Here is a 57,671-nt window from a genome sequence, read left to right as displayed (position 1 = left end):
AAATAAAAATTCTGTCCGTCCAGGATAAAAAAGATTTTTCAACTCCCGTCGAAATCACTACCCTAGTTAAAATTTTATTAAAGCCATACCAACCTACCTTCCCTCATCATGCATGGTATCGCTATAAGGATTTGCATGTGCATAATCTACAGCCGAAACCTTGTAATCTGTTGGAGCAAAGCTTTTTGAACTGCTTAACGCCATTCCTAATTCGAAACGGGTTGGATAAGGCGTTTGCAATAAACTGCCTGCAGGAATGTATGGAAAGCTCTCTAAATATGATTGTATAACACTCGAGCTAACCCTCCTATTTATATAAGCTCTACTGAGTTGATTCGGCTCTTTCAGCCCTGCAGCGCCCAATAATTCTATCGCACTTGCAACAGTTAAATTGTGGAAATTCTTAACTCGAACGGTTTTATCTTCAACAACTAAACCTTTCATTAAACTTTGATCTTGTGTGGCAACTCCAGTAGGGCATGTATTGCTATTGCACTCCAGCGCTTGAATACAACCTAAAGCGAACATCATACCACGGGCAGCGTTACACATATCAGCACCTAGTGCAATATTTTTCACTAAATCGAATCCTGTTGCTACTTTACCAGAAGCAATAATTTTGATGTGCTTTTTAAGGCCGAAGCCATTTAAAACATCATATACAAAAGCAACACCTTCTCTTAAAGGCATCCCAACAGAATTTGAAAATTCTTGCGGTGCCGCTCCCGTTCCACCTTCTCCACCATCAACAGTAATAAAATCAGGATAAATCCCGGTTTCTATCATTGCTTTACATATCGCATAAAATTCACTTTTCCGGCCGATACATAATTTGAATCCTACAGGCTTTCCATCTGCCAAATCCCTAAGCTTTTTAACAAATTCCAGCAAACCAATTGGCGAATTGAAAGCGGAATGTGCAGGTGGCGACAAAACGTCCTTTCCTTCCGGAACCAAACGGATTCTGGCAACTTCTGCGGTAACTTTTTTAGCGGGTAACATACCTCCGTGGCCTGGTTTCGCACCTTGAGAAAGCTTAATCTCAATCATTTTAACCTGGTCCGTCTTTGCTCTTTCTGCATAAGCATCATAATTGAATGTTCCATCTGCATTACGGCAGCCAAAATATCCTGTACCTATTTGCCAGATTAAATCTCCTCCAGGTCTACGGTGGTAATCACTTATCCCTCCTTCTCCTGTATTATGAGCAAAATTGCCCATTTTTGCACCACCATTTAAAGCCAGAATAGCATTCTGACTTAAAGATCCGAAACTCATTGCCGAAATATTGTAAATACTTGCCGAATAAGGTTTTTTACAATCAGGTCCACCAACCAATACCCTCGGGTCTGAGTTTAATTCGTGATGAGAAATTGCTGCAATACTATGACTCAACCACTCATAACCGTTTTGGTAAACATCTAATTGTGTTCCGAATGGAATAGTATCATTGTCTTTTTTAGCTCTTTGATAAATTAAAGAACGATTTAATCGATTGTATGGCGTTCCATTTGTATCACTTTCTACAAAGTATTGATAAACTTTTGGCCTGAGTTCTTCCATAAAATACCGCAACCTGCCAAATACAGGATAGTTTCTAACGATACTATGTTTTGGCTGATATAAATCGTAAACACCGAGGATTACAAAAGGACCGGTAAAAAGAAATGTCCACCATAAAAATGGATGGTACAACCCTAACATGATGGTTAAGGCAATTAAAAAGGCTGCAATGGCAACGAAAGCTTTTCTCATGTTTTGCTAATTATGTATGATACCTACATTGTAGAATAATTATTGATGAATTTTCTACCTTGTACACTAATCTGTGTTCTAAATTTATTCTTCTAGACCACCATCCAGTATATTGATGTTTAAGTGGCTCGGGTTTTCCTATCCCCTCAAATGGCATACGCTCGATTTCTTTTATCAATGCATTTATTTTCTTGAGCATCGATTTATCAACAGCTTGCCAATAGAGATAATCTTCCCAAGCGCCGTCAAGAAATAATTTATTCATTATCAATTAAGTCTTGCTTCTTTGCCAGGCCATCTTCGTAATCCTTCAAACCCTGCTCCAATCGAATGGCATTTTTCGGACTCTTTAACAAATAAAAAGTTTCCATCATGCTATCGTAATCAGATTTTGATAGAACAACAACGTCCTCACCTTTTGCTCTGGTTACAAATAAAGGTGTATGATTAGAAAAAACTTTATCTAAATAAGATTTTAAGCTTTGCCTAAATGATGTATAATTCGTGATTTCCATACCTTAACTTTAATGTGCTTCAAAAATAAAGATAATATACTCTATGTACAACTATTTGTACATATTTAGAATTGATATATTTTATAACATCCTAAACAACTGACGCCATTAAATTGTTATTTTTACGCTATGCTTATCAAGATTTATCCCGAAAACCCAAACGAAAGAGCCATCGAGCAAGTTGTTGAAGTGCTTAGAAAAGGTGGTTTAATCATCTACCCAACGGATACAGTTTATGGTTTAGGTTGTGATATCACCAATCCAAAGGCGATTGAAAAAATTGCCCGCATTAGGGGGATAAAACCTGAAAAAGCTAATTTTTCTTTTATTTGTCATGATTTAAGCCACATTTCTGATTTCATTAAACCAATTGACAACACCACCTTCAGGGTTTTGAAAAAAGCTTTACCTGGTCCTTTCACCTTTATTTTTAATGCAAATAATAACGTTCCCAAGTTATTAAGCTCCAATAAGAAAACGGTTGGTATTCGCGTTCCGGATAATAATATTGCCAGGTGTATTGTTAAGGAATTAGGCAATCCGATTCTATCTACCTCAATAAAAGACGATGATGAATTAGTTGAATATTCTACCGACCCAGAATTAATTTATGAAAAATATCAGGATTTGGTGGATCTGGTAATTGATGGTGGCTATGGAGATAATGAGGCTTCAACTGTAATTGATTGTACAAACGGAGAATTTGAAGTTATTCGTGAAGGCAAAGGCGATATTGAAGAATTTTTATAACCAGACACTAAATCTGCAATTATTTTATTTATCAACAGCTGGGCTGATATGCTTTAGAAATCGCTAAATTTAAATCTTAAATGGATAACCACCATTTTTGTAAAAAATAACCTAAGTTAACATCCCCTAAATGTTAACTTAATATTCAAACCCTATTTTCGCATCCTAAACATCCCAATATGACGCAAAATCTACTTCAATAGCGCTGTTTCCGCAGCTAAATCATTTTGCCATGCAAATTGATTTCCTATTTATTCAGGCAAAAAACAATCAACTCATTTACTAAGCATAATTTTTGGTGAATAATTAAATCGTTCAATAATCATCAGAATACCCTGAATGATAAAACTTTACAATTATATCTGATCATTTTTTTGTGCACCTGTTTCTTTTCGGCGCTACAAATAAGATTTTAAATCATTTCATATCCCTATAAAATTTATATGAAAAAACTTTTACTATTATCCCTATTATTTACCCTCCTTATCTCGAAAGTATCTTTAGCACAAATTGCTAACTGGGATTTTACTGGACAATCGACACTACCAACATCAACAGCAACAACCTTTGATGCTGGTTTAACCTCAGCGCCTATTTTAACTCGGGGAACAAGCGCCTCAGCGAGCGCAGGAAACAATTCTTTTAGGACTGTCGGCTTTCAAAACAACGGAATTTCTACTACTAACACCGATTATTTCCAGGTAACGCTTACAGCTTCTGCAGGCAAACAAATATCTTTATCATCTCTGGATGCAGTTTTTGCTGGAACAGCAAGTTATTATGCAAATACAGGAGTAAGTTCTCAATATGCATATAGTTTAAATGGAACTAATTTTACATTGATTGGTACGCCTATAAATATAACCAGTGCAATGGTATCATTAAATCCACCACCAACAGTAACAGTAAATTTATCAGGCATTTCAGCACTACAAAATGTACAGGCTGGAACAACCATCACTTTGCGTTATTATGCTTCAGGACAAACGGCAACAGGTGGTTGGGGATTTTACTCTCCAATAACTGGCAGAATTGGATTTAGTGTTGGAGGAACTGTGAGTACATCAGGAACAATTGACACCACTCCACCCACAAACACAACATCTTACCCAAAAACAGCTTCAATTACCAGTACTTCAGTTAATTTAATCAGCAACATAAATGAGACTGGAAATACTTATTACATTTTAATTCCGGCAACAGGAACTGCGCCAACAACTACAGCTCAAATCAAGGCAGGTAGAGATGGGAGTAATGCAACCGCTTTAAAATCTGGCACCATTGCCAATGCAATTAATACAGATGCTACTTCAACAATAACAGGATTAACCCTTTCAACAGCGTATACAATTTATGTAGTTTCAGAAGATGCAGCCACCACGCCTAACCTGCAAACTACATTTTCGACTTTAAATTTTTCTACATTAGGCGCAGCCGATGTTACTCCTCCCCTTACCACTGCAACTTATCCAAAAACTAGTAATTCAACCCTCACAACCGTAGATTTAACAAATAACATTAACGAAGCAGGAACAACTTATTATGTCCTGCTTGCTTCAGGTGCAACCGCCCCAACGGCTGCGCAAGTTAAATTAGGCCAAGATGCAACTGGCACAGCCGCCCTAAAATCAGGTTCATTCGCAAACACTGCTAATGCAGATGCCACAACAACCATCAGTGGATTAACTTCAGGCACAACCTATAAAGTATATGTGGTTGCACAAGATGCTATTGGAAATTTACAAACTGCGGTTTCAGGTTTAGATGCCACAACCGCTAATCCACCCTTAGTAAACGCACCAATCATCATCAGTCAATATTACGAAGGCACTTCTACAAATAAATGGATTGAGCTAACCAACTTAAGTAATTCACCGATAAATACAGCCTCACCCCAGTTAAAACTCGCCTTATATAATATCTCTGGCGATGCCGGAACGATTAATATTACCGGAGCACCAGCTCAAATCGTAAACTTAAACTTTACCATTCCTGCCCTTGGTTCTGTCTTATTGGGTAATACCGGAAACAGCAACACAGAAGTTCCATATTTGAGTTCAGCTAGTGCGGTATTAAATAGCAACGCCGTTATCAATTTCAACGGAAATGATGGCGTGGCCTTACTAGATGCAAACAATAATATTATTGATGCATTCGGTCAGGGGGTTAATGCTAAAGATGTTTCTTATGTAAGGAGTTTAAATGTTACTGCCCCAAGCCCGACTTATATGGATACTGATTGGACCAGAACCACTCTAGCGATAGTTCAAAACGCAATTGATGATGATGATGTAAACAGGTTGGGCGTTCATTTCCCCCCAAATCTTCCAATTTGCGCCGCACCATCAAACCCGGCAACTGCTTTAATTTTTAATAGTGTAACAACCAACAGCATTTCGGCATCTTTCACAAAATCTGCTGATGCCAATGAATATTTAATCATCAGAAGTTTAAATACCACACTAACGGCTTTACCTGTTGATGGAACAGTTTACAACGTTGGTGCTGCTTTTGGCGGTGGTATTATTGCCAACCGTATTGTAACCAATACTTTTATGGATAATGCATTAAGCGATAATACAAATTACACCTATTTCATTATCCCCTTAAATAACATTTCCTGTACTGGCGGACCAAAATACTTAACCACAAATATTTTAACGGCTAGCCAGGCAACAAAAGCATTATTACCATGTGTGGCTCCTGTGGTACAACCTACTGCATTTACCATTACTTCATCAAACTACAACTTTATTCAGGGTGCATTTACACCTGCAAACGGAGTAGATGAATATTTAGTGGTAATGAGCACCAGTAATTCATTAACAGCTGCACCAGTGAATCAAACCGTATATACCTTTGGCGACCAATTGGGTGGTGGTATCGTTGTAAAAAGAGGAACAGGTGGTACGTTTATCAGAAATGGTTTGGCTCAAAATACAAATTACTATTTTTTCATTTATTCGATAAACAGCGCATGTAGCGGAGGGCCTTTATACCTCAGTACCCAACCACTATTAGGAAATCTTAAAACAGGCATTTTAGATGTAAATAAATTGAATTTCTATTATGGAAACCTACATAGTCATAGTAGTTATTCTGATGGAAATAAAGACGATTTAACAAAAAAGCCAGAAGATGATTATGCGTTCGCGAAGAACTCCATGAATTTAGATTTCCTGGGCATATCTGAACACAATCATACACAGGCCGGCATGTCTTTAGCCAGCTGGCAGCCAGGAATAGATGCAGCCAAAAGAGCAACTACCTCTAATTTCATAGCCATGCATGGTATGGAATGGGGCGTAATTAGCGGTGGTGGACACGTTATCGTTTATGGCATCGATTCATTAATTGGATGGGAATCGGGCGAAAATCAAATTTATGTTCCAAAAAGCACTTATACCGGTGCAACAGGATTGTTCAGAATTATTAACAGACATGGCTTGAATGCCGTGGCAACTTTAGCCCATCCGAATACAACCGATTACAATAACATTTCAGCAACTTATGATTTAAGTGCAGATAGTGCAATTGTAGGAACTGCTTTAGAAAGTGGTCCTGCGTTTTCAACCAATATCACTTACTCAGACCCGGCGAGTTCGATGAGTTATTTAAGTTATTACAACCGCATGCTGGCCAGAGGTTACCACCTTGGTGCAAGTATCGACCATGATAACCACAATTTAACTTTTGGTCGCCATACAAAAGCCAGGTTAGTTGTACTCGCTCCTGCCCTTACCGAGAATGATTTATTAGATGCCATTAAGAAAATGCGTTTTTACGCTTCGCAAGATTCAGCAGCTAAAATTGTTTTCACCATTAATAAACAACCCGTTGGCAGCGTATTTAAAACAGCTGGTGCACCACAAATCGAAGTAAGTTCTATTACAACAAGTCCGGTAAATAGCATTAAAATATTATATGGAACGCCTGGTAGCGGTGTAAATCCGGTAGAGTTAACCACTAGCACCTCTACAAGTTTAACGTATACCGATAATGCCCTGGCAAATTTGGCCACAGGTTATTATTATGCCGATATTGTAGAAGCAGATGGAAGCAGAATTATTACTTCACCAATTTGGTATTCACGCGATGATGCGACGGTTAAGAAAAACCAAACCATTTCGTTCGCAGCAACAAGAACGGCAACTTATGGCGATCCAGACCTAGTTGCAGGTGCAACGAGTGATAACACAGGCATAAACATCACTTACACCAGTAGCGATACAAACATTGCCACAATCAGCAATAATGATATCCATATTGTTAAAGCCGGCACGGTTACAATTACTGCAAATCAGGTTGGAGATACCTTTTATAACCCAGCCGTTGCAAAACAACAGGTATTAACCATTGCACCAAAAACCATTACGGTTACTGCTGATGCTAAAACCAAAGTGGAAAGTACGGTTGATCCAATGTTTACCTATACTTCTGCTCCAGCATTAATTGGTGCTGATATTTTTACAGGCGAATTAGCGAGAAACCCAGGAGAAACAGCTGGAGATTACCCGATAACACAGGGAACTTTAGTTTTAAGTACAAACTACGCGATTAACTACAAAGCAGCTAATTTAAAAATTTACGCTAAGCCTGCAGCTACTTTAAGTGCAAACCTCTCTGTCCCTTTAAATGCTGCTGCTCCTGTAATTACCTTCACGGCATCATCCGGAACCGCTCCATTCACCTTTACCTATAACATCAATGGTGGTACAAATCAAACGCTAACAGCTACAACAAACACGGCAACGCTAAATGCATCTACTGCAACTGTTGGTACATTTATCTACACAGTAACTGGTATTAGCGATGCTTACAGCACGCAAGCGCAAAACATTTCTACAACTGTAAAAGTTAATCCAATTCCTGTTGCAACAATTTCAGGAACTACTGCATTATGTTTAAATGGTGCAGCACCAACGGTAACTTTTACAGGGAGTAACGGAACAGGACCCTATATTTTCACCTATAATGTGAATGGTGGAGTAAGTCAGACAATAAGCACAACTGGCACAAATACTAGTGCTACTTTAACCGCACCATCAAATGTTGCAGGAGCATTCAATTATAATTTATTAAGTGTTGCCGATGTTAATGCTGAACAAACACAAACCGGAACAGCTACTGTTACCGTTAGAACATTGGCTACAGCAACCGTTACAGGTTCTACTGCTATTCCACAAAACGGCACAGCACCAACCATTACGTTTACTGGCGCAAATGGAACAGCACCATATACATTTACATACAACATTAACGGCGGTACAAACAGAACAGTTACCTCAAACGGAAATGCAGCCACAATTCTTGCTCCAACTACAGCAGTTGGTACTTTTATCTATAATTTAGTTAGTGTTGCCGATGTAAATTGTGGTCAGGCACAAACAGGTTCCGCAACGATATTGGTTCGTCCTTTGCCCGTTGCAACTATTGCTGGAAACGCTTCTGTTTGTAACTTTAATACAGCACCAGTGGTAACTTTTACTGGTTCAGTTGGAACAGCTCCATACACATTCACTTATACACTAAATGGAAGTAGCGCCAGAACAGTTACAACCAATTCTACCACAGCAACGCTGAACGTGCCAACAGGAAATAGCGGTACGTTTATTTATACTTTAGTTAGCGTAACAGATGCTTATGCTACCCAAACACAAATCGGAAATGCTACGGTTATCGTAAACCCATTGCCAATAGTTACAATCAACAGCAATAAAGGTTCATCCATATCAAAAGGCGATGCAATTATTTTATCTGCAACCGGAGGTACACAATACAGCTGGACAGGTGCGGAAATAATTAGCGGCCAAAATACAGCGTCGCTAACCATCAGGCCAAAACAAAGCGGAATGTATAAAGTAGTGGTTACTAACGCAAGTGGCTGTACGGCCGAACAAAGCATTTCTATAACCGTAATTGATGATTATAAATTAGAGGCAAGCACAGTTGTAACGCCAAATGGCGATGGTTATAACGACAAGTTTATCGTCAAAAACATCGATTATTATCCAAATAATACCATCAAGATTTTTGATAAGGCCGGGCGCATTTTATACACGAAAAAAACTTACGCCAATGATTGGGATGGAACGGTAAATGGAAGTCCACTTTCAGAGGGAACCTATTACTACATTATCGATTTAGGAAATGGCATCGGTACGTTCAAAGGATTCATTAACATCATTAGAAACTAATTACAGACATGAAAGCAATAACAAAAAACATAAAGCAAATAAGTCGCGTAACGTTTCTATTTGCCATAAGCATACAGTTTTTCAATACAGCAAAAGCGCAAATTTTACCCTTAAATGCGCAGTATTTTCAAAATCGCTATTTGGTTAATCCTTCAATGGCAGGTATAAATGAAGGGTTTAACATTAACGGGAGTTTTAGAAAACAGTGGACAAATATTCCGGGTGCTCCAATTACCCAAAGCGTAACGCTAGATCAGCAAATAAACAAAGTGGGTTGGGGTGTAAACATTTATAATGAAAAATCTGGTGGGATTCAACGAACCAAAGCAGTTGGAACTTTCGCCTACCATTTACCGCTAAATAACGATGACCAGAAATTGAACTTTGGTATTTCATTTGGCGCAAGTCAGGATAAACTTGATTTAAGCAGCGTTAGAAACAGCGACATTAACGACCCCTCAATCGCCCGTTTTAATGACAGGGGTTACTATTTTGATGGAGATTTTGGTGTTTCTTACACCTCTAAGGGATTAACTGTTGAAGGTGCCATTCCTAACATGCGTTCCGTTTTCAGAGGCGATGATTTAAACTTTGCCAATAAACCAACTTTCTATTCGGCTGTGGGATATAAATTCAGCTTTGGAACGGGTATAAATGGAATCAGCTTAGAACCCAAAGGTGTTTTCAGAGGAATTAAAAATTACAAAAATTTATGGGATGCTGGTGTTAATGCCAATTTTGCAAACGATAAACTATACGTAATGGCGATGTACCATAACACGGAAAATGCAACCGTTGGTTTTGGAATGAACTATAAATCTACTTTCTACTTCATGGCATATTATAATACGGCAACCTCTGCAATTAGCGGTTATACAGACGGAGATTTTGAAGTTAATATCAGGGTTAATATCGGCAAGAAAAAACCATAACCTAACTTGCCAAAATAGCCTAAAGCCGCAGCATCCGAGGTAAAAATATCTCTGGTGCTGCGGCTTTTTTTATAACCGCCAACCGCCTTAAAACAAATAATTGAATACCAAAACGACTGCTAACATCTTTTTGGCAATCTGGCGGCTGAAGTACATTTATTAAATATTTTTAAGATGAGATGGGGGTTATACCAAAAGTTTTCTTAAAAGCAAAAAATGCGACAAGTATGCAGAGCCTACCTCAAGATAAGCATGAATCACTTTTGCTTCTTTACTTGATTAAAAATAGTTAGCAATTCAAAATCTGAAAAATATTTTAATTTTCTTGTTTTCTACAAAAAATTATGTTTACTTTATAAAAACCAAATATTATACATATCCGCTCATAGAAATACGCACATTTTATGTCGTACACGTCTCTCAAATCAAATTTGCCTTTCACCATGATTATAACATTTACAATCATAGGGTCTTTATTTTTTGGAAATTATTTTATTTACAGGTCACAAACCCCTTATTTCATATACACAGCCGGACTTTCTGCTCTTCTAGTATACTCGAGTTTTTCTACAAAGTTTTATAGCCATAATCTACACCTCTCAATACCGATCCTGGTTAATATATTCTTATTATTATTTATAACCATTCACACATTATTGTTTTGGCCAACTATTTATCCTTATAGTTATTACTTATTTATAACTTTTTTAAGCATGATAGTGCTACCAGTTTATTGCAGATCATCAACCTTAAATTTAAACTTTATTTTTAATTTGGTTATTATTGCCTCCATTATAGAGTGTATAATCTGCATATTTCAATATATCGGCTTTTTAGATAGCTTCAATCAATATTTTAAAGTAACCGGAACTAGTGAGAATCCTAATATCGTTGCGATGTTTATCGCTATGTCGGTACCTTGTGTTTTTATTCTTCCATACAGTAAATATGATGTTGTAAGGAAATCGATGCCTTTTGTACTCATCTTATTAATGGGCACTTTATTTACACTAAAGTGCCGCTCCGCTCTTCTTGGCGCATCAACTGGTATATTTATTATTCTCAATTACAAATATCAACTCTACAGTTGGGCAAAAGACAAAAAAAATCGCATACTTTTAATATTAACTGCATTCATTGTTATCAGCATTTCTTTTCCTCTAGGTATTTATACCTATCAAGCGAAAGAAGCATCTGCTGATGGCCGAAGATTGATATGGAAAGTTTCTGCCCAAATGATATCAGACAAACCTCTTTTCGGTTATGGATATGGTGCATTTGAAAGAAATTATAATCTTTTTCAATCCAGATACTTTGAAAAAGGAGATGCCAAACCAAACGAAATACTTAATGCCGGGTTTGTAAAAATGGCCTATAATGAATTTCTACAAAACACCATTGAAGGTGGAATAATTGGTGGCGTACTTTTTATGTGCTTGCTGGCTTCACTATTATACTTTCCTTTAAAAAATAAATCAATTAAAATTCAGCATCTGAAAAAGCGGGATGCTAACTACTCCATAACAGCCTACGCGGGGATATGTATCTTTATTACGATGTCGATGTTGAATTTTACGATTCAGGCCTTACCGGTAATGTTTTTGTTTATTATCTTTTCTTCTATACTATCTGCAAACTCCCCTGCAATATCATTACGAAAAGGCCTTTCAACATGGAATAAATTAATTTCTGAAAAAAACAAAAACAGATATGTCTTAACATACCGACTCTCTCTCTTTGTTATTGGATTATGCTATATGTATATGACCGGAAATCTGATTATTGACAACTTAAAGAACAAACAAGCTGCACTATTAACTAAAAACAGAGATTATGAGCAATCGCTAAATATTTTGACTTCTCTACAAAATCGTCTGGATATTTACGAGAGTTATTGGGTAAACTATGCAAATACACTATTCTTAAATAAAGATTACAAGCATGCCGCAATTATATTTAAAAAGGCAAAGCTGCTTACCTCTAATCCGATGATTTACCTTCAGGCAGCCTTATGCGATGAAAAAACGGGCGACTATAAAAGTGCCTATAAAAATTTAACCACTGCCAAAAATATGGAACCAGGACATCTTGCGGCAAAATTTGCTTTAATGAATTTATCCCTGAAAATGGGGGACACAATAGGATGCGTTAATCAGGCTCAGAACATTATTGAAACAGTGCCTAAAATCAGATCTTCGGAAACAATTTTTTTTAAATCCCGTGCTGGTCTACTTTTACAGCAATTAGGCTACTCATCTAAAAAAAAATCAATTAAGGCCTTTCCAGAGAACAATAAATTTTATTTGCCAAAGAAAAATATATGAAAATAATATTACTGACATTTCTTTTAATATTCCCAATTTTTGGCTTTGGACAAATACCAACTGAAGTTCCTATTGCTGTTAAAAATATAGTGACTAAAGCAGGCAAGAACAAAGGTGAGATTGAAAAAGTTATCGCCTATTTTCACAAAACCGGTGATCGACAAAAAATTCGAGCCGTATATTTTTTAATTGCTAATATGGATGCGCACTATTCTGAAGATTACTATTGGGAAGATAAAAACGGGAAAAAAATACCTTTCAACGAATTGGATTATACTGATTTTAATCAGGCAATTTCTGCATTCAAAAGATTAAAAGCAGTTCATCCCGATTTGCGGCCACACCCTGTCACCAATCCCGACATCAAAACAATCAAGGCAGATTTTCTTATACAAAATATTAACCAATCTTTTCAGCAATGGCAAAGTTCAGCCAATTATAAAAATATTCCTTTCAATGATTTTTGTGAATATATGTTGCCTTACCGGGTAAGTGTAGAACCTTTACAAAACTGGCGTTCCAGATATAATAAAGATTTTAGTTGGGTTGCAACCAAAAATAAATCTGAAGGATTAGCATCTTCGCTCTCTTACATATCTGCGGATTTCAGAAGCTGGTTTACCAACAGTTATTCCATTGATAACAGGAAGGAGCCTTTACCACGCCTTGGTGCACTGCAATTGCTTCAAAGAAAAAAAGGACCTTGCGAAGATATAGCAGACCTTGTCGCGTTTACACTTAGGTCGCAAGGCATTCCTGCTGCAATTAACTATATTCCATATTGGGCTACATCATCATCCGGGCATTTCATGAATACGGCATTTGATGGAAAAATGCATGCTGTTTCCTTCGACGTTGCTGGAACTCCCGCAGTAAATAATGTACTGGCAAGGGAACCTTCCAAGGTATTAAGACTCACCTATTCAAAGCAGCCGGAAACCATTGCGGGAAAAGAAAAAATTAATAATATCCCACCTGGCTTTATGAGGTCGAGTACCTATCTAGATGTTACCAAACAATTTTGGGGCACGGAAGACCTTACTTGTAAACTTTTCGCGGTAGCCAGACAACCAAAATATTCATTTGTATGTGTTTTCAATGAATTAGGTTGGAAACCAACTTGGTGGGGGAATATTAATCAAAATTTGGTTACCTACAAAAATATGCCTAAAGGTGCTGTCTACCTGCCAGCATATTATATTAATGGAAAAATAACACCTGCCGGATATCCGGTTGTGCAGGGATACAACCATAAAGCCATCCTGGAGCCAAATATGAGCCATAAGAGGATGGTGATCATCAAGGAAAAGCAAAATTACCTCCTCTTTCGCCCAAATAAAAGGTATAGATTATTCTATTGGCAGAATGCCTGGAAATTGTTGGGAGAAAGGCTAACAGCAATCAACACGCATGAACTTATATTTAATGATGTTCCTGAAAATGCATTGTTCTTGTTGGCTCCTGAATATTCAAAGGGCAAAGAACGCCCCTTTATAGTTATGAATGATGGAGAGATAAAATGGTTTTAAGAAGACAAAATTTATAAATAAGAGTTACCAATGAAAAATAAGATTAAAATTTTAGGCGTTATTCTGGCTTTTTTTAGTCCGGTCATAACTAATGCCCAGGTGAATACGGAAGTTTTAAAAAAATATCCTGCGCAAACGATCAGCCGTTTGCAATCTGTTTTAAACCGCGTTAATTTATCATCTGAAAAGCAAGAAAAACTTGCTAATTATTTTAACCAGCAGAATAATAACGCCGAGCTCAGGCTAAAACAGGGAGCGAGTTCGCAAGAAATTAGCTCATATTATACTCTAGATACCAAGCAGCTTGCCAAGATCTTATCTCCCCTTGAACTAAATGATTTTAACACAAGTGATCAAACCAAATATAGATCAGAACTAGTAAAAGCCATTAGATTCAGGCAGCAACTAGCGCTATCTATTCCCCAGACGAATACCCTGTTACAGGAAATTTCGAAAGAAACAGCACCTGAAGTGGAGGATATCCAAAAATTCAAAAAAATTGAATTTGACAAGCTGAAACAGGTCTTAAATGAAAGTCAGTTTAAAAATTATTTTATGGTTGCCAGTCAGGACAGTGCTTTAAGGACGATCAAAACATATTTCAGGCAATTAAAAAAATACAACCTTGTTAAAGTTTCTGATAGTTCGAAGTTATGTGATGAATTACTAAAGTATACCCTTAACCAATTTGCAGACCTGGAAAAAACAAGAAACTACAATCCAGATGGAATGGATTCGGTTAGTCTATACCATACGTTGTATAGGCCATATATCTTATGGAAGTTGGATGTTTATAACAATACGCTTCCATGGTGGGTATGGAATCAAGGTGGTAGAATCGTAATCAACCGGAAAAAATTAAACATATCCGATATTCAGGTCGATAGTCTCTTAATGAACAATATCGCACTCGAAAAGAAAAAATGGGCTAACAAATCTCGCTACTCGAACGAATTTATAAATGTTTGGTCAGAACAGGTCGCTTCAATTATAAGGACACTTAATGAATCTCAATACAATCAATACCTCGAACTTAAGTTTTACCGGCAATCATTGTACAATGCAGATCAGGATTGGGCAGGGCTGAAGAATGCTGGACTTGTAAATGCTCAAACCGATAGTGCAAAAGTAATGACAGAAAATACAAGTTATGAGTTGAAAGCATTGGTAGCAAACGAAAAAGCATATTATACGCAAAAACAGAAAGACTTATTTGCGAAACAAGCTGTAGAGAATATGAAACCTGAACTCCTAAAAAGACTTGATGCCATTAGAAATGAGAATGCAAATAATCAACGCACAAAATCTTCATTAGCCTGGTAAAACGATAACTATATAAATGTTATGAAAAATCTAATAATGCTCTTACTGCTTTTAGGCAGTTTAAATGCTTACTCACAAGCTTCGATGGATAGTGTGAGGAAAGAATTGTTGATCGCTAAACAAATGGCCGATCCAAAAAGTAAATCTTACAAACCCGATCGGGCATTTGCTATCTATAATAAACTTTCAGACCAGGGTAATCCTGAAGCAATGAACGGATTGGGCATATTATTTAGTAAAGGAATTGGAACATCAGAAAATATACCGGAAGCCATTAACCTTTTTAAGAAAAGCGCAAAACTTGGTTATGCCAAATCGTATTATAATATGGGGCTCCTCTATAAAGATGGCGCAGGGGTTCAGCAAGATTTTGTAAAGTCATTCAATTACTTTAGAGCAGGATCTAAACTTAATGATAAGACTTGTATTTACAGTGAAGGCTATATGCGTTATAAAGGGTTGGGTTGCAATCAGGATTATGTGGAAGCTGCAAAACTATTTAAAAAAGGGGTTACTTTAGGAAGTGAAGGATCGATATACATGCTTGGTTTATGCTATCGCAATGGCTATGGAATAGCTGTTAACTTAGACAGCGCCCGCCAATTGCTTTCATTAGCGGCAAAAATGGGTGATCAACGTGCCGTTCAGGAACTTGCATCTGGCAATCCTGAAAACCTGAACATACAAAGCGTGCCTGATCTGCAGCCCCGAACATCATTAACGGGTAAACCTACTGACCTAAAAAAGGGGTTTAAAAAAGTTAGCCATTATTTGCCGCTTAACGATATTTCTGGCGAATATAGTGGTTTTTCCATAAAATATGATTGGAGTGGCAAGCACATCATAGGGCAATCCAGTCTCAAACTTTCACTCAATTACAAAGAAAAAACACTAACGGGGCAATGGGTAGAAAATGAAGATACACAAGTCGATCTGACAGGCATAGTAACTGATAGCGCAGTTGTTTTTAGCAATGCAGAGTATCACCAGACCGACCATTATCATAAAACCAATCCATTACTTGTGACGTTTAAAAATTCCAGACTACAATTGATTAAAAGTAAAGACACTGTATACCTTACAGGCAACATGAGTTTATGTTCTCCGCAAAGTAAAGAACCTGAAAAACCAGAGTTTATCATGCTAATCCGTACCGGCGCAAAATTAGATTCTGTTTTGAATAAAAATGATGAGGATGCAAAAGTAGATTCTATTCATTTTATTGCCTACCCTAATCCTTTTTCGGGGCCACTTAAACTTCGCTATATACTTAAGAAGACTGTTAATGTAAGTATTATCGTATCAGATCTCCTGAATGCGAATATTGTTTACAGGAGTAAACCGATACTGCTTAAAGAAGGCGAATATACAGATGTGATAGAGTTTAATGGCCATCCCGGTAATTATGTAGTGACACTGCAATATGGAGGGAAAATTAAATCTGCAATAGTATTTAAACAATAAATTAAAGCACTCATGAAAAAAATTATACTGATCATCTTATTGTTTATGGGATTTTTACCTGAATGGAAAAACGACAAGTTATCAATTGTGGGACCCTCAAACGCATTGGCACAATCTTATGGTGATGAAGGTGGCAACTACGAATCTATGTATCAGGCATTGGGCGATCTTTTTGGTATTCCTGTTGTGAATAGTACCCGAGACCCTAGTGGCAACATCCTTTTGGTATTGTCTGACGGCTCTGTATACAATCCGATAGCCTTTGAAATTTCTGCACCCGCTATAAACGTGATTGCGCAGACTATGCCCGATATTTTTCCGCCAGAAATCCCTTACCCAACTCCAGACCAATTTATGAACATGAGCAGCTTTTTATACTATGTTACTGTGCTTCAGGCGCAGGAAAGTAGTAGTGGTCCACCGCCTGATCACCCAGTAGAGCCGGACTGCCCTCCCGCAGCCCAACAGGCAGGCGTAAAAGCAAAAGATGTTTACGCTATACCGCAGGTGCAGGATGCATTAGCCAATCCTGCGTTATTTCCACCTCCACCTACAGATGGAAGTGCTCCACATGAGATGGGATTTTCTCTTCGTCGAGAAGCGGATGGAACTATCGCTCAACCAGTAATACAGGATTTAGGAGGTGGATATGGAGGAGGGCTTTATAATTACATGAACTCCATAGCAGATTACCATACCCATCCTAATAGTGCATTTGGGCCTTCAGCTACTGATTTAATTTCTCTGGCAAGTAAACCTACCGGCAATGCTAGCAATTTGACGGTTTCTTACAGTAGGGCCAATGATGGCACGACTTATGCCATGGTGATAGCAGATACAGCAAAGGCTTCAGCTTTTTACAGGGCTAATCAGGGTAACCTAATTGGAACGAACTGGGATCCTGAATCTGAAGTAGGGATTAAATTTCGTCAGGTCAGAGATTACTTCACAAGTGTAGGAATGGCCTCTGAAGGAGCTTATGAGCGGGCAATTGCAGCCACTTTAGAAGATTCGGGGATAATTTTGACAAAAGCATTGCCCGGTTCTCTTAAATTTGCGAAAGTAGGTGCCGAACGCATAATTAATCCTAATGGTTCGCTGGCCAATACCAGTGATGGGCAACCCGCATACAGAACCATTGATTGTCCACCAAACTAAAATTATTTTATTATGAAAGCATTAAACATATTTATCCTGTTTACACTATTGTATGCTTGTAAAGCACAAAAGCCATCGTCTATTCAAAAAGTTAGTGAGGTTAAAGGAGATAAAACCTATAAGCACCTCAACGCTTATCAAGGTGATACGTCGAGGTACATGCTTGAAAATTTTGTAACTAACCAGGAATTTTACAAGCAAAAGTCAATAAGTGTATTGTTAAACCGGATGGAAGTTCCTGTAAAATATTTTTTGCACGGTCCTGATACCGATGATCATTTATTTAGCACAAATGTAATAATAGGAGCATACAGCTTTTCAGAAAATGAAAGAAAAGTTAAATTAAAAAAAGAGCCGGCAATATTGGTTATTTATTGGACAAAACCCATTTTAACAGCTAAAATTGATACGCTTTTGAATCAAAAAGGACGCATTTGGAATAAAGATTTAGCCGACTTCTTTGGAAAACAAATTATCGACCATGTAGGTTATGTGAAATATAATATAAATAAGTAATATGAAGATATTTAAAATATATCTATTCATTATTATTTTACACCTCTGTATGCGGCAAGAACCTGTATATGCACAAAGTACCAAACCACAGCCAGATGAAAAATACAAGTCTCTATCTAGTTACAGAGGTGATACTTCATTATATATTATAGAGAACTTTGTAACCAACCAAGAATTTTACAAGCAAAAACCCATTAGTGTATTGTTAAACCGGATGGAAGTTCCTGTAAAATATTTTTTGCTCGGACCTGATACAGACGATTTATTGTATAGCACCAATATATCAATATGCGCATATAGCTCTTCGGAAATTGAAAGAAAAATCAAATTAAAGAAAGAACCTGCCTTAATTGTAATTTATTGGACTAAACCTATTTTATCCACCAAAATTTATGACCTTCTGAAACAAAAAGGACGAGTTTGGAACAAAGACCTAGCTGACTTTTTCGGAACTCAAATTATAGACCATATAGGTTATGTAAAATACCCCGTAAATAAGTAACATGAATGTACTAAAGATATTTCTGTCAATTGCTATTTTACAAATATGTATGGTGCAAAAATCTGTATTCACACAAAGTATTGAGGTGCAAACGGATGAAAAATACAAGTTTCTAGCCACTTATCAAAGTGACACCTCAAGGTATATGCTAGAGAACTTTGTGACCACTCAAGCATTTTACAAGCAAAAAGCTGTCAGTACATTATTAAATAAATTAGAAGCCCCGATAAAATATTTCAGTTATGGTCCCGATACCGATGATCAAAAACACACTACTCACTTAACAATAGCGGCTTACAATTACACACAAATTGAAAAAAAGGTTAACCGCAAAATAGAACCAGCTTTATTGGTAATTTATCTGACTAAACCTATTCCTTTAGCTCATGTGGATCAATTGATGAGAAAAAATAAGAGCAGTTGGACCAAAGATGAAGTCAATTTATTTGGTAACCAGATTATCGATCATATTGACTATCTACACTATAAATTCAAATAATAAGAGATTCTCTATTACAATAAAAAAAAGAATGGTTTTAAAATTCTCAATTCTTACTAAGATACTACGGTGCTTATCAATTTCTGTTTTATACATCTGCATGCAACAAACGGTATACTCAAAGAATATCAGATATCAGCAAGGAGTAAAATACAAACCCCTCTCGAGTTATCAAGGCGATACCTCAAAATATATGCTGGAGAACTTTGTAACTAACCAGGAGTTTTACAAGCAAAAACCTACAAGCATATTGTTAAATAAAATGGAAGTTCCCGTAAAATATTTCTTGCATGGCCCTGATACAGACGATCATTTGTATAGTACAAATGTAATAATAGGAGCATACAGCTTTTCAGAAAATGAAAGAAAAGTTAAATTAAAAAAAGAGCCAGCCATATTGGTTATTTATTGGACAAAACCTATTTTAACAGCTAAAATTGATACGCTTTTGAAACAAAAAGGACGAGTTTGGAACAAAGACTTAGCTGACTTCTTTGGAAAACAAATTATCGACCATGTAGGTTATGTGAAATATAATATAAATAAGTAATATGAAGATATTTAAAGTATATCTATTCATTATTATTTTACACCTCTGTATGCGGCAAGAACCTGTATATGCACAAAGTACCAAACCACAGCCAGATGAAAAATACAAACCCCTCTCTAGTTACAGCGGTGATACTTCATTATATATAATAGAAAACTTCGTCACCAATCAGGCATTTTACAAACAGAAGCCATTGAATGTACTACTTCGTACATTGGAAGTTCCGGTAAAATATTTCGTTTATGGATCAGATACAGACGATATGCTAAATAGTAAAACGGTATCCATAGGAGCATATAATTTCTCAGAGATAGAGAAAAAAACTAAGAAAAAAATGGAGCCATCAATTTTGGTAATTTATTGGAATAAGCCTCTTAGTATAGATCGCATTACTAAACTGGTCAGAAAAAATTCTCGCAAATGGGAAGGAGAAGTGTCTGAACTTTTTGGAGAACAGGTTATTGACCATATCGACTATGTACATTATAATTTCAATAAATAGCAGGTATTATTACTTTATGCTTTTTTTTGGTGATGTCTGAAATTTTTTGTTAAAAAAAGAGTTGATAAGTTATTTTTTTGGCTTTCTACATACTAAAATGGCAGGTAGCTGAAATACAAGTCTAAAAAAATGAAAACATAAAGAGTTTATGAAAGCATTAAACATATTTATCCTGCTTACACTATTATTTGCTTGTAAAGCACAAAGGCCATCTTCTATTCAGAAAGTTAATGAACTTGTAGAAAATAAAATCTATAAGCCACTCACCATTTACCAAGGAGATACCTCTAAGTACATGCTTGAAAATTTTGTAACTAACCAGGAGTTTTACAAGCAAAAACCCATTTGTGTGTTGTTAAACAGATTAGAAGTTCCAGTCAAAGACTTTTTACATGGCCCTGATACGGACGACCATTTATATAGTACTAATTTATCAATCTCGGCATATAGCACTTTAGAGATAGAAAAAAAAATCAAATTAAAAAAAGAGCCGGCCATATTGGTTATTTATTGGACAAAACCTATTTTAACAGCTAAAATTGATACGCTTTTGAATCAAAAAGGACGCATTTGGAATAAAGATTTAGCCGACTTCTTTGGTAACCAAATTATCGACCATGTAGGTTATGTGAAATATAATATAAATAAGTAATATGAAGATATTTAAAGTATTTATCTCGGTTGCAATTTTATATGTTTTGATTGCACAAAAGCTTGTTTATGCACAAAGCACCAAACCACAGCCAGATGAAAAATACAAACCTCTCTCTAGTTACAGCGGTGATACTTCATTATATATAATAGAAAACTTCGTCACCAATCAGGCATTTTACAAACAGAAGCCATTGAATGTGTTGCTGAACAGACTGGAGGTACCGATAAAAGACTTTGTTTATGGCTCGGATACTGATGATCACGAGTATACTACGCATGTATCCATAACAGCCTACCAAAATGCTGAAATTGAAAGAAAAGTTAAGTTGAAAAAAGAGCCAGCAATTCTTGTAATTTACTGGACCAAATCAGTAAAAATCCTTGAAGTTACCCAGGTTGTTAGAAAAAATCAAGGGGTTTGGAACAAAGATCTTGCTGACTTTTTCGGAGAGCAGGTTATAGATCACATAGGTTATGTGAAATATCCCGTAAACAAGTAACATGAATGTACTAAAAATATTCACATCAATTTTACACTAGTTAAACGCCCTAACATTAAACCTTTTGAGATATATAAATAAAACTCTGTTTGCACTCTTGCTCTTCTCTTGTGCATTAAAACTTAAAGGGCAAACTACAGCCAGTGGAATCTATACTAGTGGCAGCAGTTTAAATGCCATTTCCACAGCTGTTCCTTTTTTAAATATTGCTCCAGATGCGAGGTCTTCAGCACTTGGCGACGCTGGTGTTGCATTGGAGCAGGATGCAAATGCAACGTATTGGAATCCTGCCAAAATGGCTTTTATAAAACCTTCAACACAATTCTCTCTATCATATAGTCCATGGTTGAGGCGAGTCACTCCAAATGCTAATCTTGCCTATCTTAGTTTCTCACAGCAATTGGATGAACGAAACACGTTAGGTTTATCTTTAAGATATTTTAATTTAGGCACTGCTGATTTGTTCGACAATGAACAAAATTCAACAGGTATCTTTCGGCCTTATGAGTTATCTTTAGATGCTGCACTCGCTAGAAAATTTGGCGATAATTTTTCGATTGCCTTGTCATTGCGTTACGTTTATTCTTCGCTAACCTCTGGCTTATTGGTTCAGGGCCAACAAAATAAACCTGGAACTGGTATTGCAACGGACGTTTCACTATTTTACAAAAAGCCGACCCAACAATTTGGAAAAGATGCCATATTCGCCTTAGGACTCAATATTTCGAATATTGGCACAAAAATTAGTTATTCCGATGCTGGACAAAAATACTTTCTGCCAACCAATTTGCGGTTCGGCGCTACAAATACCTGGTATCTTGATCAATACAGTTTACTTAGGTTAAGCCTTGATTTAAATAAATTATTGGTACCCACTGCTCCTGTAAGGGATAGTGAGGGTAATATTCTTAAAGGTAAAGATGATAACCGTTCAGTTGTAGCTGGAATTTTTGGCTCTTTCAATGATGCACCTAACGGGTTTAAAGAAGAAATGCAGGAGATCAGTTTTGCTACAGGGATTGAATATTGGTATAATAACCAATTTGCGCTCAGAACAGGCTATTTTTATGAAAACCCGAATAAGGGCAATAGAAAATACATCACATTGGGTGGAGGGTTTAAGTACAATAAAATGATGATTGATTTTTCGTACCTATTGGCAAATCAGCAACAAAGCCCGCTTGCCAACACACTCAGATTTTCTTTGGGTTATGCATTTGGAGAAAGCAAAAATTAGAACGACTAACCATGTTGTTGTTTTTTCGAAGACTTAACTATAACAAAAATGATTTATATTATTGAGGTGTTCTTAAGTTTGAGAGGTTATAGAAATCGGAATAAATAAATATTATTTGGAGCATTCCGCAGACCAACTGATTCAATATAATCAAGCTTATTTTTGAAAAATCTAAACATCCCTTTCCATTAGTTATTGGGAACAAGTGTATTTCAAGATAACCAAATGTTATCAATTGGAGCTTTTGGCGGTATACTGCCTTTTACCTCCAGGCACCTCCATTACAACTATAAGCTACTTTTTAATACCCCTGAGCGTATTCTTTCTAGCCCTGAGCACATTCTTTCTACCTCCAGGCTACCTTTTAGTACCTCTGAGCATATTCTTTCTACCTCCAGGCTACCATTTAGTACCTCTAAGCATATTCTTTCTACCCCTGAGCATATTCTTTCTACCTCCAGGCTACCTTTTAGTACCCCGGAGGTACTAAAAGGTAGCTCCGAGGTACTTTTAAACCACAATAGAGGCTGTTTTCACCAAATCCGGGTTCTAAGCTAGCGCAAGCAACCCGGTTGTAAAATTAATTAGCCTGATTACTTTTTATTCCTTTTAACATCCGAATAACCTGAGCCCGATTAATAAATGAGCCGCTAAAAAGCATAGGTTTTTTATAAAAAAATTCGAAAAACTGTTCGGCGATAAAGGATATATCTTTCAAAATCTTTTTGAGATTCTGTTCACAGACGGAATCCACCTGGTAGCTGGCATACACAACAAGATGAAAAACAGCTTAATGAGGATTAACGAAAAGATTATGTTAAGGAAAAGATTAGTGATAGAAACAGTAAATGATGAACTCAAAAACATTTGCCAAATCGAACATTTCAGACACCGCTCGTTTACAAGTTTTATTGTAAATATTCTAGCTGGACATGCTGCATACAGCTTTTTCAAAAAAAACTTTCAATCAATTATCAAACCGTTAAAAAGACCAATTACATGCCCTTTAATAATCGAACTCCGGTTATTAATATTAATTTACTATTTGCGCTTTGTATTCCCTTCTGGAGGGATATACATATTTACACTAAATGGAATTAGTTAAAAGCACCAATATAATCCTTGTTCAAATCATAGTAATTCTTTTTTAAACTATCTGTAACTTTCTTGCTTAAAGAAATATCTAAGCTATTACCTACTGAGTCAACTATTTTATAACCTTTTACTCTACCCATTTTTCCTTCAAGCCTGTCCTTTGTTAGCTTGATAGCAAGATATACCCTTAAACCCTTGTGGTAAGCGCTTGTGTCATTTTCTGCCATAACAGTGTCTTCCTTTGTTTCTGGCACTAAATTTCTACCATCATAACTTAAATTGGTAAAATTAATTAGGACTTTATAAGTGTAAAGACTAATGGGCTTTTTTACACAAGAATTAAACGTAATTGCAATGATAATCAACCAGCAGAGCGTTTTTTTCTTATATTATTTGTATTTTTTTGGTGGTGGTACATTCAATAATCCTTTAAGATTTTTATTAAAATCTACATTGGATGTTTCTTTTTGTGCATCAATAAAGGTGGTTTCCTTATCCTTCTTAAGTGTTTTTATATAATCAATTTTACTTAATGTATGTTTTTGCTCCTTTGCTGTTTCGTTTAGTATTTTAAATCTCTCTTTTTTTGAAAGACTATTTTTTATAAGAATAGAATTGAGGCTTTCTAAGTTAGACATTATTGTTAGCTCGTTAATACTTGCCATATCTCTTATATTTTCGCCATTTAATACTCTCTGTGGGTTTGCGTCACGCCATTGTTTTGCTGTACATCTAAATAATACTAAATTCAATAAATCTGCTTCATCCGCATATAGCAACCACTCTTTTGCCTGGGTGTAACCAGACTTTGGGATAATATATTTTTTAATGGCATCTGTATGAATGTGATAATTCGCCTTGCTTAAAACTCTTTTTACATTCCACTCTAAGCCATATATATTGTTTTCAACCTCTTTTAATCTTTGATATTCTTTTAAGACATACAGCTTAAAAATTGGACTTATTGCCCCTCCAAACTCGAAGGCTATATCTTTGTGGGCGTAAGTGCCACCATTTTTACCAGATTTTGAAAATATTCCGATAGCCCCAGTCTTGTCAACCCAATTGCTAACACTCATGGTAAATGTTGGCATTCCTGCTTCTTTTCTAAAGTGGTCAAATTCGACCACTTTAAAACTTGGGTTGTAAATGCTTTCCCAAACCCCTAAGAATTCTATAGTTGTCCTTGTTCTAATCTAATTTTTAATAACGTCCGCTGCTCGGCTGTCACCCTCTTTCGCTTTAACCATATCGGTCAGGCAGATATAGTCATTTTCATTAATATTTGTTATTGAAATATCCGTTCCCTGAACATTCATTTTACTCATTTTACTCATGCTATTAAATATTTATATGTTAATCTGCCTGCAACATTTGATAAAATTAAGTTAAATCTATGATTAGTTGAAACTTTTCTTGTATTGTATCTCAATGCATATTCGTCTACGTAAGACTGTAGGTGACCTTTGCTAACCCAATGATTGATTACTTTAGTCCCACGTTTTAAACGGCTCCCAAAACCCTCAATAGTATTTGTATGGACATGGTATCTAACATATTCGCCTCTTGCATGATTAATCACATTATGCTCATAGTTTTTATTTAAACCATAGTAAGCATCAAAACCATCAGTCATTAGTTTTGTGCCATGTTTTAATGCCTTATAACTTATGGGTTTTACGGTTAAAACGTTTGCTTTCTCTAACACACAGCACTTTACCTTGCCATTACGTCCCTACACAAAAAGAATGGTTTTGCAACCTGGCTAACTAGCCAAAGCATTAAGTTTCCCACCTGCGCAAGAAAGGACGATTCGAGTAGTCCTTTAGCATATTTCCACTCTTGAACCCTTACTCTTAAAGCAGGAAGGTGACAGCAGGTGTATGCCTTTCATGTTTATAATTTAATCTATAATCGATCTGCAAATCTTCAGCTATCCTTTATTTTTGGTATTTTTACACCCATGGCCAAGCTTATTAATTTAGAGTTATTTCAGCGTTTCTTCCGTTCAGGACAAGTTGGTGGTTTTTTATTATTAATTTTTGTCACGATATCATTACTCATTGCGAATACAGCATCAAAAGAAAGTTTTGAAGCATTCTTACAAACCAAACTAGGCTTTGCCTCTATAAATTATACCATATTGAGCTGGATTAATGATGCCTTAATGGCAATATTCTTCTTACTTGTTGGTTTAGAAATAAAGCGTGAATTAGTTGAGGGTGAATTATCTTCCATTAAAAGTGCTGCTTTGCCCGTAATTGCTGCCTTGGGCGGAATGTTAGTTCCAGCTTTGATTTACACATGCTTTAATAATAATGCAGAAACTGCTGGTGGTTGGGGAATTCCTATGGCTACAGACATTGCTTTTGCCTTGGCCATTATTGCGATGCTTGGCAAAAGTGTGCCAACGAGTTTAAAAATATTTCTGGCTGCTTTGGCTATTGTTGATGATTTAGGTGCAATTTTGGTTATTGCTATTTTTTATACCAATCAAATTCATTTTGAATATTTAGCAATGGCTGCTGGTATTGCACTACTGTTGAGCTGTCTAAATCATTTCGGTGTAAAAAATCTACTTTTTTATTTAATTCCAGGTATATTCCTGTGGTATTTCATTCACCATTCAGGCATTCATGCTACAGTTGCAGGGGTAATTTTAGCCTTTACTATTCCTACAAATGAAACCAATGTTTTATCTCCCCTCGAAAAATTAGAACATGGTTTAACGGTTCCGGTAAATTATGTTATTATGCCGATTTTTGCTTTGGCAAATACAAATATTACTTTTCAAAAGGAGATGATTTCTGGTTTAATTTCGCCTTTAGGATTAGGAGTTATTATGGGTTTATTTGTAGGTAAAACAATTGGTGTTACTTTTTTTAGCTGGCTTGCAGTAAAATTAAAATGGGCACATTTACCAACTGGCGCTAGCTGGAAACATATTCTGGGTTTGGGTATGTTAGCCGGTATTGGTTTTACGATGTCGATATTTATTGCGCTTTTATCATTTAATGATGTGCTTCATGTTTCAGAGGCAAAGTTTGCGATATTAACAGCATCGGTATTATCTGGTGTAGTTGGTTTTTTATTTTTGAAATCAGTTAAGAAGGTTTAATTGCAAATTTCCTTTACTAAATTACCATCGTTAATCAAATCCTCACCCTGAAGGCCTATCTATTTAAGCAGAAACGTGCCTTTTGGCAGATACAGGTTTCGAGAAAAACCTAATATTAAAGGCTCAAAACAAAAATGGCCGAACAATCTTATCATTCAGCCATTTCATAAAAATCAATTATTTTATTTTAAAAGTTCCGACAAAAACATACTCGTATGCTTCCATGCACGTTTTGCCATTAGTTCATTGTAATCTGCTGATTTAGGATCGGTAAATGTATGCTTACTGTGTGCATAGGTAATAATTTGCCAATCGGCATTTCCATCATTCATTTCAGCAACTAATTTCGTCATTGTTTCTGGTGTAACGCTAGCATCGTCTGCAGGATTTTCAATTAACATTTTAGTTTTCAAAGCACCATTAGGTCTGTCTGCTGCCTTCCCTAAACTTCCGTGAATCGAAATTACACCTAAAACAGGTAATCCTGCTCTTGCTGTTTCCAAAGCACCTGCTCCACCAAAGCAATAACCAATTACTGCAATTTTATCAGGCATAGCACCTGCCTTTTTTAATTCAGCCAAAGCTAATGTAATTCTTTGCTGATAAAGCTCATAATCCTGTTTGAATTTCCCTGATATTTTTGCAGCGGCTGTATTATCTGCAGGCACATTTCCCTCACCATAAATATCAGCTACAAAAGCAATGTAACCTTGCTTTTGTAATTCCAAAGCAGCAGTTTTAGCTTCCTCATCTATACCTTTCCACGCAGGTAACACTAATACGCCTGGCAGTTTTTTACCTGCATTTGATGTAACCAATCCGTTCAATTTCTGACTTCCGTCAGCATAACTAACTGTTTTTAGTTGTTGTGCCTGAGCGAAACTTGCAATAAAAAAGCTCGCCATTAAAAATAATTTCTTCATGTTTATTTTGGTTTATTAACTTTTGCTAATTTAACTATTCAAAAGCTTGTATTCATGTACCAAACATGAAATTTACAGAATAGGTTTGCAACAAACAATACTTTTTTTTGAACTTGCAGTTATAATTATTCATAAGTTATAAATAAAGCATAAATGTTCTCTGGTGCTTAAATTTGGAGGTATAAACATACCCGAACAATTATGCTCAGCTTTGCAGGAATTACCATCCAAAAACCAACCTTGCAACACCTATATCCTCAATAACTTAAATGTTATTCTATTTTTTAAATGGTTAACCTAAACTTTATATTGCTAATGGCTTAGTACTTAAAACCATTAATTCCAACCACCCCCCAACGACCTGTACAAACCAACAACCGCATTCAATTGTTCGGTTTTAATTGTGGTTAACTCCAATTCACTCTGCAATAAATTACCTTGAGCTGTAATTACTTCTAAATAGTTTGCCATGCCGCTTTTGAATAATAAGCTCGCATTTTTAGAGGCTTGCTGTAAAGTATTTGCTCTCTTTTCAGCAATGCTATATTGAGTTTTTAATTTTTCTACTTTTGTTAACTCATCAGAAACCTCGCCTACTGCATTAATTACAGATTGACGAAACTGTATAACCGTTTTCTCTCGGTCGATTGTAGCCAACGCCAAATTAGATTTTAGCTGACCTCTTTGAAAAATAGGCTGGGTAATTCCTCCTGAAACCAAACCAAATAAAGATGCCGGCATGCTAAACCAATTGCTGGCTTTAAACGAATTTACACCCCCACTTGCGGTAATAATTAGCGATGGGTATAAACTTGCTTTCGCTACGCCGACTTTTGCATTTGCTACATTAAGCGCCAATTCGGCAGATTTAATATCCGGTCTGCGACTTAACAATGCGGATGGAAAACCAGCATTCAAATCCTGTGGGATAACCATTTTATCTAATCGGCTATTGCGATTAATCGATTGAGGTAAAGTACCTATTAAAACACTCAAAGCATTTTCTTGCAAGGTTACATTCTGCTCCAAACGAGGAATCAATTGCGCCGCATTTAATTGCTGTGCTTCCGCCTGCTGAATCGCCAGTGAAGTAACCTGACCAGCATCAAACTGCAAATTAATAATCCTAAGTGTACTATCGTTCAGTTTTAAGTTTTTCTTAGCAATTTCCAATTGTGCATCAAGCATCAACAAATTATAATAACCTTGAGCAACATTAGATACCAAACGGGTTTGAACCGCTTTTCGAGCCTCTTCGGTTTGCAAAAAACTGGCTAAAGCGCCAGCTTTTTGACTGCGGATTTTACCCCAAATATCGGCCTCCCAAAATACACCAAGATTGGCAGTGTAATCCTCAATATGAGTAGAACCTGTAAATGAATTCAAGCTCAATCCATTTAAACTGTTATCAGATGGGCGACTTGAACTTGCCGCAACTTGCAACTTTAATTCAGGTAAATAACCCAATTTAGATTGTTTAAATAACACTTCTGCCGCGTCGATATTTTTCAATGCAATTTGCATATCGTAATTTTTCAGCAACGCGGTATCAATTAAATTCTGAACCGTAAGGTCGTTAATAAAGTTTTTCAATGGCAAATCGCCAACGCTTGAAGAATCTTTAGGAATTGTATTTCTGAACATTTTAGGCGCCAAACTTTGAGGTAAGCCCAAATCTTTAGAAACTGAACATCCGCTCCAGATTAAAGCTACGAGTAGGATGGTAAAAATATTAAACCGTTTCATAAACTACATGATTTACAGGCTCTTCATGATAATGAACAACCTCTTGTGATTTTTTTGATATTTTTTCTTGTATAGATTGAAAGATGATAAAGAGTATCGGAATGATGAACAAACCTAAAATTACGCCTGAAACCATACCTCCGGCAGCACCGATACTAATCGAGTGATTACCTTGAGCCGATGGACCTGTTGCCCCCATCATCGGAATTAAACCAACAATAAATGCTAATGAAGTCATGATAATTGGACGTAACCTCGATTTTGCAGCCTCCAAAGCAGATGAAACCAATGGTTGCCCGGCTCTTCTCCGCTGCACCGCGAACTCTACAATTAGAATCGCGTTTTTAGCGAGTAAACCGATAAGCATAATTAGCGCAACTTGTACATAAATATTATTCTCAATTCCCGTTAAACCAATAGCTACAAATACACCAAATATTCCGGCTGGGATGGATAAAATTACCGCTAATGGTAAAATATAACTTTCGTATTGAGCAGATAGTAAGAAGTAGATAAATACTAAACACAGTAAAAATATCACAGTCGATTGTCCTCCTGAAGAAATCTCTTCGCGTGTTTGTCCTGAAAATTCATAGCTATAACCTGCTGGCAACTGTTTTTCAGCAACTTCTTCTATCGCTTTAATCGCATCACCCGAACTAAATCCTGGTTTTGGAATCGCATTAATGGAAATTGAATTGAATAGGTTATACCTGGAAGCCGTTTCCGAACCATAAATACGGGTCAGTTTTACCAAGGTATTCAGCGGAACCATTTCTCCTCTATTGCTTTTAACAAACACCCGGTCGATTGAAGAGGGGTCTGCCCTATCCTGAACATCAGCCTGAACAACCACACGGTAATATTTACCAAAGCGATTGAAATCTGATGCCTGTGCAGAACCAAAATAAGTCTGCATCGTTTGCAAAATGTCTTTCACGTTCACACCCAATTGGTCGGCTTTTTCATCGTTGATATCCAATTGCAATTGTGGATAATCAGCCTTGAAACTGGTAAAAGCTACTGCAATTTCCGGGCGTTTCATCAGCTCGCCAATAAATTGCTGAGAAATGCCACTAAACTTATCCAGCTTACCACCTGTTTTATCCTGCAACACCATATCCAAAGCTTCTACATTACTGAAACCTGGTACCGTTGGGAAACTAAATACAAAGAAACTACCGCCAGAAATTGCACCCAATTTGCCACGAACCTGATTCATAATTTCCTCGATATTCTTTACTTTTCCACGATCTTCATTTGGCTTAAGCAATACGAAAACTACTGCCGATGATGGACTGGTAGAGTTGGTTAAAAGGTTGAAACCCGAAACCGCGGTTACATCTCGTGAAGCATCAAGCTTACTCAAAACGTCTTCCGCTTGAGTCATTACTTTCTGCGTTCCATCCAATGATGTTCCCGATGGCGTATTCACTGCAATTGCGATAAAGCCTTGGTCTTCCGTTGGGATAAATCCCGCTGGAGTAGTTTTAACCATCAATACTGTAACCAAGGTGATTAATACCAGACCACCCATACTCAACCATTTATGGCGTACCAAGAACTTCAAGCCACCAACATAACGATTGGTTAAAGCGCTGAAACTGTGGTTAAATCCATTGAAAAACCTTTGCTTAAAGTTTGGTTTCTCCTCAGGTTTTTCACCATGAACTAAATGATTGTCTTTTAAAAATAAAGCGGCTAAAGCCGGACTTAAAGTCAAGGCATTAACTGCTGAAATAACAATCGCAATGGCCATAGTAAAAGCAAACTGGCGGTAGAAAACCCCTGTTGAACCCTCCATAAAACCAACTGGTAGAAAAACCGCAGCCATAACCAAAGTGATGGAAATAATTGCTCCGGTAATTTCGTGCATGGCCTCATGCGTTGCGGCTTTTGGAGCTAAGTGCTTGTGCTCCATCTTTGCATGCACCGCCTCGACGACCACAATCGCATCATCCACCACAATACCTATCGCCAGAATTAAAGCGAATAAGGTTAATAAATTAATAGAGAATCCGAACAATTGCATAAAAAAGAACGTCCCCAATATCGCTACAGGCACTGCGATTGCCGGAATTAATGTCGACCTGAAATCTTGCAAGAATAAAAATACTACGATGAAAACCAGGATAAAGGCCTCTACCAAAGTATGCTCAACTTGTTCAATAGATTGGTCTAAAGAAACTTTTGTACTATAGAAAATATTCTTTTTAATGCCCGCCGGAAAACTCTTTTCCGATTTTTCCATCAGCTTATTAATCGCCACCTGAATATCGTTAGAATTGGAGCCGGCCAATTGAATAATGCCAATAACAATTCCTTTTTTACCGTTTAAACGGGTAATACTGTTGTAAGAATAAGCACCCAATTCAATTCTTGCAACATCTTTTAGGTGCAAAATTGAACCATCGGCATTGGCACGTATAGCAATATTTTCATACTCCTCGGGTTTTGTTAATTTACCTTTGTATTTAATTACGTATTCGAAAACTTCTTTACTTTTCTCACCAAATTTACCGGGAGCAGCCTCTAAACTTTTATCCTGAATGGCTTTCATGATTTCATTCGGCGTAACCTGATAAGTGGCCATTTGTGTTGGATTTAACCACACACGCATCGAATAATCTTTTACCCCACCAAATATAGCTGCAGAACCTACTCCTGGAATACGTTTGATTTCGGGAATAATGTTGATTTGCGCATAGTTGGCCACAAAAGTCTGGTCGTATTTGGCCTCATCTTCCGTGTATAAACCAATCGCCATAATGAAACTGTTCTGTTGTTTCGCAGTGGTTACCCCTTGCTGAACAACTTCTGCAGGTAATTGACTTGTTGCTTGTGCCACGCGATTTTGAACGTTAACCGCAGCCTGGTCGGCATTTGTGCCTAATTTAAAGAACACTGTTATCGCTAATGAGCCATCGTTGCTAGCCGTAGAACTCATGTAAGTCATGTTTTCCACACCATTTATCGATTCTTCAAGGGATGGTGCCACCGAACGTAAAACCGTTTCGGCATTCGCTCCAGGGTAAACTGCTGTAACCAAAACTGATGGCGGTGCAATATCGGGGAACTGTTGTAAAGGCAATTTCGTCAGACCGAGTACACCCAATATCACCAATAAAATGGAGATAACAGTTGCCAGTACAGGCCTTTGTATAAATATCTTGAACATTTTTTATCTTTTTATTTTAGCCCTACCCCAACCCTCACCATATGAGAGGGAGCGCAGAACGCATAACCTATTACTTAATTTTATTTTTCTTTTAACTTCAAGCTTTCAACTCACTAGTCTTTATACTTCAAGCTTTAGTCTTTCAGCTTTACACTTTGACCTTTCAGCTTTAGTCTTTAAGCTTTAGTCTCTACCCAGACTTCGGACCCCGGACTACCAACTGAAAACTCCCAACTCCCAACTATTTCAACTTCAAACTCGCTGCTTTATCTGTCGATTTTTCAGGCGTAATTACCTGCCCCTCCTGTAAACGGTCTAAGCCACTTAACACAATTTGGTCACCTGATTTTACACCATCTTTAACCAGATAATTATTACCACTTTTGCCAATAATTGTGATAGGCATTTTAGTAACCTTATTGCCTTTATTTAGTGCAAAAACGAACACTTTATCCTGCATCTCAACCGTAGCGGACTGCGGAATTAAAATCGCATCATCATGCTTTAAGCCTAAACGAAGTTTGCCTGTATTGCCTGAACGTAGTGTTCCGCTGGTATTAGGAAAACTTGCCCTGAGTGTAATTGCACCTGTATTTTTATCAAACTGACCATCAATCATATCTATTTTTCCTTTAATCGGATAGATGGAATTATCAGCCAAAACCAATTCAACCGCAGGAAGATGTTTAATTCTATCGGCAGGTGTTTTACCTGGATAATTTGCATTAAAACTATTAAAATCATTTTCAGCCAAAGCGAAGTAAACATGCACCTCGTGGATATCTGATAGTTGGGTTAAAGGAATTTGGTCAGTCGGTGAAACTAAACTTCCTTGTTTCTTCGGAATACGGCCGATATAGCCACTTACGGTTGCCTTAACACTAGTATAACCCAAGTTAATCTGAGCTGATGCCACACTTGCTTTTGCCTGCTCCGAATTGGCTTGTGCAATTTTGTAAGCTGTTTTAGCAGTCTTTAATTGAAACTCAGAAACAACCTTGTTTTGAACCAGTGGTGTTAACTTATCAACCTCTAATTGTGCATTTGAAATTGCAGCTTCACTAGCATGCAAGCTCGCTTTTGCATTGTTCAAAGCCTCACGGTAAGGGTTTTCATTAATTTTGAAAAGCGTTTGCCCCGCTGATACATAAGCTCCCTCATCAACCAAAACACTTTGCAAATAACCGCTAACCTGCGGACGAACATCAATATCAACCGCACCTTGAATTGATGCAGGATATTCGATAAATGTAGTTTCACTGCTTTCGTTAACTAAACTTACAGGTAAAACTGGCGGTGGTGGAGCGGCAGCACTTTGATCTGGAGATGATTTGCAGCTAACCAAAATAATAGATAATGTAGCAATAATTAACAGTGACTTAACTTGGTTAAACTGTTTAACACTGTTAAGTAAAATAAACAAACGATGGATAGCATTCATATGATTAATAATTATAATGGATTTATAGTGAATAAATAATCTAACAGCGTTAAGCTGTCGGACAAAAAAAAGTTAATTGTTTATTGATAGTGTGATGCCTTTAATGGCATCTTTTAAAATTTGTTGATTCAATTCGTCAGTTGTTCTTCCATTCGGGCGAACCAAATTGATTGAAATTAAACCATGTATTATAGACCAATAAGTATAATATTTCATGCAAATATCATCTTCAGAAACTGGTTTTTTCTTGAATAAAGATTCGATTACATCACCTAACATCGAACCAACATTTTCAGCTTCGGGCATTGCACTTTTAACATTGCAACAAACCATGTCTACACCATACATCAGCTGATAAAATTCTTTGTTGGCAAAAGCGAAATTCCAATAAGCAACCCACATGGCCTCCATTTTATCTTCAGCCGATTCATGTTTATCTCTGGCTTCACAAATATCCTTTGCTAAAATAAGGTAACCTCTTCTTGTTAATTCGAGTAAAATCCCCTCTTTATTAGAAAAGTATTCGTAAATAATTGGTGCGGTGTATTCAATCTGGTCTGCAATTTTACGCATGCTTAATGCCTGCCAACCCTCAGTTTGAACAATGTTCAAGGCAGCATCCAGAATGTTTGTTCTGGTTTCATCTTTTAAACGTAGAATTCTTTCTTTGCTTCCCATAACCGGAATTATTAAGTGTAAATAATCTAACACCGTTAAGCAAATGTAGAACCATTTCAGAAATTGACAATCATTGAATTGTCAAATGAAATTTGGAGGCCGTAAAAGCTTGTTTAAAGCTGTTTAAAGTTATTTTACTTTAGTGAATTATTTTTATTGATTTTATCTTTTTTAAAAAATTAATGCCATTCCGAAATTTTATTTTTTTTGAAAGCAGTGGTAGTAGCTTTTCTGATACACCTGCCCCGCCCTTTAATACAAATCCGCTCCCGAGAAAATTGGGATGCGTGTTTTCCATTTCGGTCGGGTTTAGAGAACTTGGGTAATTACAAGGTACAAATAAACCAGCCCCGTCTTCTGGTGAAACCCTTCTTCTGGTGAAAATTAATAATAAACGTCTCTCACAAATTACGCAGATAAAACAGATTAAATCTGCGAAATTAGCACAATCCGCGGGAGGACTTTTAACCTAAATAATCCTAAAGCAAAAAGTCGTAGCGAGATGCTACGACCAATATGTTATACAAAGTAATTCTGCTATTTTAAACTTGGTGTGTTTTATGAAAAACTTTGCTCGCTTAGCGGTTGGATGCCTAAGATTTGAACTTCTTCATAAAATCACTTACACTTTCTTCAATATTTCCATTCTCAATTGCTTTAACAAAGGCAGTTCCAATAATTGCTCCATTCGCATAAACACAAGCCTTATCAAAAGTTTGTTTATCACTAATCCCGAAACCAATCATGGTTGGGTTTTTCAGGTTCATATTCTTGATTCTGCCGAAGTAAGTTTCTGTGGTATTGCCAACCTCAAGGCTTTTGCCTGTTGTTGCAGAAGAAGAAAGTAGATAAATAAATCCATTGGTCAATCCATCAATCTTATGAATGCGTTCATCGGCTGTTTGAGGTGTAATCAAAAATACGTTGCTTAAATTGTGTTCCTCGAAGTAACCTTTATAAAATTCTTCATATTCAACCATTGGTAAATCGGGAACGATACAACCATCAACGCCTACTTCAGCACAGGCTTTACAGAAATTCTCTACACCAAACTGCAAAACAGGATTCACATAGCCCATCAATAAAACAGGAATCCTAATGTTTTTGCGTAGTTCTTTTAGCTGCTCAAAAAGCAGGTTTAATGTCATGCCCTGATCTAAAGATTGTTTGCTGCTGGCCTGAATAACCGGACCATCGGCCACAGGGTCTGAATACGGGAAACCAATTTCCAGCATATCTGCTCCTGATTTTTCCAGTGCTTCAGCAATTTTAATGGTATCGTCGGTATTTGGGTAACCAGCCGTATAGTAAATCGATAATATATTTTTCTTCTCCAGGAAGAGTTGTTTGATTCTGTTCATATACCCTAACCCCTAAAGGGGCTTTATTAAGTGTAAAAAAATTACCGCAAAAGTCCCCATTAAGGGATTTAGGGGTTATAAATTAAAATGTTTAATGTATGTATCTAAATCCTTATCCCCTCGCCCTGATAAGCAAATTACCACATTTTCTCCACCTTTAAATTCCATTTTTTCTAAGTAAGCTATAGCATGTGCTGTTTCAATTGCGGGAATAATTCCCTCCAACTGGGTGAGTAATAATCCTGCATCTAAACTTTCTTCATCGGTAATGGAAACGTATTGTCCACGGCCAGTTTTAAACAAATGTGCGTGTTGCGGACCAATACCTGGGTAATCCAATCCAGCAGAAACTGAATGTGGTTCTACAACTTGCCCATCTGGTGTTTGCATTAAAATACTTCTGCTGCCATGCAGCACACCCTCTTTACCAAGAAACGTGGTTGCGGCAGAAAACCCACTCGATACACCTTTCCCAGCCGCTTCAACGGCAATCAGTTTAACGTTTTCATCATCCATGAAATGATAAAACATCCCCATTGCATTACTTCCACCACCTACACAAGCTAAAACATAATCGGGTTGGTCGCTTCCTGTTTGTTCTAAAAGTTGCTTCTTGGTTTCATCTGAAATTATGGATTGAAAAATTGCCACCATATCGGGATAAGGATGTGGACCTACCACCGAACCGATAATGTAGTGCGTATCAACAGGATTATTAATCCAGTCACGCATGGCCTCGTTCGTTGCATCTTTTAAAGTTTTACTTCCTGAGCTTGCGGGAACCACCTTTGCACCTAACATTTTCATACGGGCAACGTTTGGTGCCTGGCGCTCGATATCAACCTCTCCCATGTAAATTACGCATTCAAGATTACGCAAAGCACAAACGGTAGCGGTTGCAACACCATGCTGACCAGCACCTGTCTCAGCGATAATTCTTTTTTTACCAAGCTTTTCGGCAAGGAGAATTTGTCCGATGGTGTTGTTAATTTTATGCGCCCCGGTATGGTTTAAATCTTCTCTTTTCAGGAAAATGTTTGCACCATACCTTTCTGACAATCTTTTTGCCAAATACAACGGCGACGGGCGACCAACATAATCTTTCATTAATTGATGAAATTCTTTCTGAAAATCGGCATCATCAATAATTTTCAAATAGTTTTGACGCAATTCCTCTACGTTTGGGTAAAGCATCTCCGGGATGTATGCACCTCCAAAATCTCCGTAATATCCTTTTTCGTTTACTTTGTATTTCATAATATTTTTTATCAATTCGTCGGTTGAAACCGACGGTAATGAATTTTATTATATTACCCATGATTAAAATCATGGGCTATTTTTTATATTGTGCTTTTCAATCCAATTAAGCCTTACCACTTCATCTCCGTTGTAGTTCAATCCGGCCTAACAAATTTTTCGGGATAGCTTGTCCAAGCCAAACCACTAACTTCAATAGAAAAATTTTCAGCCGGCAATTTTTATTTCTTTTTGTTGTTAAAAAGAAAAAAGCCCGTCCGGCCAGGACAAAAATTTCCGTTGTTCAATCGAAAGGAAAGGAGCGTAATCCCACAACTACCCACCTAGCTTAGCTACAAATTCCTTAATCTTCTCCACATCCTTAACTCCAGGCTCAACTTCAAAACGGCTGTTAACATCTAACGCATACAACCTTGAGTCTTCAATATTTGATATCAAAGTTGCATGTTTTAAATCAATTCCGCCGCTCAAAAAGTAAGGCTTATCAAGTTTATAATTAATTAAAATCTTCCAATCGAAAATTTTCCCTGAACCGCCATGTGCTTTTGTTTTAGTATCAAACAAAAAGTAATCAACTACATTAATGTAAGAATTCAATGCTGTGAAATCAAAATCTTCATCTATACCAAAAGCTTTAATTACTTCTAAACCAACAAATGCTGATTTCAAATCATTACAATATTCTGGTGATTCATTACCATGTAATTGAACAGCTTTTAGTTGATATAGATTTACTTTTTTTTTAACAATATCTAAATCTTCATCAACAAAAACGCCTACTGTTTTAATTTCTGATGGAATGTATTTAATTAATTCGGCAGAGACATCGCTGATAAACCTTGGCGATTTCTCGTAAAAAATGAAACCCAAATAATCAGGTGCCAAACCGGCAATCGCTGCAATATTTGCTGCGAACTTCATTCCACAAACTTTTAGCTTTAATTCACCCATCAGGCTACTAATTTTTTAAAACTTTCTAAAGCTTTTTTGCTCATTAAAGATTCTTCAGCCTCGTAAAAGCAATCTGCAAAACTTGCCGTTGGTTTAATGGTTTTAATGGCTAAGGCAGAGTTGCAAAGCACCACATTATTCTGTACGTCGGTAGCCTCTCCATTTAGCACATTCATAAATATCTTTGCTGATGATTCAACCGTATCACCTCCTTTAATATCTTGGAAAGAAACCTTTTGAAAACCCATATCATTTAAGGTTAAAATACTCTCTCCTTTGTTATTAAAAGTTTTCACATCGCAGGTAAGTGAGATTTCATCATACCCCTCAAGCGCATGAACAATGGTATAATTTTTAGTCGTATCCTGATATAAATAATTATACAAACGAGCCAGTTCTAAACTAAATACACCTACCATTTGATATTTCGGTTGAGATGGATTAACCATTGGCCCCAACATATTAAAAAAAGTTTTTATTCCTAAATCTTTACGAATGGGTGCCACAATCTTCATAGCGGGATTAAACAAAGGTGCATGTAAAAAGCAAATTCCTGCAGTATCAAGATTACTTTTCAAAATATTCTGGTCGTTAGTGAAATTATAACCCAGATATTCCATTACATTGGATGAACCACAACCTGAAGAAACCCCGTAATTACCATGTTTTGCTACTTTATAACCAGCACCCGCAACCACAAAAGATGAGAGCGTTGATATATTAAAAGTGTCTTTTCCATCGCCACCTGTTCCGCAAAGGTCAATTAACTCATAATCAGAAAAATCAGTTTTAATGCCTAAATCCAACATCGCATCGCGGAAACCTTGTAACTCATCAACCGTAATGTTGCGCATTGCGTAAGCGGTAATAAATGCGGCAATCTGTGAAGAATTAAATTCGCCTTGCGTTATGGAAATCAGGATGTTTTTGGCCTCTTCCCTACTAAAACTCTTATTTTCAAATAAATGGTTTAATATTCTTTTCATATTCTCTTTTGTTTTAACCACAGTTATGCATAGATTTTTTCCGTGCTTATTATTTATCTGTGTTCATCCTTTCCATCTGTGGCTAATAATTTGCTTGATGTTAAAAAAGTGCAATAAAAAAAGGACTGCTTTTTGGGCAATCCTTTCAATGTGTTTAAATATTTATAAGATATATAACAATAGAATTTGCCTAACGAACTTCGTTATGCCACCACCAATTGTTATTTAAGTTTTTAATTATCATGTTTGTATAGAACAAATATTGATATACTTTTTTAAAATTCCAAAATCTTTGTAAAATATATGGCTTTCTTTAAAAGAAAAGTACAGTTTAATGATGATTTGGGTTTCGGCTCTGCTCCCGTTCTCAAAAATCAGCGTGTTCTAAATACCGACGGCACACCAAATATTGAACGCACTGGCTTACCGTGGTTTAAATTTGATGATACTTATACCCGATTGGTAACCATGAGTTGGCCAAGGTTTTTCCTGATTATTTTAACTGCCTATCTCATTGTAAATACGCTTTTTGCAGTTGCTTACAATGCAGTTGGAATCGAAAATTTAAATGGAGCAAAAGGTACAACCCTACGAGACCAGTTTTTCGATGCATTTTTCTTTTCTGCGCAAACCATTTCTACCGTTGGTTACGGACACATTTCGCCCCAAGGTTTTGTAACTAGTATTTTGGCTGCTTTCGAGAGTATGCTCGGTTTACTGGCTTTTGCTTTGGCAACAGGATTACTCTATGGCCGTTTCAGCCGCCCAACTTCTAAAGTTTCATTCAGTAAAAAAATGGTTATAGCACCTTATCAAAACGACAAAGGATTAATGTTTCGGTTAGTTAACATGAGGCGAAATTCGCTTATTGATGTTGAGGTTCAAATGGTTATGAGTTTTAATGAAAATGTTAATGGCAAATTGAAAAGAAGCTTTTATCCTTTGGAACTAGAGCGCAGTAAAATTAGTGTGCTTTCGCTAAACTGGACATTGGTTCATCCAATTAATGAAGATAGCCCCATCTTTGATAAAACTTTAGATGAATTGAAAGTAGCAGAGGTTGAATTCTTTGTGATTTTGAAAGCATTTGATGATACATTTGCACAAACCATTCATACCCGAACAAGCTACCAGGATGAAGATATTGAACTTGATGCGAAGTTCAAAATTATGCATTATCACAATGATGAAGGAAAAACAGTATTGGATTATAGTTTATTTGATAAAACTGAAAAGATACTTGTTGATTAGTTTTATCTTCCAGAGTTGATAAATTCCCTTAATTCACTATTAATTTTTTAAGGCTTAAAAATGAATCATTTTGAATGCTGAAAAGCCCGGTATTAAGATTATTTGGAAGTTTGTAATGACGAGTTAAGGAGTATAAACTCCACAATATCTTTATATAAATCATTCCCGCCTAAGATCATCTGGCTAATCATTGGTACATGACTTTTACCTTTAATTTCTTTAATTTCAACAGCAACATTGTTAGCTTTTAACTTTTCGCGCAATCTTGGTGTTTGCAATTTTATAGCCCCATAAGTTTTACTTCCATAAAATAGTAAATGTGGATTTTTAATATTGTTTACATAATCCAATGGCGATGCTGATTTCCAAACCGATGGTTTATCGGTAAAGGTTCTAAGAAAATCATAATAAAAATCATCTTTCTCCGCTGTGGTTAAATACTCATACAAATCCAATCCAAAAGGGTCGTTCAAAATCATTCCCTTAATCGGATTTTTAATTCCGGCATGCTTAAAATATTTTGGGTCGGCATTTATCAATTCACCTAAATGTGCACCAGCAGAATGCCCCATCACAAAAATTTTCTCCGGACTTGAATTGTAATCGGTAATATTGGCCTGAACCCATTTTACTGCCAAAGCGCAATCATCAGCCATTTTTTCGTATTGTGCATTAGGCGCCAAAGGATAATTAATAATTACAGTAACTATACCTTTCCTAGCAAAATTTCTTCCCAACCACCAATAAGTTTCCTTTTTCCCGCTACTCCATGAACCGCCGTGGATAAAAATTAGCACAGGTTTATCCTTTACGCCATCGTTTTTGTAGAAAATATTGAGCGTATTGCTTACTTCTGAATTGTTTGCGTAATTTATATTTTTTGCAGTTTTTACCTGCGCTGAAGATAGTATCGTTTGAAACAGGAGCATTACTAAAACTAGGTATTTTATCATATTTAAAATGGCTTATCCATTCAACAGTAAATAAACGAAATTGTTGGGATAATGGATTTATGATGGATAATGGAATATGGTAGATGGAAGATGGATGTAAAATTTATTATGGAAGATGGATGATGGGTCAAAATGCCGCCCTGACTTTCGATGAAACTTTCTCTTCCATTTCCCATCTTACATCTTCAATCCAACATCTTCCATTTTCCATCTTCCATCTCTCCATCTTACCTCTTTATCGGTGGATTTTTCTCTTTCTCGAACAAATCAAAAACCTTTTTATCAACAAAAGCAGGAAACAACTTATTCATCCAAACAGCTAATTTTCCTTGCCCCGTCATAATCAAAGTTCGTTTACGTTGCTCAATACCATCGGCAATAATACTCGCTACTTCTTCAGATGTCATCATTTTACCTTCTTCCATGCTCGTTTCACCATGAGCAACGCCATCTTTAGCCAATGCTGCAACACGAATATTTGAAGTGGTAAAACCAGGACAAGCCACTAAAACATTTACTCCGGTTTTCAAAAGTTCGGTTCTTAAAGATTCCATGAAGCCATTCATTGCAAATTTAGATGCCGAATATCCTGTTCTACCTGGCAGTCCACGGTAACCTGCAATAGACGAAATTCCGACTACTGTTCCTTTTGTTTTTAAAATCTCGGGCAAAGCATATTTGGTACAATAAACCGTTCCCCAAAAGTTAACATCCATCAGGTTTTTAAGTACCGATAAATCCAAATCGTTAAACAGAGCACGCATAGATAATCCGGCATTATTAACTAAAATATCTATTTTATTAAAGGAAACTAAAGTTTGTTTAATAATCGATTCGCAATCGGCTTCTACACTAACATCTGCCTGTACAGCAATTGCTCTTACATTATATCTTTTTTCTAAATCGGCTGTAATTTCGCAAAGGGTTACGTATTGACGAGCTGCTAAAACTAAATTAGCGCCACGTTTAGCAAATTCCTCAGCACATGCCTTTCCAATTCCGCTTGATGCGCCAGTGATGATGATAACTTTATTTTTTACGTTCATTTTTAAGTATCGAGTATTAAGTAGCAAGTATTAAGTATCAAGTAGCAAGTATTAAGTAGCAAGTATTAAGTAGCAAGTATCAAGTATCAAGACATATCGAATTTCTTAACCACTTTATTGTTTTTTTACAGTTAATATTAAGACTTTTGAAATTTCTAAATTTTAGGTCAGGTTTTAGCTACAGGTATTTTATATCCAATCTTCTGACTTCCGTTTTCTGACATCCGACTTATTATTTCATCATTGCCGTTTCGTATGGAACACGAGTGATAATCGAGCGACCTAATGTAATTTCGTCGGTATATTCCAGCTCTCCACCGAAAGCTATACCACGAGCGATGGTTGTTATCGGAACATTAAATTCTTTTAATCTTTTGTAAAGGTAAAATAGCGTTGTATCCCCTTCCATATTCGGGCTAAGTGCTAAAATAACTTCCTTAACATCACCTGCGGAAACTCTTAAAACCAAACCATCGATAAATAAATCTGCAGGACCAATTCCATCCATTGGCGAAATTAATCCACCTAAAACATGATAAACACCAAAATATTGAGAGGTATTTTCAATCGCCATTACATCTCTGGTATCTTCAACTACACAAATAGTTTCTTTATCTCGCTTATTCGAAGTACAAATTTCACAAATGGTATAATCTGAAATGTTATTGCAAATACTACAGTTTTTAATCTGTTGTTTAAGTTTAATTAGCGTATTTCCAAACTGATTAACCTCTTCCTGTTCGCTATTTAAAAGATGTAAAACTAACCTCAACGCCGTCTTTTGCCCAACACCTGGTAATTTCGAGAATTCGTTTACTGCATCTTCCAGCAGTTTGGATGAAAAATTCATATCACAAAAATATGAAATAGTTGTTTGGTTTTTTAGTGGTTTGGTTTTTTAGTTATTTTGTATCGGCACCAAAAAACTAACAATCTAACCAACGAAACAACTAATATTAATTTCTTACATTTAGCAGCTTAAAACAAAACTATGTCACCTACCATCCTCTTATGTTTTTTGATCGGATATTTTTTGCTTATGATTATTATTTCATTTGCTACATCCAAAAACTCATCAGATAATTCTACATTTTTTACAGCCAATAAAAACTCTAAATGGTATTTAGTTGCCTTCGGGATGATTGGAACGGCACTTTCTGGTGTTACATTTATTTCCGTTCCTGGAGAAGTCGGTGCTCCTGCTGGTAATCAGTTTCAATATTTTCAGTTCGTTTTGGGTAATGCAGTTGGTTTTATCATCATTGCAACGGTTTTATTGCCACTCTACTACCGGATGAATTTAACTTCGATATATAGCTATATAGAGCAACGACTCGGGCATTACAGTTACAAAACCGCAGCTTCAATATTTTTATTGAGTCGCACACTGGGTTCAGCAACAAGGCTGTATTTGGTTGTTATTGTTTTACAGCGTTTCATTTTCGATAATTATGGTGTGCCATTTTGGCTAACCGTGCTTATTTCTTTAGCGCTTATTTGGTCTTACACTTTTAAAGGAGGGTTAAAAACCATTATTATAACCGATACCTTGCAAACTTTTTTCCTTGTTTTATCAGTTTTCTTAACCATTTATTTCATCTGTAATAGCTTAAATTTTAATATCCCAGAAGCCTTTGAAACGGTAAAAAACAGCAGTTATTCTAAAATATTCTTTCTGGACGATTTCTTAACCAACAAGTTCTATTTTAGCAAACAGTTTATCGGTGGCATTTTTGTAACCATAGCGATGACGGGCTTAGACCAGGATTTAATGCAGAAAAACCTGAGCATGAAAACCATTAAAGAAGCTCAAAAAAACATGTTTACTTTTACGGGAGTGTTTGTAATTTTGAATGTTTTCTTTTTAAGTGTTGGTGCCTTATTATATATTTTCGCTGCCAAAAACGGTATCGAAATTCCGCTAGATCACATTACAGGAAAACCAAGAACCGATTTATTATTCCCAGAAATTGCCCTCAATAGTTTGGGTGCCTTACCGGCCATAATCTTTATGCTTGGATTAACTGCAGCAACTTTTGCCACTACAGATTCGGCTCTTACGGCATTAACAACATCATTCTGTGTAGACTTTTTAGGCATGGGTAAAGCTGAAAATGTTAACGCTAAAGATGCTGTAAAAAAACGCCATTTCGTACACATCGCTTTTTCACTTTTGATATTTCTAGTCATAATTGTTATCAATGCATTAAATAGTTCATCAGTAGTAAGTTTAATATTTACCATCGCATCCTATACCTACGGACCGCTTTTAGGGCTTTATAGTTTTGGATTGTTTGTAAAAAAACGCGGTTTACACGATAAATTAGTGCCAATAGTTTGCATTTTATCGCCTTTTTTATGTTACTTGCTTTCAACGTATTCAACTACTTTGTTAGGCGGTTATGTTTTTAGTGTTGAACTGATTTTGATAAACGGTTTAATCACATTTATCGGTTTGTTGTTCATCAGTAAAAAGACAGACAAACAAACAAAATTTTAATATTAGAATAACAGTATATGACGAGTGAAGAAAAAATTAGAAGTGCTTTTGAAAATAAAGATTGGCAGGAAATTAAAGTAACAGATTCCTGGCAGATTTTTAAAATAATGGCCGAATTTGTAGACGGTTTTGAAAAACTTGCTAAAATTGGGCCCTGTGTTACCATTTACGGTTCTGCCCGTACTGCACAAACAAACAAATATTATCAGCTAGCAGAGCAGTGTGGTAAATTATTAACCGATCGTGGTTATGGCGTAATTACAGGTGGCGGCCCAGGTATTATGGAGGCTGGTAATAAAGGCGCTCATACCAATGGGGGCAAATCGGTTGGTTTAAATATCGAATTACCTTTCGAGCAATTTCACAACAAGTATATTGACCATAACAAATTACTAGAGTTCGATTATTTCTTTGTACGCAAAGTAATGTTTATGAAATATAGTCAGGGTTTTGTGGTTTTACCTGGTGGTTTTGGAACTATGGACGAGCTTTTTGAGGCTTTAACTTTAATTCAAACTGGTAAAATTGCCCGTTTCCCGATTGTACTTTTAGGTAAAGATTACTGGAGTGGATTAATAGACTGGATTAAAGGAACAATGCTGCAGAAAGAGCATAACATTCATGAGGAAGATTTGAATTTATTTCGTTTAGTAGATACCGCTGAAGAAGCAGCAGAGCATATATTCAGGTTCTATAATAAATATGTACTGAAACCTAATTTTTAACTAGAATTAAGAATTTGGAATAGGTTTATAAGATTAATAGGATTTGAGTAAAAAAAAATCAATAATTACTAAAAGTGCTTGTTTTCGCAAGCACTTTTTTATTGGCTTATACTTTGGCTGTAACATGTTTATAATACTTAACTCTAATCTTAATAAAACAAAATCGCTCTTTTTTGTTTTATTAGGCGTTCGTAAGAACGAAAACGGTTAATTGTAAAAATATGGAGCAAATATTAAATTGGAGAAAAGGTTTATTTGATAGCAATTATCAGGTAATTGGCAATGGATTGCTTAAATTTTCTATCAATTTTAGCTCGCTTAAAAATACTGCGATTGCGACAACACAAAAAGGAATTTACCTTTTAAAAAGTGAAGGTTATTCTAACCCCGAAACAAAAATCCTTAATAATAGAAATGAAGTTTTAGCAGTTATAAGATATGATTGGCTGGGTTTTAAAGCGAAAATCATTTTTACATCAGGTGAGGAATTTGATTGGAGTTTCCAAAATAGCTGGCTTAGCCGATGGTCTGTAAACAATCATAAAGACAAGCAAATCATATATAATTCTTCTACAGGAAACGGAATAATTCATAGCAATACCGATGATGATTTACTAATTTTGACTGGTTTATTTATAAGAGAATATTACACTAGATTACTTTTTGCATTTGTTGTTCTTGTATTTATTCTATTTACAAGCAGAAGTATTTTTTAAATTGATTTGAGCGTTTTAACACGCCTACATCTTGAACAGAAAATAGATAGATGCCAAGAAGATTTATAGAAATAAAATCTTAAAAAGTTCCCTAAAAGAGTAATAGCCTGGCAAAAAAAATCTATCATAAAATTCATCTAACATAGATATAAGCTTATTAGGCAAGAAATCAAGCACTATCTATAACCCGCTAACCCCACCACTTACTACTAATTTCATAGCATCGGCAGCACTCATTTTTAAATCTTTAACTTTATCTCGTTTTACGATACAAAGCTGACCAGCAAAAGAATAAGAAAGTGGAAAATAAACAGCAACCTCGTCTGATAAATCGAGTTTGCGTAAATCATTTTGAGTAAGGAAGCCAATCTTTTTTAAACCTCCTTCAACATCTACAACCACTGGATGATTAAATTTCTTTTCATCGCCTACAAAAGCCTCTGTTAAATCTTTAATAGAAGAGTAAATAAAATTTAGCAAAGGCAAACGCTGCATAATGCGTTGAAACCAATTATACATTGGCTCTGTAACCAAATTGGTAACAAATATTCCAGCTAGTAAAATAATGGTTAAAACGGTAAGTAAGCCAAAACCAGGAATGTTTCTACTTTCGCCTGTGCGAGGATTTACGCCTAGAATATTATTGACATTCAACCAGCTATCAACCGTGGTAACTGCCCAAACTACAATAAAAATACTTACTGCAATGGGTACAACAATTAATAAACCTTTAATTAGATAGTTTAAAATAGCTTTCCCGACTTTATTCATGTTGCAAACTTATTCAAAATTCTTTAGAAAAGTTCATTGGTTCACTTGTCATTAAGTTCATTGGTTAGCAAAGTGCATAAAACACCTAGCCAAATGAATAAAGTTCACTTGTCATTAGTTCATTAGTTAGCAAAATGCATAAAATACCTAGCTAAATGAATAAAGTTTATTAGTTTATTGTTTGGCAATACTCACGGTTAACTACCAGCCTAATAAACAAATGACTAATGAACCTTTAACCAATGAACCATTTTATTCATAAAAATAAACTCTTTTTACCCTTTGAGAAATATTAGTCAGTATTTCATATGGAATTGTATTGATTTCTTTTGCAAGTTCCATAATATTATGTTCCTGATTGAAAACAATTGCCTCATCACCTGGTTTAACATCAATTCCAGTAATATCGAGCATCGTCATATCCATACAAATGGATCCGATTGTTGGCACCAAATTTCCATTAAGCAACATTTTCCCTACCCCATTTCCAAAAGCCCGACTGTAACCATCGGCATAACCAATTTTAACAGTTGCAATTTTACCACCATTTGGCATAACGCCTTTTCTACTGTAACCAACAGTTTCGCCAGCATCTAAAGTTTTAACCTGAGTTACAGTTGTTTTCAAAATCATGGTAGTATTTAATCCGCGGTTGTTTAGAAGTGCTGAATCAAAACCATACAAACCAATTCCCAAACGCACCATGTCTAATTGTCCATCTGGCCAACGGCTAATACCTGAAGTGTTGGCGATATGTAGTAAAGGTTTGTAGCCTAAATAATCAACCAACTGATTCGCAATTACTTTAAATTTTTCTATTTGCTGCTGAGTAAACCCATCATGTTCGGCTTCACTGCTTGCTACCAGATGAGAAAATATACTTTGAACTTTTACTTTCTGAGAACCTTTTAGTAATTCAGAAAGTTCGTCAATTTCGTTAGTATCAAACCCCAAACGGTGCATTCCGCTATCAATTTTAATGTGGATTGGATAATTGAAATCGTAATCCGAAAGTGAATTTAAAAAATTATTCAAAATTTCCAGACTATAGATTTCGGGCTCTAAATTGTTTTTGATGATTGCTTCAAAAGCCGATTCTTCAGGACTCATAACCATAATTGGTAAATTTATTCCAGCTTTACGCAAGGCGATACCCTCATCTGCATAAGCTACGGCCAAATAATCAACCTTATGAAACTGCAACAAATTGGCGATTTCAAAACTTCCACTACCATAAGAAAAAGCCTTAACCATAGCCATAATTTTAACACCAGCTTTAATTTTCGAGCGATAGAACTGTAAATTACCAACCATCGCATTCAAGTCAATTTCTAAAACCGTATCGTGGATTTTTTGGGTTAAGAGCTTACTGATTCTTCCAAATTCAAAGCGTCTTGCTCCTTTTACTAAAATAGTTTCATGATTAAAATGCAAACCAGCAAAAGATTCAATAAAAGTATTTGTATCATGGAAAAATTGCGTTTCGAACTTAAACAGTTTAGCATATTTGGAAATTTGTATTCCAATCCCGATTAAGCGATTTATTTTTTTCTGCGCTAGTAAATCAGCAATTTCTGTATATAAATCCAAATCATCCTTACCGGTTTCAAATAACTCAGATAAAATGACGGTTTTTTTTGAATGCTGATTTTGTTGATTCAGAAAATCTAAGGCAATAGCTAAAGACGAAATATCTGCGCTATAAGAATCATCAATTATCGAACATTGATTAATACCATTTTTGAGTTCTAAACGCATGCTCACAGGACTGAGTTTTTCTAAGCGCAAATCGGCTTGTTCTGCAGAATAGCCTAGTGCTAATAAAGTTGCCCAGCAAATCATGCCATTTTCTATCGATGCTTTATCTTTAAAAGGCAACGTGCATTCTATTTCCTTATCTTGGTAAATCGCTCTTAAATAGCAATTTACGTCAGTTGGTTCAACGGCAATAATTCGTAAATCTGCGCCCTGTTTAGTACTCCAGCTAAACTGTTTTTTACCTGGTAAATCATTAAAATTGGTTTCAGATACATACTCAGGAGAATAAATAAATAACTCGGTAGCTGCAAAAAGTTTGAGTTTCTCTTCTAATTTTTCTTGTTTTGAACTAAACCCTTCTGCATGCGCCTCTCCAATATTAGTTAAAATCCCAATTTGGGGCTGAATAATTTCAGCCAAATTTTCCATTTCATTTGCTGCAGATATACCTGCCTCGAAAATCCCTAAATTATTATCTGCATCAATTTGCCAAACAGAAAGTGGTACACCAATTTGCGAATTATAACTTTTAGGGCTGCGTACAATGTTATAATCTACTGCTAAAAGCTGATACAACCATTCTTTAACGATTGTTTTTCCATTACTTCCCGTAATTCCAAGCACTTTTAAGTTAAAATGATTTCGATGCTCAATCGCTAATTTCTGCAAAGCAATCAAAGTATCATCAACTACAATAAAATTACAATCAGGATATTGGCTAATGTATTTCTCTTCTGTGATAACGAAATTCCGAATCTCCTTCTTGTATGCATCTTTGATAAATCCGTGTCCGTCGCGATGCGAACACAATGCAAAAAATAAGGAATTTTCGGGAATCAAAACGGAGCGACTATCAATAATAAGATACTGGATAACAGTCTGTCCGTTAACTAACTTGACATCAGCTTTTAAAATTTCAGCAATGTTTAAAACGGTATATATCGGGTTCTGCATTTTATTAATATTCAGAAAAATACGTTAATCGTTATTATTTTTACGAATTTCAGTATTTAATTATGAAAAGCGGTAAACAAGAGGCAGTATATTTAGATAAAAAGCAAGCACTTTCAAAAGCCGAAAGTTTTTGTGTTTACCAGGAGCGTTCTCAAAAAGAAGTTAGGTATAAGTTAGTGGAATGGGGAATCCGCGGAGATGAACTTGAAGAGATTCTTTCTGAATTAATTATGAATAATTTCCTTAACGAAGAGCGATTTGCCAAAAGTTATACTTCTGGAAAATTCAATATTAAAAAGTGGGGAAGAATAAAAATTAAACAGGGCTTAAAGTTAAAAGGCGTACCCCAAAAACTTTTACAAAAAGCTTTGTATAGTTTGGATGATGATGAATATTTAGAGACACTAACAGCTTTAGCAGTAAAAAAAGCAGAATTCTTAAACGAATCCAATCCTTTAAAAAGAAAAATGAAGCTAATGAACTACCTGCAAGGAAGAGGATTTGAAACTGATTTAATTTTACTTGTACTGAAAGACAGCAATTTAAATTAAATATTAAATTTTTAACAAGAAAATTCTTGACAAAAATATAAAACTATCTATATTTGCATCACCAAAACAAAACGCATTAGGTGTTTTGTATATGCGAAAGTAGCTCAGTTGGTAGAGCACGACCTTGCCAAGGTCGGGGTCGCGAGTTCGAATCTCGTCTTTCGCTCTAAATGCTTTCCTACCAGAAAGCATTTATTTTAAAAGGTAAATCGCCTGCTCGGGTGGTGGAACTGGTAGACACGCAGGACTTAAAATCCTGTGCTTTCAAAGGCGTGCGGGTTCGATTCCCGCCCCGAGTACTGCACGGGAAAGACGTAATGGCTTACGATCTTTCCCGTTTTTATTTTCTCTTAACTTCTTGTTAATCTGATAAATAAGGTGTGCTGCTTCGTTGAGTCTCGGGGTTCGATATTCCTTTCCATCAAATCTCAACTTTTCACGATATATCGAACCCAACACCTCTCTTTTGGTCAAAGCATTACCCTCTTCATATATATCTTTTAGTCTGGAAAGTGCCTCTATGGCTTTTATAAGCATATTATCGATACTCATGGTGTTCGATTTTTGCGCCTTCACCTCTGTGAGCGATGCTTCTAACCTTTTTATTTTTTCCTCACATTCTTTTTTCATAATTGAGAAATCAGAATGATCCAGCTTTTCATCAAATAGCAGCTCTCTTGCATTAGCCAATTTGGAATTAAGCTTATCTATTTGTTCAACGATCTCTTTCCTTTCGTTAAATGCACCACCTCTGCTCTGTTTATAGACATCCATTACTATAAGCTTATATAACTCATTCATTCCAGGAATGGGAATAAACTTAACCAACTCACTTAGGATTGCTTTATTTACCTCATCGGCTTTATACCTGCACCCACATCCATAAACAGCTTGAGCGTGATAATAATAGTAATAGCCTCCTTTCTTTCCTTTGGATGCACTACCAGTAAGTTGCCTGTCACAAGTTGCGCATTGTAAAAAGCCTTGTAGCGGTAAACTTTCGTTAATCTTCACCGCCTGCACCCTCATTACCTTTGTTCTGCCATTTAAAATGTCCTGCACCTTATAAAATAGTTTTTCAGATATCAAAGGCTCGTGTAAGCCATTTACCCATTGTTCTTCTTCATCTTTATATTTTTTCACTACTATTTTACCACAATAGACAGGATTTCTTATCTCACGATAAAAGTTCATCCTGCTAATCATAAAGCCCTTTTCATTAGCCATTTTTCTAATTTGATCAGGAGCAAAAACACTATCCGCAATTGTGTTAAATATCCACTGTATAAATGGTGCTTCTTTTGGATTATGAGCAATATATTTGCTGCCATCTTCGCGGGTTTTGTTATCAAAACCAACTGGCGCAACGCCCATATATCTGCCCTCTTTTCTTGCCCGCCTCATTCCTTGCTTAACATTTAATGCTCTGCGGTCATTTTCAACCTCTGGGGCAGCTAAATAAAAAGCCAACATGATTTTGTTTTCAGGAATTTCGAGGTTTAACGGTTGTTCGACAGCTTGAGGTTCAATTCCTAACTTCATTAAAACCGCAATCATTTGATAAGCATCACCCGCGTTCCGGCTAAACCGATCCCATTTAGTGAACAGTACCAAATCAGCACCTTTTCCTTTATTTTTGCGAATTTCACCTAAGTATTGTGTCCATCTTGGACGAATGAACGTTTTGGCAGAATGGTCTTCAAAAATAACCTTTCTAACCTTAATAGAATTGAGTTCACAATATTTGCGTAATCTTTCATCCTGGTCTCTTTGTGAATAGCCTTTGTCAGCCTGTTCGTCCGTGCTTACACGAATATATAAATCTGCTACTTTCATTTCTCTGATTCTATTGTGGATAGTATTAATTACTATTAACGCATTGATTAACAGCTAATTTAGCTAATTTATACATGAAATCCAAAATTAATTTAGCTTCTTCTACAGTAATAATTGTCCCATGTTCCTGAAGGATCTTAACTGCTTTCTCAGGGGTAACATTTCTTATTTCTGGCGGTTTTGTATACATAAAATAACTCCTTTCTACCGCAATAATCTGATGTTACCAAGAGCTTAAATCCCATATGGGAAAATTATATGTCAACTATAAATTGGTTAGTATGGGAATATCATAAAAAGTAAATTTCCCATATGGGTTTTTCCAGATTTCAGACATGCCACCTTTGATTATTAATAAGAATAGTCATGAAAAGGAAAAATATCAATGATTCAACTTGTGCTCAGGTAAAGGGCAGATTAAAAGTAAATGTCCAACGTATAAGAACAGATCCCCGCCAAAAAATCCGGCAGCTTCTAAGAGGTTTTATTTCATTGGATGAACTCCAACGACAGGATAAATCTGATCATATTAAATCATAAGGTTAGCCCCTATTAATCCCATTCATTTAATACAAACCTAAGTTCAGGGCAGCTTTCTGAAAGAGCTTCGTTGTAGCCCGCTTGGTCTAAGCAAAGATGTATTTTTGTATACAAAAATATCTTTGCTGCCCTTGTGGTCAGTGGATTTGCTCGAAACTCGCAAATCCTGAACTTCTGTAAACTGCCCGTTATGTCAAGAAGAAAAGCAGCAGATCAAGAGCAATTGTTAACTCATCCTATAATTGTAAGGGTCACAGAAAAAGTATTTAAACGGCTTGAAAAGAAACAGTCAGAAAGCGATTGTAGCACTGTCGGAGAGGTGGCCCGTAAAATCCTTTCATCTCAGCCTATTAAAAGCTTTTACAAGGACATCACCCTAAACCCGATTATGGAAGAGCTGGCTATGATACGAAAAGAACTTAAAGCAATAGGTATCAATATTAATCAAATCACCCGCAGCTTTAATCAGAATAAAGCGGAAACACATAGAGCATTTTATGTGCTAAAAGTAGCAGACCTGTATAAAAAGGTAGATGAGAAAGTAGACTGTCTTTTAGTAATCATATCAAAGTTGGCTGAAAGATGGTTGCAAAAATAAGTACAGGCAAAAGCATCAGGGGAATGCTTCATTATAATGAGAATAAAGTAATTGCTGGGGAGGCAAAACTGATAGTTGCCAGTGGCTTTGCCGGTGATATTGAAAAAATGAGTTTCCAGAATAAACTGCAACGCTTCAACCACCTAACTATGTTAAAGCCAAACGTCAAGACCAATGCCATGCACATTTCATTAAATTTTGACAGTAGTGAAAAGCTTACTGTAGAGACCTTGCAGCAGATAGCCGCAACCTACATGGATAAAATTGGTTTTGGCGATCAGCCGTTTCTTGTTTATCGACATGATGATTCAGCACACCTACATGTACATATTGTTAGCACCAACATTACGGCCGCTGCCCAACGAATCGACCTTCATGATATTGGTCGAAAACTATCAGAACCCGCCCGTAAAGCAATTGAACAAGACTTTCATCTTGTCAGAGCAGAAAGCAGGAAGTACAAACAAGAGCCTGGCATAAAAGCGATTGATCCTGAAAAGGCCAAGTATGGCCACTTGCCAACAAAACGAGTGATAAGCAATGTAATAACGGCAGTTACAAGAGATTATATGTTTACATCCCTTGCAGAACTGAATGCGATACTAAAGGTATTCAACGTGATTGCTACACGCGGAGAAGAGGGTACACAAATGTTTGAAAAGAAAGGTTTAATGTATTCCATATTAGATGCCAACGGAAATGCCATTGGTGTTCCCATCAAATCCAGCGCATTTTATTCTAAACCTACATTAAGAAACCTGGAAAAGAAATTTGAACGCAATGAGGAAAAAAGGAAGCCCTACAAAAATGAGTTAAAGCAATGCATTGATAAAATACTTAACAAGTATAATCAGTTTATGAAGGCAACTTTTCAAGCAGAACTAAAAATGAACAACATCGGCCTTGTATTGCGGCAGAACGAACAAGGTTTTATTTACGGAACCACTTTTATCGATCACCGCACTAAATCTGTTTTTAATGGAAGTGATTTGGGTAAAGCGTATAGCGCAAAGGCATTGACGGAGCGATTCAATGATTCCGATCAGGTTAAAACCTACCTAAAACCTGTAAAACAGCGGTCGAGCTATCTGAAACTTGAAACGAACAACCCTGCAAAGACATACCTCGAACCGATTACACCATCTAATTATTTAAAAGATCTTTTAGGCAAACCACAGTATGACCATGCGCCTATGATACCAGGTAAGAAAAAGAGAAGAAAAAAAGGTTTACGCATATAACAAATTATCATTATGAACACGGGAGAAGACATACAGGGTTTAAGAAAGATTATAGACTTTACACGCCTAATCAGCATTTTTATATTAACTATCCATTTTTACCTATGCTGCTATATAGCGTTTAAAAATTGGGATTGGACGGCAACAATTACCGACCGCATTGTAGCCAACATTGCCAAAACGGGGTTATTTAACAACATCGTGAAACCGAAACTCGCAGCTTTACTGTCTTTGGTTATCTCGCTCATTGGTGTAAAAGGCAAAAAAGATGAGAAGATACAGAAGAATACTATTATAGCCTATCTACTCACAGGGTTCCTATTATACTTCATCAGTGTGTTGTGCTTCTATCTGAATGTCAAAGCTACGATCATTGCCATCTGCTACATCGGTATTACTTCTATTGGCTACCTGCTGATTTTAACTGGTGGCGGCTTGCTATCAAGGCTGATCAGAAATAAACTGGATACAGACATTTTTAATACTGATAATGAAACCTTTCCACAGGAAGAACGGCTACTCGAAAATGAATATTCGGTAAACCTGCCTGCAAAATACAGGCTGAAGAACAAGATTAGGCACAGTTGGATAAATTTCATCAATCCATTTAGAGGAATGCTTGTTGCCGGAACTCCAGGAGCAGGTAAGTCTTATTTTGTAATCAGGCACATTATTGACCAGCACCTTAAAAAAGGGTTTTCCATGTTCTTGTACGATTTTAAATATGACGATCTATCCAAAATCGCTTACAACAAGCTTTTAAAATATCAAAAGAACTTTAAAATCAAGCCATCATTCTATATCATCAATTTTGACGATTTAAACCGTACCCACCGTTGTAATCCGCTTGACCCGGCTGGCATGGAAGACATTACCGATGCTACAGAGGCAAGCCGTACGATCATGTTAGGCTTAAACCGGGACTGGATAAAAAAACAAGGTGATTTCTTTGTAGAAAGCCCCATCAACTTTTTAACTGCCATTATATGGTATTTACGAAGATATGAGAATGGCAGGTATTGTACATTGCCGCATGTGATAGAATTAATGCAAGCGGATTACGACCCTTTGTTTGCCGTTTTGCAACAGGAAGAGGAAATCAAGGTGCTAATTAATCCTTTTGTTTCTGCGTTTCAAAACAAAGCGAAAGAACAGTTAGAAGGCCAAATCGCATCAGCGAAAATTGGATTAGCACGGCTTTCTTCACCACAGCTTTACTATGTGTTGAGTGGGAACGATTTTACGCTCGATGTAAATAATCCGCTTCAACCCAAGATCGTTTGCGTTGGTAACAATCCACAAAAATTACAAGTATATGGTGCTGTTCTTTCACTACATATCCCGTATGATTAAGCTGGTTAACCGTAAAGATCAGCTAAAAAGCAGCTTGGTATTCGATGAGTTTCCGACAATATATTTCAATAACATTGATAGTTTAATCGCTACAGCCCGTAGCAACAAAGTTGCCACCACACTTGCTGTGCAAGATTTTAGCCAGCTCAAAAAAGATTATGGAGGAGAACAGGCTGACGTGATAATAGGTATAGTGGGCAACATCATTAGTGGGCAGGTTACTGGCGATACTGCAAAAAAGTTATCAGAAACCTTCGGTAAAATTATGCAGGATAGGCAGAGTATGAGCATCAACAGTTCGGATACCTCAACTACCAAATCTACACAGTTGGATCATGCCATACCCGCCTCAAAAATTGCCTCGCTATCTTCCGGTGAATTTGTAGGTATTGTTGCAGATAACCCTGAAGAAAAAATTAAACTTAAAGTATTTCATAGCGAGATACAAAATGACCATGCAGCTATTAAGGCCGAGGAAGACGGATACAAACCTATTCCAGTTGTTGCTAATGTGAGCGATGAGGATGTTAAAGAAAATTATAAAAGAATCAAACAAGATATTGAAGAACTGTTCGCCAAGGAACTTGGTTTAATAAGTGAAAAGGAAGATAAACGAAATTCAATAATTCTAAAAGCGGATGATAATGAGCAATCATCTAACGAAGGGCCAGCAAGTCAATCCATATCCCTCTAATTTCGGTTTACTCTTTAAATAACTTAAGCTCTATTTGTTTTTCTCTAACCTTATATCCGTTATTCCGTTACACACAAGCCATTTTTTGAATAAATATGTATCACTTGCTGTATAATGAATGATTGTGCCATCTTTTAAAAGAAAAGTAAAAAGATCGCCACAAGCATTAAACTTTAAAAGCGCATTGGCAGGGTAATCAAAACCGGAAAAATAATCTGTTTCTGATGCAGTATCCATAAAGTAAATAAACTATTAAGTCTTAAATTCAACAAAGAAAGTCGTTCCCTGACCTTCTGCGCTGTCAAACCATATTTTGCCTTTAAGACGTTCGATACAGTTTTTGGCCAGATATAATCCGAGACCAGTTGAGCTTTCCCCAATTGTACCAGGTCGAGAAGATTCGGTAAATTGATCAAAGTGCATATACCAATAAATTTGACCCCCTTTCGCCAATTTTAAATTGACCCCCAGAGTTGTTGCTTGAAAAAAGCAGAAGTTGTTGTGCAAAAAGGCTTTTTAGAATCGATCTTTTAAGTCCTGTTT

Annotated in this window: 48 protein-coding genes, 2 tRNA genes and 3 pseudogenes; 28 read left to right on the top strand and 25 right to left on the bottom strand. The window is 36.3% G+C overall.

Annotated elements, in window-relative coordinates; genetic code table 11:
- Nucleotides 1–93 precede the first annotated feature (93 nt).
- Genes IEV50_RS08455 through IEV50_RS08445 form a run of 3 tightly spaced genes read right to left on the bottom strand, consistent with a single transcriptional unit; the run spans nt 94 to nt 2,270 of the window.
- A complete protein-coding gene (locus IEV50_RS08455; RefSeq protein ID WP_188413044.1) occupies nt 94–1,755 on the bottom strand; it encodes an FMN-binding glutamate synthase family protein in 1,662 nt (553 codons plus the stop codon).
- A 10-nt stretch (nt 1,756–1,765) separates the two neighbouring features.
- A complete protein-coding gene (locus IEV50_RS08450) occupies nt 1,766–2,020 on the bottom strand; it encodes a Txe/YoeB family addiction module toxin (protein ID WP_188413042.1) in 255 nt (84 codons plus the stop codon).
- Nucleotides 2,013–2,270: a type II toxin-antitoxin system Phd/YefM family antitoxin gene (locus IEV50_RS08445; protein ID WP_188413040.1), complete on the bottom strand. Its 258-nt coding sequence runs from the start codon at nt 2,268–2,270 to the stop codon at nt 2,013–2,015. Before IEV50_RS08445 ends, IEV50_RS08450 begins: the two co-directional genes overlap by 8 nt.
- A gap of 129 nt (nt 2,271–2,399) precedes the next feature.
- Here IEV50_RS08445 and IEV50_RS08440 point away from each other — a divergent pair, with 129 nt between their 5' ends.
- From IEV50_RS08440 to IEV50_RS08430, 3 genes are all read left to right on the top strand, one after another.
- Nucleotides 2,400–3,020, top strand: coding sequence for an L-threonylcarbamoyladenylate synthase (locus IEV50_RS08440; protein WP_188413038.1), 621 nt, complete (start codon nt 2,400–2,402; stop codon nt 3,018–3,020).
- Nucleotides 3,021–3,463: 443 nt separating this feature from the next.
- The gene (locus IEV50_RS08435; RefSeq protein WP_188413031.1) at nt 3,464–9,217 is read left to right on the top strand and encodes a CehA/McbA family metallohydrolase; all 5,754 of its coding nucleotides are present in this window, start codon (nt 3,464–3,466) and stop codon (nt 9,215–9,217) included.
- A gap of 8 nt (nt 9,218–9,225) precedes the next feature.
- Complete coding sequence (locus tag IEV50_RS08430; protein WP_188413025.1) at nt 9,226–10,149, top strand: PorP/SprF family type IX secretion system membrane protein; 924 nt, start codon at nt 9,226–9,228, stop codon at nt 10,147–10,149.
- An 847-nt stretch (nt 10,150–10,996) separates the two neighbouring features.
- Here IEV50_RS08430 and IEV50_RS08425 read toward each other — a convergent pair.
- Entirely contained in the window at nt 10,997–11,134 is a 138-nt protein-coding gene (locus tag IEV50_RS08425; RefSeq protein ID WP_188413019.1) for a hypothetical protein, read from the bottom strand.
- Nucleotides 11,135–11,141: 7 nt separating this feature from the next.
- Between IEV50_RS08425 and IEV50_RS08420 the strand changes: the two genes are divergently transcribed.
- The 14 genes and pseudogenes from IEV50_RS08420 to IEV50_RS19910 all read left to right on the top strand — a co-directional run.
- Nucleotides 11,142–12,473, top strand: coding sequence for an O-antigen ligase family protein (locus IEV50_RS08420; RefSeq protein ID WP_188413017.1), 1,332 nt, complete (start codon nt 11,142–11,144; stop codon nt 12,471–12,473).
- The gene (locus IEV50_RS08415; protein WP_188413015.1) at nt 12,470–14,002 is read left to right on the top strand and encodes a transglutaminase-like domain-containing protein; all 1,533 of its coding nucleotides are present in this window, start codon (nt 12,470–12,472) and stop codon (nt 14,000–14,002) included. The genes IEV50_RS08420 and IEV50_RS08415 overlap by 4 nt, the downstream gene beginning before the upstream one ends.
- Before the next feature lie 30 nt (nt 14,003–14,032).
- The gene (locus IEV50_RS08410) at nt 14,033–15,325 is read left to right on the top strand and encodes a hypothetical protein (RefSeq protein ID WP_188413013.1); all 1,293 of its coding nucleotides are present in this window, start codon (nt 14,033–14,035) and stop codon (nt 15,323–15,325) included.
- A 21-nt stretch (nt 15,326–15,346) separates the two neighbouring features.
- Nucleotides 15,347–16,789, top strand: a complete 1,443-nt coding sequence (locus IEV50_RS08405; RefSeq protein WP_188413011.1) for a tetratricopeptide repeat protein — start codon at nt 15,347–15,349, stop codon at nt 16,787–16,789.
- 87 nt (nt 16,790–16,876) lie between these two features.
- The gene (locus IEV50_RS08400) at nt 16,877–17,947 is read left to right on the top strand and encodes a hypothetical protein (RefSeq protein ID WP_188413009.1); all 1,071 of its coding nucleotides are present in this window, start codon (nt 16,877–16,879) and stop codon (nt 17,945–17,947) included.
- 12 nt (nt 17,948–17,959) lie between these two features.
- A complete protein-coding gene (locus tag IEV50_RS08395; protein WP_188413007.1) occupies nt 17,960–18,463 on the top strand; it encodes a hypothetical protein in 504 nt (167 codons plus the stop codon).
- A 49-nt stretch (nt 18,464–18,512) separates the two neighbouring features.
- Entirely contained in the window at nt 18,513–18,965 is a 453-nt protein-coding gene (locus tag IEV50_RS08390) for a hypothetical protein (RefSeq protein ID WP_188413005.1), read from the top strand.
- Between the two features lie 49 nt (nt 18,966–19,014).
- Nucleotides 19,015–19,464 (top strand): hypothetical protein, encoded by a 450-nt coding sequence (locus tag IEV50_RS08385; protein WP_188413002.1) that lies wholly within the window; start codon nt 19,015–19,017, stop codon nt 19,462–19,464.
- Nucleotides 19,465–19,564: 100 nt separating this feature from the next.
- Entirely contained in the window at nt 19,565–20,014 is a 450-nt protein-coding gene (locus IEV50_RS08380) for a hypothetical protein (protein ID WP_188412999.1), read from the top strand.
- Nucleotides 20,015–20,063: 49 nt separating this feature from the next.
- Nucleotides 20,064–20,516: a hypothetical protein gene (locus IEV50_RS08375; RefSeq protein ID WP_188412997.1), complete on the top strand. Its 453-nt coding sequence runs from the start codon at nt 20,064–20,066 to the stop codon at nt 20,514–20,516.
- Between the two features lie 148 nt (nt 20,517–20,664).
- On the top strand, nt 20,665–21,168 hold the full coding sequence (locus IEV50_RS08370; RefSeq protein ID WP_188412995.1) for a hypothetical protein: 504 nt from the start codon (nt 20,665–20,667) through the stop codon (nt 21,166–21,168).
- Nucleotide 21,169: 1 nt separating this feature from the next.
- Nucleotides 21,170–21,670, top strand: coding sequence for a hypothetical protein (locus tag IEV50_RS08365; RefSeq protein ID WP_188412993.1), 501 nt, complete (start codon nt 21,170–21,172; stop codon nt 21,668–21,670).
- A gap of 64 nt (nt 21,671–21,734) precedes the next feature.
- On the top strand, nt 21,735–22,907 hold the full coding sequence (gene porV, locus IEV50_RS08360; protein ID WP_229746675.1) for a type IX secretion system outer membrane channel protein PorV: 1,173 nt from the start codon (nt 21,735–21,737) through the stop codon (nt 22,905–22,907).
- 670 nt (nt 22,908–23,577) lie between these two features.
- A pseudogene (locus IEV50_RS19910) lies at nt 23,578–23,915 on the top strand (transposase); the annotation flags it as partial.
- A gap of 89 nt (nt 23,916–24,004) precedes the next feature.
- Here IEV50_RS19910 and IEV50_RS08350 read toward each other — a convergent pair.
- From IEV50_RS08350 to IEV50_RS08340, 4 genes and pseudogenes are all read right to left on the bottom strand, one after another.
- Nucleotides 24,005–24,367 carry a hypothetical protein gene (locus IEV50_RS08350; RefSeq protein WP_188412991.1) on the bottom strand — a complete coding sequence of 121 codons (363 nt, stop codon included), beginning with the start codon at nt 24,365–24,367 and terminating at the stop codon, nt 24,005–24,007.
- Nucleotides 24,368–24,391: 24 nt separating this feature from the next.
- The gene (locus IEV50_RS08345; RefSeq protein ID WP_371870270.1) at nt 24,392–25,198 is read right to left on the bottom strand and encodes a KilA-N domain-containing protein; all 807 of its coding nucleotides are present in this window, start codon (nt 25,196–25,198) and stop codon (nt 24,392–24,394) included.
- Entirely contained in the window at nt 25,199–25,339 is a 141-nt protein-coding gene (locus tag IEV50_RS19905) for a hypothetical protein (protein WP_371870268.1), read from the bottom strand.
- Nucleotides 25,336–25,713: pseudogene (locus IEV50_RS08340) on the bottom strand (transposase); the annotation flags it as partial. The gene IEV50_RS19905 and the pseudogene IEV50_RS08340, both read right to left, overlap by 4 nt.
- Nucleotides 25,714–25,965: 252 nt before the next feature.
- Between IEV50_RS08340 and nhaA the strand changes: the two are divergent.
- Complete coding sequence (gene nhaA, locus IEV50_RS08335) at nt 25,966–27,120, top strand: Na+/H+ antiporter NhaA (RefSeq protein ID WP_188412987.1); 1,155 nt, start codon at nt 25,966–25,968, stop codon at nt 27,118–27,120.
- A 182-nt stretch (nt 27,121–27,302) separates the two neighbouring features.
- Here the strand turns inward: nhaA and IEV50_RS08330 are convergent, their stop codons facing one another.
- From IEV50_RS08330 to trpD, 9 genes are all read right to left on the bottom strand, one after another.
- Nucleotides 27,303–28,043 (bottom strand): dienelactone hydrolase family protein, encoded by a 741-nt coding sequence (locus IEV50_RS08330; protein WP_188412985.1) that lies wholly within the window; start codon nt 28,041–28,043, stop codon nt 27,303–27,305.
- Nucleotides 28,044–28,379: 336 nt separating this feature from the next.
- Nucleotides 28,380–29,789 carry a TolC family protein gene (locus IEV50_RS08325; protein WP_188412983.1) on the bottom strand — a complete coding sequence of 470 codons (1,410 nt, stop codon included), beginning with the start codon at nt 29,787–29,789 and terminating at the stop codon, nt 28,380–28,382.
- Nucleotides 29,776–32,967: an efflux RND transporter permease subunit gene (locus IEV50_RS08320; RefSeq protein WP_188412982.1), complete on the bottom strand. Its 3,192-nt coding sequence runs from the start codon at nt 32,965–32,967 to the stop codon at nt 29,776–29,778. The genes IEV50_RS08325 and IEV50_RS08320 overlap by 14 nt, the downstream gene beginning before the upstream one ends.
- A 241-nt stretch (nt 32,968–33,208) precedes the next feature.
- The gene (locus tag IEV50_RS08315; protein WP_188412979.1) at nt 33,209–34,408 is read right to left on the bottom strand and encodes an efflux RND transporter periplasmic adaptor subunit; all 1,200 of its coding nucleotides are present in this window, start codon (nt 34,406–34,408) and stop codon (nt 33,209–33,211) included.
- 72 nt (nt 34,409–34,480) lie between these two features.
- The gene (locus tag IEV50_RS08310) at nt 34,481–35,086 is read right to left on the bottom strand and encodes a TetR/AcrR family transcriptional regulator (protein WP_188412977.1); all 606 of its coding nucleotides are present in this window, start codon (nt 35,084–35,086) and stop codon (nt 34,481–34,483) included.
- A gap of 593 nt (nt 35,087–35,679) precedes the next feature.
- Nucleotides 35,680–36,447, bottom strand: a complete 768-nt coding sequence (gene trpA / locus IEV50_RS08305) for a tryptophan synthase subunit alpha (RefSeq protein ID WP_188412975.1) — start codon at nt 36,445–36,447, stop codon at nt 35,680–35,682.
- Between the two features lie 75 nt (nt 36,448–36,522).
- The gene (gene trpB / locus IEV50_RS08300) at nt 36,523–37,704 is read right to left on the bottom strand and encodes a tryptophan synthase subunit beta (RefSeq protein ID WP_188412973.1); all 1,182 of its coding nucleotides are present in this window, start codon (nt 37,702–37,704) and stop codon (nt 36,523–36,525) included.
- Between the two features lie 315 nt (nt 37,705–38,019).
- Complete coding sequence (locus IEV50_RS08295) at nt 38,020–38,625, bottom strand: phosphoribosylanthranilate isomerase (protein WP_229746674.1); 606 nt, start codon at nt 38,623–38,625, stop codon at nt 38,020–38,022.
- Between the two features lie 29 nt (nt 38,626–38,654).
- On the bottom strand, nt 38,655–39,641 hold the full coding sequence (gene trpD / locus IEV50_RS08290) for an anthranilate phosphoribosyltransferase (protein WP_188412969.1): 987 nt from the start codon (nt 39,639–39,641) through the stop codon (nt 38,655–38,657).
- A 303-nt stretch (nt 39,642–39,944) separates the two neighbouring features.
- Here trpD and IEV50_RS08285 point away from each other — a divergent pair, with 303 nt between their 5' ends.
- Nucleotides 39,945–40,892: an ion channel gene (locus IEV50_RS08285; protein WP_188412967.1), complete on the top strand. Its 948-nt coding sequence runs from the start codon at nt 39,945–39,947 to the stop codon at nt 40,890–40,892.
- A gap of 98 nt (nt 40,893–40,990) precedes the next feature.
- Here IEV50_RS08285 and IEV50_RS08280 read toward each other — a convergent pair whose 3' ends face one another.
- The 3 genes from IEV50_RS08280 to recR form a co-directional block, all read right to left on the bottom strand.
- Nucleotides 40,991–41,845, bottom strand: a complete 855-nt coding sequence (locus tag IEV50_RS08280) for an alpha/beta hydrolase (protein ID WP_188412965.1) — start codon at nt 41,843–41,845, stop codon at nt 40,991–40,993.
- Nucleotides 41,846–42,072: 227 nt separating this feature from the next.
- Nucleotides 42,073–42,891, bottom strand: coding sequence for an SDR family oxidoreductase (locus IEV50_RS08275; RefSeq protein WP_188412963.1), 819 nt, complete (start codon nt 42,889–42,891; stop codon nt 42,073–42,075).
- Between the two features lie 232 nt (nt 42,892–43,123).
- Entirely contained in the window at nt 43,124–43,741 is a 618-nt protein-coding gene (recR, locus tag IEV50_RS08270) for a recombination mediator RecR (RefSeq protein WP_188412961.1), read from the bottom strand.
- Nucleotides 43,742–43,882: 141 nt separating this feature from the next.
- Between recR and IEV50_RS08265 the strand changes: the two genes are divergently transcribed.
- The 3 genes from IEV50_RS08265 (at nt 43,883) to IEV50_RS08255 (ending at nt 46,832) form a co-directional block, all read left to right on the top strand.
- Entirely contained in the window at nt 43,883–45,391 is a 1,509-nt protein-coding gene (locus tag IEV50_RS08265) for a sodium:solute symporter (protein ID WP_188412959.1), read from the top strand.
- A 17-nt stretch (nt 45,392–45,408) separates the two neighbouring features.
- A complete protein-coding gene (locus IEV50_RS08260; protein ID WP_188412957.1) occupies nt 45,409–46,116 on the top strand; it encodes an LOG family protein in 708 nt (235 codons plus the stop codon).
- 221 nt (nt 46,117–46,337) lie between these two features.
- On the top strand, nt 46,338–46,832 hold the full coding sequence (locus IEV50_RS08255) for a hypothetical protein (protein ID WP_188412955.1): 495 nt from the start codon (nt 46,338–46,340) through the stop codon (nt 46,830–46,832).
- Between the two features lie 180 nt (nt 46,833–47,012).
- On the opposite strand, the gene IEV50_RS08250 is transcribed toward IEV50_RS08255, so the two are convergent.
- Nucleotides 47,013–47,603: a DUF502 domain-containing protein gene (locus IEV50_RS08250; RefSeq protein WP_188412954.1), complete on the bottom strand. Its 591-nt coding sequence runs from the start codon at nt 47,601–47,603 to the stop codon at nt 47,013–47,015.
- A 252-nt stretch (nt 47,604–47,855) separates the two neighbouring features.
- Nucleotides 47,856–50,315 (bottom strand): bifunctional UDP-N-acetylmuramoyl-tripeptide:D-alanyl-D-alanine ligase/alanine racemase, encoded by a 2,460-nt coding sequence (locus IEV50_RS08245; RefSeq protein WP_188412952.1) that lies wholly within the window; start codon nt 50,313–50,315, stop codon nt 47,856–47,858.
- A 62-nt stretch (nt 50,316–50,377) separates the two neighbouring features.
- Here IEV50_RS08245 and IEV50_RS08240 point away from each other — a divergent pair, with 62 nt between their 5' ends.
- From IEV50_RS08240 to IEV50_RS08230, 3 genes are all read left to right on the top strand, one after another.
- On the top strand, nt 50,378–50,866 hold the full coding sequence (locus tag IEV50_RS08240) for a regulatory protein RecX (protein WP_188412949.1): 489 nt from the start codon (nt 50,378–50,380) through the stop codon (nt 50,864–50,866).
- 93 nt (nt 50,867–50,959) lie between these two features.
- Nucleotides 50,960–51,032, top strand: a tRNA-Gly gene (locus tag IEV50_RS08235).
- A gap of 49 nt (nt 51,033–51,081) precedes the next feature.
- A tRNA-Leu gene (locus IEV50_RS08230) sits at nt 51,082–51,165 on the top strand.
- On the opposite strand, the gene IEV50_RS08225 is transcribed toward IEV50_RS08230, so the two are convergent.
- Nucleotides 51,131–52,702 carry a recombinase family protein gene (locus IEV50_RS08225; RefSeq protein ID WP_188412948.1) on the bottom strand — a complete coding sequence of 524 codons (1,572 nt, stop codon included), beginning with the start codon at nt 52,700–52,702 and terminating at the stop codon, nt 51,131–51,133. The genes IEV50_RS08230 and IEV50_RS08225 overlap by 35 nt on opposite strands.
- 730 nt (nt 52,703–53,432) lie before the next feature.
- Between IEV50_RS08225 and IEV50_RS08220 the strand changes: the two genes are divergently transcribed.
- The 3 genes and pseudogenes from IEV50_RS08220 to mobC all read left to right on the top strand — a co-directional run bounded on the left by IEV50_RS08220 (nt 53,433) and on the right by mobC (nt 57,128).
- Nucleotides 53,433–53,840 carry a plasmid mobilization relaxosome protein MobC gene (locus IEV50_RS08220; protein ID WP_188412945.1) on the top strand — a complete coding sequence of 136 codons (408 nt, stop codon included), beginning with the start codon at nt 53,433–53,435 and terminating at the stop codon, nt 53,838–53,840.
- Nucleotides 53,825–55,081 (top strand): relaxase/mobilization nuclease domain-containing protein, encoded by a 1,257-nt coding sequence (locus IEV50_RS08215; RefSeq protein WP_188412936.1) that lies wholly within the window; start codon nt 53,825–53,827, stop codon nt 55,079–55,081. The genes IEV50_RS08220 and IEV50_RS08215 overlap by 16 nt, the downstream gene beginning before the upstream one ends.
- Nucleotides 55,082–55,093: 12 nt before the next feature.
- Nucleotides 55,094–57,128 (top strand): annotated as a pseudogene (gene mobC, locus IEV50_RS08210) (conjugal transfer protein MobC).
- Between the two features lie 30 nt (nt 57,129–57,158).
- On the opposite strand, the gene IEV50_RS08205 reads toward mobC, so the two are convergent.
- Nucleotides 57,159–57,365, bottom strand: a complete 207-nt coding sequence (locus IEV50_RS08205) for a hypothetical protein (protein WP_188412929.1) — start codon at nt 57,363–57,365, stop codon at nt 57,159–57,161.
- Between the two features lie 15 nt (nt 57,366–57,380).
- Nucleotides 57,381–57,551 (bottom strand): ATP-binding protein, encoded by a 171-nt coding sequence (locus IEV50_RS19900; RefSeq protein ID WP_371870269.1) that lies wholly within the window; start codon nt 57,549–57,551, stop codon nt 57,381–57,383.
- Between the last annotated feature and the right edge of the window lie 120 nt (nt 57,552–57,671).

Source organism: Pedobacter mendelii, from assembly GCF_014635725.1.
Classification (GTDB): domain Bacteria; phylum Bacteroidota; class Bacteroidia; order Sphingobacteriales; family Sphingobacteriaceae; genus Pedobacter; species Pedobacter mendelii.
Note: the sequence above shows the minus strand (reverse complement) of the source record. Positions and strands in the feature narration are given on the sequence as shown.

Coding starts and splice junctions, on each gene's coding strand:
- IEV50_RS19905 (WP_371870268.1), bottom strand. CDS start 25,339: ATGAGTAAAATGAGTAAAATGAATGTTCAGGGAACGGATATTTCAATA.
- IEV50_RS08430 (WP_188413025.1), top strand. CDS start 9,226: ATGAAAGCAATAACAAAAAACATAAAGCAAATAAGTCGCGTAACGTTT.
- trpD (WP_188412969.1), bottom strand. CDS start 39,641: ATGAAAAGAATATTAAACCATTTATTTGAAAATAAGAGTTTTAGTAGG.
- IEV50_RS08425 (WP_188413019.1), bottom strand. CDS start 11,134: ATGAGTACAAAAGGCATCGATTTCCTTACAACATCATATTTACTGTAT.
- IEV50_RS08260 (WP_188412957.1), top strand. CDS start 45,409: ATGACGAGTGAAGAAAAAATTAGAAGTGCTTTTGAAAATAAAGATTGG.
- IEV50_RS08285 (WP_188412967.1), top strand. CDS start 39,945: ATGGCTTTCTTTAAAAGAAAAGTACAGTTTAATGATGATTTGGGTTTC.
- IEV50_RS08310 (WP_188412977.1), bottom strand. CDS start 35,086: ATGGGAAGCAAAGAAAGAATTCTACGTTTAAAAGATGAAACCAGAACA.
- IEV50_RS08330 (WP_188412985.1), bottom strand. CDS start 28,043: ATGAAGAAATTATTTTTAATGGCGAGCTTTTTTATTGCAAGTTTCGCT.
- IEV50_RS08365 (WP_188412993.1), top strand. CDS start 21,170: ATGAAGATATTTAAAGTATTTATCTCGGTTGCAATTTTATATGTTTTG.
- IEV50_RS08385 (WP_188413002.1), top strand. CDS start 19,015: ATGGTGCAAAAATCTGTATTCACACAAAGTATTGAGGTGCAAACGGAT.
- IEV50_RS08380 (WP_188412999.1), top strand. CDS start 19,565: ATGCAACAAACGGTATACTCAAAGAATATCAGATATCAGCAAGGAGTA.
- IEV50_RS08415 (WP_188413015.1), top strand. CDS start 12,470: ATGAAAATAATATTACTGACATTTCTTTTAATATTCCCAATTTTTGGC.
- IEV50_RS08405 (WP_188413011.1), top strand. CDS start 15,347: ATGAAAAATCTAATAATGCTCTTACTGCTTTTAGGCAGTTTAAATGCT.
- IEV50_RS08325 (WP_188412983.1), bottom strand. CDS start 29,789: ATGAAACGGTTTAATATTTTTACCATCCTACTCGTAGCTTTAATCTGG.
- IEV50_RS08220 (WP_188412945.1), top strand. CDS start 53,433: ATGTCAAGAAGAAAAGCAGCAGATCAAGAGCAATTGTTAACTCATCCT.
- IEV50_RS08390 (WP_188413005.1), top strand. CDS start 18,513: ATGCGGCAAGAACCTGTATATGCACAAAGTACCAAACCACAGCCAGAT.
- trpB (WP_188412973.1), bottom strand. CDS start 37,704: ATGAAATACAAAGTAAACGAAAAAGGATATTACGGAGATTTTGGAGGT.
- IEV50_RS08265 (WP_188412959.1), top strand. CDS start 43,883: ATGTCACCTACCATCCTCTTATGTTTTTTGATCGGATATTTTTTGCTT.
- nhaA (WP_188412987.1), top strand. CDS start 25,966: ATGGCCAAGCTTATTAATTTAGAGTTATTTCAGCGTTTCTTCCGTTCA.
- IEV50_RS08250 (WP_188412954.1), bottom strand. CDS start 47,603: ATGAATAAAGTCGGGAAAGCTATTTTAAACTATCTAATTAAAGGTTTA.
- IEV50_RS08275 (WP_188412963.1), bottom strand. CDS start 42,891: ATGAACGTAAAAAATAAAGTTATCATCATCACTGGCGCATCAAGCGGA.
- IEV50_RS08215 (WP_188412936.1), top strand. CDS start 53,825: ATGGTTGCAAAAATAAGTACAGGCAAAAGCATCAGGGGAATGCTTCAT.
- IEV50_RS08395 (WP_188413007.1), top strand. CDS start 17,960: ATGAAAGCATTAAACATATTTATCCTGTTTACACTATTGTATGCTTGT.
- IEV50_RS08445 (WP_188413040.1), bottom strand. CDS start 2,270: ATGGAAATCACGAATTATACATCATTTAGGCAAAGCTTAAAATCTTAT.
- IEV50_RS08295 (WP_229746674.1), bottom strand. CDS start 38,625: ATGAAGTTCGCAGCAAATATTGCAGCGATTGCCGGTTTGGCACCTGAT.
- IEV50_RS08410 (WP_188413013.1), top strand. CDS start 14,033: ATGAAAAATAAGATTAAAATTTTAGGCGTTATTCTGGCTTTTTTTAGT.
- IEV50_RS08245 (WP_188412952.1), bottom strand. CDS start 50,315: ATGCAGAACCCGATATATACCGTTTTAAACATTGCTGAAATTTTAAAA.
- IEV50_RS08280 (WP_188412965.1), bottom strand. CDS start 41,845: ATGATAAAATACCTAGTTTTAGTAATGCTCCTGTTTCAAACGATACTA.
- IEV50_RS08255 (WP_188412955.1), top strand. CDS start 46,338: ATGGAGCAAATATTAAATTGGAGAAAAGGTTTATTTGATAGCAATTAT.
- IEV50_RS08435 (WP_188413031.1), top strand. CDS start 3,464: ATGAAAAAACTTTTACTATTATCCCTATTATTTACCCTCCTTATCTCG.
- IEV50_RS08205 (WP_188412929.1), bottom strand. CDS start 57,365: ATGGATACTGCATCAGAAACAGATTATTTTTCCGGTTTTGATTACCCT.
- IEV50_RS08375 (WP_188412997.1), top strand. CDS start 20,064: ATGCGGCAAGAACCTGTATATGCACAAAGTACCAAACCACAGCCAGAT.
- IEV50_RS08450 (WP_188413042.1), bottom strand. CDS start 2,020: ATGAATAAATTATTTCTTGACGGCGCTTGGGAAGATTATCTCTATTGG.
- IEV50_RS08440 (WP_188413038.1), top strand. CDS start 2,400: ATGCTTATCAAGATTTATCCCGAAAACCCAAACGAAAGAGCCATCGAG.
- IEV50_RS08315 (WP_188412979.1), bottom strand. CDS start 34,408: ATGAATGCTATCCATCGTTTGTTTATTTTACTTAACAGTGTTAAACAG.
- IEV50_RS08370 (WP_188412995.1), top strand. CDS start 20,665: ATGAAAGCATTAAACATATTTATCCTGCTTACACTATTATTTGCTTGT.
- IEV50_RS08240 (WP_188412949.1), top strand. CDS start 50,378: ATGAAAAGCGGTAAACAAGAGGCAGTATATTTAGATAAAAAGCAAGCA.
- IEV50_RS08320 (WP_188412982.1), bottom strand. CDS start 32,967: ATGTTCAAGATATTTATACAAAGGCCTGTACTGGCAACTGTTATCTCC.
- IEV50_RS08420 (WP_188413017.1), top strand. CDS start 11,142: ATGGGCACTTTATTTACACTAAAGTGCCGCTCCGCTCTTCTTGGCGCA.
- recR (WP_188412961.1), bottom strand. CDS start 43,741: ATGAATTTTTCATCCAAACTGCTGGAAGATGCAGTAAACGAATTCTCG.
- IEV50_RS08225 (WP_188412948.1), bottom strand. CDS start 52,702: ATGAAAGTAGCAGATTTATATATTCGTGTAAGCACGGACGAACAGGCT.
- trpA (WP_188412975.1), bottom strand. CDS start 36,447: ATGAACAGAATCAAACAACTCTTCCTGGAGAAGAAAAATATATTATCG.
- IEV50_RS19900 (WP_371870269.1), bottom strand. CDS start 57,551: ATGCACTTTGATCAATTTACCGAATCTTCTCGACCTGGTACAATTGGG.
- IEV50_RS08455 (WP_188413044.1), bottom strand. CDS start 1,755: ATGAGAAAAGCTTTCGTTGCCATTGCAGCCTTTTTAATTGCCTTAACC.